Origin of the sequence: Vibrio splendidus (genome assembly GCF_024347615.1) — a bacterium.
In the GTDB taxonomy this organism is placed as follows: domain Bacteria; phylum Pseudomonadota; class Gammaproteobacteria; order Enterobacterales; family Vibrionaceae; genus Vibrio; species Vibrio splendidus.
The window spans coordinates 1,384,116-1,441,786 of record NZ_AP025509.1; the positions used below are offsets into that span (position 1 = coordinate 1,384,116).

Below are 57,671 nucleotides of genomic sequence, written 5' to 3' on the forward strand. Positions count from 1 at the left end.
AAGCAACTTGATGGTGGTTTTACGGCTTACTTTGCTGACCGAGAGTTATCGATTAAAGAGCTTACTGAGCCTAGCTCTAGGAAAGAATACGGAGAAGAGGTTCAGAAAAAGATCGAGGCTATAGAGCTTGCCAATGAGTTAGGGAATGTTAGAGAAGCGGCCCGACAAAGCGGTTGTTCTGTCAAAAGCATTCACAACAACCGTCAATTGCTTGAAGCCCATGGCCCACTTGCTTTGAAACGTCTGTATGGTCAATCACACAACAATAATCGCATCGATGAAAAGACTCGAAATATCGTCATCTCATTAACACTCAAATCGCCTCACCTAACCTCTATTAGGATAAGTGGTGAGATGAGAAAGCGTTTTAACATCTCGATTAGTCACTCAACAGTAAGGAACATCTGGCTTGAAGAAAAGCTGAATACAAGAGAGTTACGGGAGGCACGTGCCGAGGAATCAATTATCGAATAGAAACTAATCTGCAATAGTGGACTACTATGAATAGAGCAGCGACAGAATCCTTCGGTATTTAGACCGTCAACCTCCCTCGGTAATCACATCGACCTAATTAAACTCTGAATTGAAAAATGGCTGATAACAAACCAACAAGACAGCCTGTTTATTTCAAATTTATCAATAATGAGGGCACTTCTTGCGTTGATCCTGTGAACCACTAGAAACTTTGCGTAGTTAAACTTTGTTATAAAAGTGGCTAGGATTCTGTTTTAAGGAAGGAACATGCAAAAAATAATTCTGATCACAGGGGCCACGGATGGCATCGGTTTAGAGACCGCAAAAGCACTGACGCAGCAAGGGCACCATGTTCTGATTCATGGCCGCAACGCAGCTAAGGTCAATAAAGTCGTGACCGCTCTGTCTCGCCTGTCTAAGAATGCAATCATCGAAAGCTACATCGCAGACCTATCGACGCTCTCTGAAGTTGAGGCGCTCGCAACCCAAATAAAAAGCGATCACAAACGACTCGATATACTCATTAACAACGCAGGTGTGTATAAAGTGTCGGACATCACCACTCCAGACAATCTTGATGTGCGTTTTGTCGTAAACACCATTGCGCCGTATCTACTGACAAAAAAGCTGCTTCCTCTTTTTGATGCGACTAGTCGTATCGTCAACCTATCTTCAGCAGCCCAAGCATCCGTAGATTTAGAGGCATTAATTAGCCCCAATGCGGGTGAACTTGATGGTCCGGTTTACGCGCAAAGTAAGCTCGCACTAACGATGTGGTCCATCGAATTAGCCTATACTCTTTTAGACAAAGGCACCGCAATTATCCCTGTAAACCCAGCCTCTTTCCTTGGTAGTAAACTGGTGAAAGATGCTTATGGCGTTGATGGTAACGACCTAGCGATTGGTGCCGATATTCTTTGTCGTGCTGCGCTCAGTGATGAGTTTGCCAACGCTTCTGGTCAATATTTTGATAATGATTCTGGGTTGTTCAAGGACCCGCACGCCGACGCATTAGACAACACTAAGAACCACAAGCTGGTGACCGTGCTTGATCAATTGCTCGAAGAAAAGCTGTGCGTTGCGCACTGAGCATTCATTAGTAAAAAACGACCACTAACACTCCCCACACACAATCCGAGCCGCAGTTCTATCCATACAGACAAAGAACTGCGCGCTCTTTCGATTATTAAAATTTCTTTAATACTGATTCCCCGCTTTGCCCAATTATCACCCAAGATGCAGATTGCTAAACTTGCCCTCATCGAAACAACACAGGCTACGGCCGAGGAGCATTTATGCGTTTTGAAGGTGAAGTTTATCGTCCTTGGATGGAAGCAGAGAGCGTACTCATCCAGACAACATTGGGGTGCAGTAATAACCAATGTACCTTCTGCACGATGTTTGATGATAAGCGTTTCAAAGTAAGAGATATCAAAGACATCTTTGAAGATATTGACGCGGCGAGAAAGATTTACCCGCATGTTGAATCTATCTTTTTGGTCGATGGTAATGTGATGGCGATTAGAACCGAAATGCTGATTTCGATTCTGGATTACATCAAGATCACCTTCCCTGAAATCAAGAATATCTCTTTGTATTCAGGCTTCAACGACTTCCGTCGCAAGAGCTTGTCTGAATTAAAAGAGATTAAGTCGGCAGGTTTAAGCATGGCCTATTCAGGCTTGGAGTCCGGTGACCCAATTGTGCTTGAACGCATTCAAAAGCGCATGACGCGTGAGCATGCAATTGAAAGTATGAACTTAGCCCGTGAAGCAGATATCAAGGTGCTGGCTTCTTTCATCTTTGGCCTTGGCGGCAAAGAGCGTTCTATAGAGCATGCGATTAATACCACCAGCTTGCTGAACATCATGCAGCCGGATGCGATTGCACCAATGGCTTTAGCCGTTCAACCGGGATCGGGGTTGGAAAAAAAAGTAAACCGTGGCGAGTTTGTTTTACCAACGCCATTGCAGATTCTGGAAGAAGAAAAATACTTACTCGAAAACCTAGAAGATTTCGATTGCTACTACTGGGGCGACCACGGCAATAACATCTCACCAATGCGTGGCATGTTGCCTCAGGCTCGCAAGCCGTTTCTTGATAAGATCAATCAAGACATCGCTCACAACCCAATCACTAAGCAAAACGTCATTAAAACCTTCGCTTGGTAATAGCTCGATTTAATTCGTAAACAGTAAACGTAAACAGACCAAACGACAGGCGTTGCAGCTCCAAATTATGGAATAATCAAAGTCCAGCAGCGCCTAACGTATACCTTACTTTTTCAGATTCACAGCCCTACCTAAGCCAAAGCCGCTAACAACAAGTCAGTACTCGCTTCCACGTGAGCTGCAATCTCTTGTTCTGTGGGTGCAGGCATTCCCATCAACACACCCTCTCTGACACTCATCACCATACCAAGCCAAAGCTTAATTTTGGTTTGTGGTTCTTCAATATCGAATCGTTCATTGAAAAACTGAGCAAGCACACGATCGGTATCATCTGGGCCAACGTCCATAAAACGGCTGACCAATTCTGGAGACTTGCTGCCTTCTGCGATCAACAGCTTAAAGGTCGCAATATGCTCGCTCGAAAGGTGAAACAAAACGAAGTCTTTTGCGAAGCCCAATAGCGCTTGTCGAGTATCGGTGTGTTGCAAATGCACCACCAACTTATCGTCTGTCTGGCTACCCATTTGTCTTAACGTCGCTTCAAACAACACATCTTTAGAAGAGAAGTAACGATAAAGCGTTTGCTTCGTCATTTTCGCTTCACTAGCGACTCGGTCCATGCTGGTTTGCACGTAGCCTTCCGCGAGGAATATCTCCTTCGCCGCTTTTAAAATCGCGAGTCGTTTCTTCTCTTTGTTCTGCTCAATCTTGCTCATTACTTCATCCACCCCAAAACAGAGATCATACTTTAAAGTATGATTTGTGTTGACTCAACCAATTTTTAAAATCACACTCACCAGTATGATTTATTGATAGTAGATAATTGGATAGAGAAATGACGACAATGAACCTCCCTAAAACTGAAGCAAGAAACACACGAACCCTCGGCTTTACCCTCGCGATCGCAGGTGCCGTATTAATGAGTATTGATCCGATCTTCATTCGTTATGCCGGTGTCAGCGGATTCGATACTGCCTTTCTGTTCGGCTTATTCAGCGCAATCTCGATGCCGATTTTGCTTAAGTTCAACGACAAACGTGGAATCCGAAAAGCAGTCGTACAGAGCGGTTGGCCATTGTTGGCAGCGGGTATTCTTATGCTCGGCAGTGCCTCAGGCTTGGTGTTCAGCATCAAGATGACCTCGATTGCCAATACCTTTGTGATCCTGAGTGCCGCCCCTGCTGTTGCCGCTATTTTCAGCAGGCTGATCTTGAAAGAAGCCACTAGTCGATCGACTTTGGTTGCCATTGTTGCGGTGATGATTGGTATTACGATTGTCGTTTCAGGTTCGTTTTCTTCAGGGAACTGGATGGGTGATGCTTTAGCGGTATTCGCAGTGATCTGTTTATCTATGATGTTTACCTTGCTGCGTAAATATCAAGACGTCAGCCGATTGGCGAGTGTGGGCCTAGGTGGTTTGTTGCTAGCGGTTGTGATGTTTTTCTTCGCAACGCCATCAAGCTACAGCGTTGAAACGTGGTTAATCATGGGCATGATGGGCTTGTTTACGGCACCTGTTGGCCGAGTGTTATCTATGGTCGCAACGCGCCACATTACCGCGCCAGAAGTATCAATGACTCTGATGTTAGAAACCGTGTTAGCGCCAGTTTGGGGGTTTATCTTCTTCACTGAGATCCCACCAATGACCAGTATTGTCGGCGGTGTGGTGATCTTGATTACGATCTTCATCTACACCTTAGTGACCATGAAAAACGATGACTAATAAATCGATTAATAAAGAGATTAATAAAGAACTAAATAGGAGTTGAAGATGTCTGCAGAACTGCAATTTATTGGCCGAATTGCCACGCCTTATCACTCGGTTTCGGAGTGTCCGAATAACATCCAACCGGACAACGGCCCTCTCTGTGAAATCAAGTTAGATGACGTTTATCAGCAAGGTTTGCTAGGACTAAACCGTGGCGACCACATCTTGATCTTGTATTGGTTAGAAGGCGCAAAACGAGACGAGTTGATACAAAGCTGGGATGAAGAGACGCCGACCAAAGGCACCTTTGCACTGCGTTCACCGCACAGACCAAACCCAATCGGTGCAGCTGTGTTACCGATTGAAAAAATCGAGAATGGCACCGTAACCGTAAGCGGCTTAGATTGCTTAAACAACACACCACTGTTGGACATCAAGCCGGCGATCTATAAAGAGAAGGGATAAGCGAGAAGTTGGCCTTCCTAAACCAAAAGCGAGCTGTGCGTTAGCGAAAGGAAGGCATTACGCATACTTGATGAAAGCTTGGCTTAACTGCTGAAAGAGTGAGTCTACGTTGGGAAGGCTCGTCAAATGTGCGGACAACAGTGTATGAACCTGCGCATCCACCACGGTTGGATTCCCGCAAACTTGATTATAAAAATTCACTGGCGCAACGATGTTCTCTAAGTCGGCATCTAACAAGATACAAGCTTGCGAAAGTACAATTTGGCCGCCCCCTTGTTTAAGCAATACACGTTGCGCAGTACCCACTATTTTTTGTTTATTGATATTGAGGTTGTAGTCACCATCACAATAAGAACCGGGGGTGGCGTGTACATCCGCATCGATGCCCAATTCTTTGAAAAACAGGGTTAATACATTGCACAGATGTCGATACGCTTTTTGGATATTGTAGGCTTCATCGCGAGGCCAATGGTAAATGTGCGATAAGTTAATGATCCCCGGCAATTGAGGAACGGGAGCGCCACCTGTTTTACGCGAGGTAAGTTGCCAGCCTTGTGCCGCAAGTTGCTTTTTAGATTCCACCGTCACTGGCCACTTTTTACCTGCGGGCAAAACGAGTGTTGGCGTTTTTGCTTGCCACAGCATTAAGGCTTGCCCAATCTCACCCGCCTGTATCTGCTGCAATAATTCAGCTTCTTTTTCAAACGCACGATCAACATCAATGTGCGGGTAACGTACGAGTTTATTCGTTAACTTCAATGCACTTTCCTCTACAGATTGTGGTGACCTACCATTTCACTTTCTGAAATGGTTGATGGACGATAGGGCTAGTTATCCCCAAAAACTTCCGTACACATCCGCATTTAGAACCTCAAAAAACGCCTCAAGGCTCTTCACCTCTGCTGTCGGTTCGTAAATGTGCCATTTTAAATCAGATTTCATCCAATAGATTGCCCACTCATTACGTGATTTGTAGTACTTCACTTTGGCTATAGGACTTTCCATTTTTTCACTTGGGTCGTTCCATTTCGGGCGAACTTCGAATATTTCTATTGCTTGCCCATTCACTCGATATCCTAAATCTAACTGGTCCCTAATTTCTACAGGTGGTCGACGAGAGTCCAGATAGATCTCAACTGCTTTTTCATATCGTTTTTGTTCGATTTCAGAGAATGCCATATCAGTTACCTAAGCTATTAATCAACTTCAGTTTACGACGTAAAAGTAGTCGTACGTATAGATTTATTTTGAAATAGTACATAACGACTAACGTACCGATCTCCATACCAAGACCGCGAGTGTAACGCGTCATCTGGATGTTTTTGTTTTAAATATTATTTCGATGAAGCATCAAGCTGTTTAAGAGCCAATCGCCCTAACTTGTTCATTTTTTGCTCTTGCTGTAGGCTTTCAACATGAAATTTGCACCAGTAATAAAGCGTGATACATAAGAGTTGAAATTTTTGTTCGGGTTTGACTTTTTTCCATGGAACACTCTCTACAATCCATGACTGATTTGTCTCTCGAGCAACTTTCATAAACTCTTCCTTCCTCTCTGCTGGAAAAGAATCATAAAAGTTATTCATGTAGCTTGTATCAATCTTGGTATCCAAATTATGAGCAAAATCATTCCTTATTTTACCTAGAACTCCAAGAGGCTTCTTTAGTTCACTAGATAACCCAATAGCGAGTGCTAACTGTACTTTCCCTGAGTAATCTAAACCGATTGGTTTTAAATGTTCAGGATACTCCAGAGCACTAGCTAGATAGTCATTGATCAAGTGTTCTATTTGAATTTGAGTATGGATAACTTTACCCAAATCACTTTCTTGCAAAAGGATCGAGCTCACATTTACTGATTTCATGAATCACCATATTTACGATATTTGAACATCGTGCGAGCACGAATTCTTTCGCTAAACATATCAAAAAGATTGCCTATAACCAACTGAGTAATATAGAAAACTCTAAACTTTAAATGTGAAATTGTTCACACACACATTACCTCCTACGAAAGGCTCGTTATCAATCTGAACTTCCCATTGAGTTATCTATTTATTAACTCTCTAAAAGTGGTTGATCGTTCTATTCATGCCAAACCATAGTTAAAACTCGCCGTTGTTTAAGCCATGTTTCATTCTAGGCAACACAGAGTCTTGATGGCTTCTGTCTGACAAGGTTGTCTGATATGGTGGCGGCAGAACTTCAGCAATTGTTTAGATAGTATTGAATATGAAAACACTAACCATACTTGATGGCGGCATGGGCCGAGAACTCAAAGAAATTGGCGCGCCATTTTCTCAACCGCTTTGGAGTGCTCAAGCGCTGATTGAAGCACCCGATTTTGTCAGCCAAGCGCATAAAAACTTTGTCGATGCAGGTGCTGAAATCCTGATAACAAACAGCTATGCGTGTGTTCCCTTTCACTTGGGTAAAGAGCTATTCGAGCAACGCGGTTTTGAACTAGCCGCACTGTCTGGTGAGCTGGCTAAAGCAGTTGCAGACAATGCTACCCACACAGTGAAAGTGGCGGGCGCGATTCCACCGCCATTTGGCAGCTACCGACCAGACTTGTTTAAGGTAGAAGAAGCCGCGCCAATCATCCAAACGCTTTACGATGCACAAGATCCAAACATCGACCTTTGGATAGCGGAAACGATTTGTAGCCTGCAAGAATTTGAATCCATTCATGCGGTTCTTAAGCAGTCCGATAAGCCGTGTTACTACGCATTCAGTTTGGAAGACACCAAGGGCGATTCTGCCAATATTCGTTCAGGCGAGAGCGTAACAGACGCGATCAAACTTGCCTGCCAATCAAACGCAACAGGCATTATGTTTAACTGCTCAGTGCCTGAAGTGATGGATCAAGCCATTATCGATGCTAAGAAAGTGATCGATGAGCTAGGCCGTGATTTAGAAATTGGTGTCTACGCCAACAATTTTGCGCCTATCAGCAACGAACATGAAGCGAATGATATGTTTCAGGAGATGCGTGAGCTGGATGGTCAAGGTTACTTAACTTACGCTAAACGTTGGCACGCACTGGGCGCGAATATCGTCGGTGGCTGTTGTGGCATCGGGCCAAAACACATTCAAGCTCTAGCCGATTGGAAACACTCAATACAGAGCTAATCCTGAGCTTCAACTAGAATAAAATAAATAGAGAACAGGTTGAGAAATCTGTTCTCTATTTGTATGTGGCGTCTCTGAGTACACTGATACAAAACAACGATTTGGAGCAACTGATGAGCGACACGCAACGCAAAATTAAATGGGGCATCGCAGGTCTAGGCAATATCGCCAATCGATTCGCGACTGCAGTCACAGAGCACTGTTTGCATGGTGAGCTGTATGCCGTTGCCGCAAGAGATCACTCACGCGCAGCCTCATTCGCCAACAAGTTTGGTTGCGACAAGGCTTATGGCTCTTATGAAGAGATGGCGAATGACCCAGCAGTAGAAGCGGTTTACATCGCCACCGTTCACCCATACCATCAGCCACTCGCAGAACTGTTTCTAAAGAACAATAAGCACGTATTGGTGGAGAAGCCGGCTTTCACCAACCTTGGTGACTGGCTTGAGATGAAAGCTCTCGCGAAACAAAATGGCGTGATGCTGTTAGAAGCGATGAAAACCGTGGTGTTTCCCGCGTATCGTGAGCTTCAATCATTTTTGGTCGACAACAACATTCAGATAGATTCAATCGAAGCCAGTTTTGGCAACCATCACGACTATGAGCCCGATTTGTTTATCTTCAATCCGGATTTGTCAGGCGGATCAACGCTCGATGTTGGGGTCTATGGACTTTGGTTCTTTTACGATCTATGCCGAACACTGGGTGTGAACCCTTCAAAACCTCAGGTAAAGATGTCGTGTCTTTATGAGGGGGCAAATGTGGATACCGATGCGTGCTTTACCTTCTCTGGTGATATGAACGGTAAGATATCGGCATCAACAGTGCAAAACCTTCCCCGATCAGCGCACTTGAGTGGGCCTGATACTAAGATCACCATTCATGAAAAATGGTGGAATCCGGCCTTTATTGAGATTGAACATCAAGGGCAGAAGTCGACCATCAACAAACAAGTGACGGGCAATGGGTTCGAATTTGAAATCGACCATTTTTCAGATTTGGTGCTTCAAGGCAAAACTGAATCGAATATCCTAAGCTCAGAGATAACCTCTCGAGTTCTCGACACGATGGAAAAAGCACTGATTGACTCTGGCTATCCACATTTAACTCAACCTCGTCGTTAGGAAAAGCAAATTGGGCAACCTTAAGCGCAAGCTTGAATTGTATGAAAAGATATTTCAGGCTTTTGGGCCTGGAGTATCACATTGTCAGGTCAACCAACTGGCCACCCTGCTGCACGTAAGTGAACGTCATGTTCAGACCTTACTCAAAGCGATGACAGCGCAAGGTTGGATTGAGTGGCAAGCTAGCTCAGGCCGCAGCAAGAAGGCACAACTGACGTGTCTGGTTGAGCCCATTGAGGCGTGTTACCGATACGCACAAACCCAAGCTGACGCAGGCAACATAGAACAGGTGTTTAGCACTTTGAGCTTCAATGGCCGCAATGCTGGCGCTGAGTTGCAAGTCTTTCTAAGCAATACCAATCCGTCGGCGCAGAATATCGCGTACATCCCCTTTCACCGAGAACTCGAAGCGCTTCACCCTCAACGAGTACTTAGACGCACCGAACGCTTCCTAGTGATGCAAGTTTGCCAACGCCTTACCACCGTTCAGCACGGCAAACTCAGCGGCGATTTAGCTTATCATTGGCAGCCTAATCAAGATGCGACACAGTGGCACTTTCAGATTCGTAATGGTGTTCAGTTTCATAACGGAAGAACACTCGAACCTCAAGACATAGCGCGCAACCTTAACTCGCTCTGCCAAAGCAAAATATGGCGTCGCTGTTATCAGCATATTGATGAGGTCTCTATCGCGGCAGGTAATGTGGTTGTCGTGAAACTGAATCAACCTGATTGGCACTTACCACGCCTACTTGCCAGAGCTGAAGCATCCGTATTTGATCCCTCATCACCGACTGATAGGCTGATTGGTTCTGGCGCGTTCTCGTTAGACATCTTCTCAAGCAATATGTTGAGATTGAGCCGCAATAGCGCGTATTCACACAGCACGCCGATTCTTAATCGAGTCGAGTTGTGGGTCTACCCGGAATGGGCACAGAGCAAAGCCTGCGCTCAAAATCAGGTGTGCGTGAAACTGCCCGAGAAAACGATCACTGTGCGTTGCGATAATCATGCTTCCAAACCGGATTTGGGCTCAACCTTCTTTAAGATTCAAAGCCCGATGTTGTCGAAAACCGTTCGTGAATTCACTGTTGAAGACACCTCTGAATGCCAAACCCTTTTCGATCAATTATCAGTATCCGGCGACCACAAAACCAACGTGGAATATGGCCACTACCTAACTACCAAAGACGTCGTGTTGTGTAGCATTATTGATGAGAACGACACCTTCACTTCGTGGTTAAGCTTTTTCACTCGCTTCCCGTTTGAGGATTTAGCTCTACCCTCTGAGATGCCAAAAACAGTAGAACAAGGCTTAGCTTCAATAAGAAACCAGCCCAACGTTGAGTTAGCGATGAATGCACTGTTGGAACTCAAGCATTGGTTGAATGACTCTGGGGTTGTGGTTGAGCTAAAACAAGAGGCATTCAATTTGGAAGTTTCTGAAAAGATACACGGCGCACAAGTAAATGGTTTCGGTTGGTGTGAGCTCGACAAGCTGTGGATTAGCCATTTGTAAGTCTAGCCATGTTCAAAAATAAGTCATTAGGCACAGCGACTTATCTTTAACACTCCCCTGCCAATAGCAAAGAAATGGAGTGCTAATGTACTCTCGAAGTGAAACTCAACAAATATAAGCACAAACTAAATAGACCCAATAAGAAGGTAAACCATGACTCGACACCTAAAAGGCTCATTACTGTTTCTTTGCGCATTCTCTTTTAACAGCATGGCGAGCACCCAATGCGACGCACTAACTGGTTGTGAAAAGAAGTTCTGTGAGATCGAATATCAAATAAAGAAAGCGGAGCAGTACGATAATCAGTACAAAGTGGAGCGATTAACCACGGCGTTAAAAGCCGCGAAAGAGAACTGCACTAATGAAGGCTTGAAGGATGATCTCCGTGAGAAGATTGAATCCAATGAACAAGATTTAGCTGAATACCAAGCTGACCTAGAAGAAGCAAAAAGAGACGATAGAGCGGATAAAATCCGAAAGTATGAGGGTAAGATCGAAAAAGAACTGCGTAAAATCGATAAATTAAAGCAAGAACTGGCTAAGATCCCTTAATCGATAATTGAAACAAAAATGGTCTTACTGCTTAGTAAGACCATTTAGAAAATACCGCTTTATGACGACTTCAGAATCAACCTAGCCAACGCCAGCCGTTATTATCCTACTAGCGCCAATTCAGACTCTTTATAAATCCGGTTAGCCACTTTGTATGCCGCCGGAGACATCAGTGTCTCTTTGCATCTGCGCTTAAACTGCTCGACTTCAATCGTTTGTTCTTCCAGTAAATAGCACAGCTCACTCAAGTAGTTAGCTTCAAACACAGCTTGACCAAGTGGCGTACATTCGTATCGGCTAGACTCTTGGTAGCCAATTGCGGTCAACACTGATTCTGGCAGCTCCCAGAACTTAGCAATGGTGTAAGTCAGGCGAATAGAGTAGCTGTTCATCAGGCGCTTCAATGCTAACGAGTTAGGCGGAACAGAAGGATCAACATGCTTGAAGGCTTCTACCATCATCTGGAAAATGATCATCTTGCCTAAGTTGCGAATCAACCCAACAAAGTATGCCGCCGCTTGATCTTCTTGAGATGAAGAGTCTTTCATCAACTCCTTAGAAAAAGACGCGGTCTGAACACTGTGGTTCCAAATTTTCTCACCGAAGTGACGCCAGTAAATATTGTTGCCCGGCGTGAAGTTCTTCATGTAACTATTCACAACTCCTTCAACAAGCCCTTGAGAACCCATATTTAGGAATGCTGTTTTTAGGTCGGTAACCTGCTTTTCATTGCGTTTGTAAAAGGCGCTATTTGCCAACTTAATCACATCGGCAGCCATACTCGGCTCGCGCTCAATCACTGTTAATAGTGCGTCAACATCAAACTCGTCGCTCTGTAATTCTGCCATTAACGTGGTTACAGAGGCTGGCATCACTGGCAGTTCATTAAGCAAAGCTTTTGGAGAGCGAATCAAACGTTCGATCTGACAAGCAACAAAATCACTAAATGGGTCTGACTCCGTTCGAAGGCGAGACTCTCCAAACAAATAATCAAGGAACTCACCATCGTGAAGGCTAAGCGTATTATCGACGATTAATGATGATGGTTGAGCTGACGAAGGCGGAACAAAGATTGAAGACCGAACAGAATCAGTAGCAACGGTTTGTTGTTGCTCTTTTTGGACAGGCTCTGCAGAGGGTTTGTTTTTTGAATCAACAAAAGGCGAGAATAGTGCCTGCAATACCCTTTTAAACATCAATACGGCTCCTAGATGAATACAACATAGATAGGGATATATAACGGCGGTGATTATCGCACAGTTAATTAATAAACCACACAGTGTTAAATGAATCATTAACTTTTCAACTGTATAAGACCGGTTACTCAACAGCCTGCGAGACTAGGCCTCCTGTATTCACCAGAAACAAAAAAGCGAGCACATGACACTGGCTCGCTCTTACATAAATTAGATGCGTGACACTGTTTAAAGTTAGCTCTGAGCGACTTCCAACACGATCTTACCAACGTGTTTTTTCTTTAGGAACTCACCTTGCGCTTTATGAATATCGGCTAACGGATAAGACTCTGCGACGATGGCGCCAATCTGCTGCTTCTCAATACGGTTGACTAGATTCTGGAATACCTGTGGTTCTAAAACTGTGCAACCAAAAAAGCTGAGATCCTTGAGATACAAAGTGCGAACATCAAGCTCAACCATCGCGCCACCAATTGCGCCAGATACGGCATAACGACCGTGTGGTTTCAGCACTTCAAGGAACTCAGGCCACTTGTCACCTGCCACCAAATCGATAACCACATTGACGCTACTTTCGCCTAACGCTTTAACCAAATCCGCATCACGGGCAATCACTTCATCAGCGCCAAGTTCAAGTAACTGTTGGTTCTTGCTTGGGCTGGTAATCGCAATCACATACGCGCCGCGAGCTTTTGCTAGCTGAACAGCCGCAGAGCCCACACCGCCCGATGCACCAGAGATAAGCACGCGGTCACCCTCAATCACATTCGAGCGAGTCAGCATGTTTTCTGCGGTCGAGTAAGAGCATGGGAAAGACGCCAGCTCAACATCCGACATTGTGCTGTTCACCGCGTAAGCGTGCTTAGCTGCTACTTTGGTGTATTCAGCAAAACCGCCATCGCACTCAGAGCCGAAATACCATGGCTGTGGTAGATCTCGCCCGTACACTTCAGTCAGACAAGGTTCAATCAGAACACGCTCACCAATACGATCAGCAGGGACTTCGTTACCAACGGCTACGATAAAACCGCACACATCAGCACCTTGGATGCGAGGGAATTTCAACGCTTCGCCAGACCAACTGGCATCGTCTGAATCATCACTTTTTGCATACCAACCAATTCGTGTGTTGATGTCGGTGTTGTTCACGCCTGCGGCCATCACCTTGATCAGCACTTCATTAGGTTCAATTTGAGGAACAGCGATATCTTCACGGTAACCCAGCATTTCTGCCCCGCCGTGTCCTAGCATCTCTGCGCCTTTCATTGTTTTTGGCACTTCAAAATTCATACTGTTTCCTTGAGTAATTTTGTCACCATATTCTGTGCCGATGCCACTGCTTCTTCGCCCAATACTGGCCACGCACTTGATACGCCTTCATGAAGTAGAAAGAGCTCTGAAGCGAGGTCTTCTCTTTGGCTTTGCTTAGCCATTAACGCCTGAACTTCTTTCTTATGCTCGATTACGGCTTGGTTAATCAGTTCGTTGTCAGGAAAAGCAGCCAGTGCGTTCATCGATAAACAACCGTGCGGCGCGTACTCTTCCATCCACTGTTGAAGCTTGTTGAAGATATGAGTAATCGCTTGGTAGCCCGAGCGAGGGGAATCTTCCAACAGCAGACTCAAGTAGCGCTGATGACGATGTTCTAACGCCCCAACGATCATCGCTTCTTTTGAAGGGAAGTGTTTATACAAGGTTCTCAGGCTCACGTTGCACGCGGTTTTCAGCTGTGCAACGCTCGGTTCCGCAAAACCTTGCTGGCTAAACGCCACTTCAAGGCTTGCTGCAATCTGTTCTCTCAACATAATGCTCTCTTAATACTGAATACCAATCGTAGTAAGTAACAGTGATAGGTATAACAACAGGTAGAATGGTTGCTCTACCTACAGAGTAGAACGATCACTCTACCCGTGTCAATGAGATCTTTTTGTCGTCCTATAAAACAAAAAATCCCACTTCTATCAAGGAGCAGGATTTTTATGTGTAAGCGTTAGTCGCTAATGTTCGAATGGTTACTTAGTGTAAAAAGCACGCTTGAGTGCGACTTCCAATCCGCGAACTTCAGCTAACCCTTTCAATCGACCAATCGCTGAATAACCTGGATTCGTCGTTTTCTTTAGGTCATCTAACATTTGATGGCCGTGATCCGGACGCATTGGAATTAAGCGATGGTCACCCACTTCTGCACGACGGTGTTCTTCATCCAAGATAGCCATCACAACGTTGTACATGTCCACATCACCATCTAGGTGCGCTGCTTCATGGAATGTCATTGGGTTGCTTTCTTCACGCTTGGTTGAGCGCAGGTGCGTAAAGTAAATTCGGTCACCGTGCTTTTTAATCATATTGACCAGATCATTGTCGCCACGAACACCGTATGAACCCGTACACATCGTCAAGCCATTCATTTTGCTCGGTACATGCTCGGTCAACCAATCAATGTCTTCGATCGTTGAAACGATACGAGGCAAGCCTAGAATGGGACGCGGTGGATCGTCTGGGTGAACCGCCATCTTCAAGCCATTCGCATCACAGATAGGCATCAGCTCAGCGAGGAAGTAAGACATGTGCTCACGTAGCTTATCTTTGTCGATTCCCGCATAACGATCTAGCTGTGCTTGAAACGCTTCTAGTGTGTAACCTTCTTCAGCGCCTGGCAGGCCAGCGATGATGTTATTGGTCAGTTGCTGAATTTGCTCAGGCGTCATGTTGTTGAAGTAATCCAACGCTTGCGCTTGCTCTGATTCTGAATAGTCCGATTCTGCACCTGGGCGCTTCAAGATATGCAGCTCAAATGCCGCAAACGCGATTTGGTCAAAGCGCAGTGCGCGCGAGCCATCAGGCATTTCAAATTCTAAATCGGTACGCGTCCAGTCCAACACGGGCATGAAGTTATAACAAACCGTATCGATGCCACACTCAGCAAGGTTAGACAGAGTTTGCTTATAGTTATCAATCCACAGCTGGTAGTTACCAGTTTGAGTTTTGATCTCTTCGTGCACAGGCACGCTTTCTACTACCGACCACGTTAAACCTTTCTCTTCGATAATGGCTTTACGCTTAAGGATTTCTTCTTTTGTCCAAACTTCACCATTTGGAATATGGTGCAGTGCATTCACAATACCAGTTGCGCCCGCTTGACGAATATCGTCTAGCGAAACTTGATCATTAGGGCCGTACCAACGCCACGTTTGTTCCATGAGACTTACCTTTCTTTAAGACGCACTTAGCCGGCTCGAATTAATCAAGCTAAATGCAATAACGACTTCTTAATGGCAGCAATGACAATTGCTGCCCGAGATACGCCGGTCTACGCCGGTCTAAAGACGATTACCTATCTACAACCTAGTGAATGAATCAACTTTCAAGAGGAGCCTTGTCGCTGAATTCAACGTTAGCTTTCAAAACTAACTTTCTGTGCTAAGCAGCACCACTGGGTTGGAACTAAATAAGTAGCCATCAAAGTTTGGGTCATCAATGTCTGACAGCGCTAACAAACGCTGTTTAACATTCTCAAGGTGTTGCCACATTGCGTTCTTAGCAGCGACAGGATCTTTGCGCTGTAAGGCGGCGAGGATACGAGCGTGATCATCTAACCATTCTTCACGGTAATCTTGACCACTGATGTGAGAGTGGAGTTTATTCCACATTGGACTCTTTTCGCGTCGATCCCAGGATTGTTTCAGCATATCTACCAGAACAGAGTTTTGAGTGGCCTCTGCAATACACATGTGAAATCTTTCATCTCCGCTGCAATCGGTGGTGCCGCTTGCAAGCTCTTCGCGCTCGAGTTCGAGTGCAGAGCGCATCTTAATGATATCGCCCGGAGTGACCTGAGTTGCCGCAAACTCCGCGATATTACTTTCCAGTAATTGGCGGGCCTGCAGCATCTCGAATGGACCAGCATCATCGCTGACCACATTCTCGCGAGAATGAGTTGGAATGTTCAGGACATAAACACCCGACCCTTTTTTCACCTCAACTAAGTTTTCAAGCTCCAGCATGATGATCGCTTCACGCACCACTGTGCGGCTTACATCTAGACGATCAGCAATATCGCGTTCTGGAGGTAATCTATCTCCGACCTTATACAGGCCTTCAATCAGTTCTTTTCTTAGTACTAACCCTATCTCCTGATAAGGTCTTTTCGGCTCGAAAGGCATCATGATGATATTGTCACTTCTTTCCATTGTATTTCTCTCGCCATCATAATGACCAAATATAATTGGTCAACCTCTATATCCTAAAATGCAGTAACACCTTGTTTTTGTATTACTCTTTTTTCTATATTTGCTCGTTATTCAACAGCCTGAATACGGTCAATCAATGCGCTCAATTCTGGGTCCGCTTTATCTAGCGCGTCGTACATAGGTTGAACCGCTAGTGCGAACGCAGCCTTGTCTGGCTCCACAAAAGTAACGCCCATTTTCTCGGCTTTAGCACGCTCTTTTGCTTCCGATTCAGCCCACAATTTTTTCATCAATTCAGATGAATCACTTGCCGCCTTCATTAGCGCATCTTGTTGTTCTGTAGTCAGTTTATCGTATGCTTTGGTTGAGATAACCAACACATCCGGAACCATCGTATGCTCATCTAAGCTGAAGTATTTAGACACTTCACTGTGACGGCTCAAGCTGAAAGAAGGAATGTTATTTTCAGCCGCATCTACGACACCTTGCTGCAGTGCTGTGTACAACTCACCGTAAGCTAGTGGCGTTGGGTTACCGCCTAACGCTTTCACCATCGCAATTGCTGATGGGCTTGGTTGAACACGAACTTTCAAACCTTTCAGATCTTCTGGTGTGTTAATTGGCTTATTGGTATAGAAGCTACGCGCACCAGCGTCGTAATACGTCACACCAATAAAGCCGCTATCACGAGAAGAGTTAAGAATGTCACGGCCCACTTCACCATCAGTCACACTGTAGTAGTGCGCTTGATCGCGGAATAAGTAAGGCATGTTGAATGATGAATAAGCAGGAGAAAAAGCTTCTAGCTCAGCGGCATTACTTTTCACCATATCTAAAGCGCCGTTCTGCATCAGCTCCATAGATTCACGCTGTGTACCCAATTGAGCATCAGGGTAAATACGAATACGCACCTCACCATCAGTCAATTCACGTACTTCTTTCGCCATAAACGTCATCGCTTCATGTACTGCATGGTCACGAGGGTGGTTATGGCTCAGTTTCAATGTTGTCGCTGCATAAGCAGAAGCTGTTGCTCCAAAAGTTAAAGCAGCACCGACAACCGCACTAATCAAAGTTTTACGCGTCATCATCATTCTTATTCTCCGTGGATTGGTTATCCAAAATGTAGGGTGTTTTTTGTTATGGGCTCATATTGGGGCTCAAAAAAGGAACCGTCAAAGCTGAAATTAAAATTGATTGACCAATATCACAATAAAAACCCATAAATTGGTCAACCAAAATCATTTGTGAAGTTGCTCACGCCAACCAAAAAATGAATAGCTTATGATTCAGCCAGATTTTTGAACATACCATCCCTACATAGAAACAATTTCTTACATTGGTAAACCAATTGTTATGAGATACGCAATTTTGTTGAAAGGAAATAAACATGAATAAATTGGTCAGTTATATAAATAGAGGGTTGGCCGCCTTTACAGTGTCTCTATCGTCTTTCTTAGTGCTGTGTGTGATATGGCAGGTTTTATCCCGCTATGTTATTGGCAAACCAAGTACTGTTACCGACGAGCTCGCGCGTTATCTCTTTATGTGGGTAGCCTTAATTGGTGCTGCTTACACTACGGGGCTGAAACGCCACCTTGCCATCGACCTGCTTACGATGAAGCTGACTGGCAAACGCAAATTAATCAACGAAATCGTTATCCAAATAGCCATCGCTTCTTTCTCTTATATCGTTCTGGTGCACGGTGGAAGCCAACTTGCTGCTAAAACGCTTGCGATGGGACAGCTGACTCCCGCTCTAGGTTTAGAAATGGGCTACATCTACTTCTGCTTACCGATTAGTGGCGCTTTGATGATTTTTTACTCCGTCGTATTTACCTACGAACGCGTTAAACAATTAATGTCAGGTGACGATTTGATCACCGACTCACAACTTGATTGATAGAAGGATTTCACAATGGAATGGCAAGTAATACTGACATTATTCGGTAGTTTCGCTGTACTGCTTACAATCGGTGTACCGGTCTCTTTTGCGATTGGTTTATCGTCACTAGCAACCATCTTAATGAGCTTACCGCTTGAGCCTGCAATCGCTGTAGTAGCTCAACGTATGGCCGCAGGCCTTGATAACTTTGCGCTATTGGCAATCCCGTTCTTCATTTTGGCGGGCAACATCATGAACCAAGGCGGCATCGCGCTGCGTTTGATCAACTTCGCGAAAGTGTTGGGTGGTCGTCTACCGGGTTCATTGGCACACGTAAACGTGATGGCAAACATGATGTTTGGTTCTATCTCAGGCTCAGCGGTTGCATCGGCGGCTGCTGTTGGTGGCACCATGTCTCCTCTGCAAAAGAAAGACGGCTACGACGAAAACTTCTCTGCTGCGGTAAACATTACATCGTGTCCTACCGGTCTATTGATTCCGCCAAGTAACACGCTGATCGTTTTCTCGTTGGTTTCTGGTGGTACTTCAATCGCGGCGCTGTTCTTAGCGGGCTATATCCCAGGTCTCATCATGGGGCTAAGTATCATGATTGTGGCGGGTATTATTGCAAAACGTCGTGGTTACCCTGTTGCAGCTCGTCCTTCACTATCAATGGTTTGGGATACTTTCCTAAAAGCAGCGCCTTCTCTGGCACTGATCGGCATCATCATGGGTGGCATCATTGGCGGTATCTTTACTGCAACTGAAGCTTCTGCGATTGCCGTGGTATACACGTTTGTTTTAGCCGTGCTTATCTACCGTGAAGTAAAATGGCGTGATATTCCAAAGATCATCCTTGAGTCTGCAGTAACAACTTCTATCGTTCTATTACTTGTTGGCGCATCCATGGGGATGTCTTGGGCAATGGCGAACGCCGATGTGCCTTACATGATTGCTGATGCATTACTGGCGGTTTCTGATAACCCGCTAATGATCCTACTGATTATCAACGTGATTCTGCTGATTGTGGGTATCTTCATGGATATGACACCAGCGGTACTGATCTTCACACCAATCTTCCTACCAATCGCGCTAGACCTAGGCATCGACCCTGTGCACTTCGGCATCATGATGACCTTCAACCTTGCTATCGGTATCTGTACGCCGCCAGTAGGTAGTGCTCTATTCATCGGTTGTTCGGTTGCCAACATTGCCATCGACAAAGTCATCAAACCTTTGCTGCCATTCTATGCAGCACTGATTGCAGCCCTAATGGCCGTTACTTTTATCCCTGAGCTGAGCTTGTTCCTACCTGAATTGGTACTGGGCTACGGTTCATAATTAGGTCACAGATAGATTCTAAGACTGCTAAACACTCAAACGCTTTATCAAATAATAAAATCCCGCTGGTTCGCTGGCGGGAAAAGGAACTGAATAATGAAGACTGTTGCTAACTCTACGCTGCCAAACACTGTATTACGACCTGACTACGACCGTTCAGCACTCCAAAGCCGTATCGTGCACCTTGGCTTCGGTGCATTTCACCGAGCACACCAAGCGCTGTTCACCAATGAAATGCTCAGCAAAACCAACACTGATTGGGGCATTTGTGAGATAAACCTATTCGGCGGCGAAGACCTAATTGAATCACTTCGCGCGCAAGACCACCTTTACACCGTAGCTGAAAAAGGCGCTGAATCCACAGACGTTAAAGTGATCGGCTCAGTAACCGAATCTCTTCACCCAAGTCTAGATGGCATCGAATCCGTATTAGAAAAAATGGCCGAGCCTCAAGTGGCTATCGTTTCTATGACCATCACAGAGAAAGGCTACTGCGCTGACCCAGCGACAGGTAAACTCGACAAAAATAACCCATTAGTCATCGCTGACCTAGCTAACCCAAGCGAACCTAAATCAGCATTAGGTTACATTGTCCAAGCCCTCAAAATTCGACGTGAACGTGGCTTAACACCATTCACGGTCATGTCTTGCGATAACGTGCAAGAGAACGGTCATGTAGCAAAAGCAGCGATCATTGAGTTCGTTCAACTGCTCGACCCAGAATTACGTGATTGGATTGAAACCAATGTCACCTTCCCATGCACCATGGTTGACCGCATCGTACCCGCAGCAACCGAAGAGACACTGACAGAAATTGCAGAACTGCTTGGTTGTGAAGACCCATGTGGTATCGCCTGTGAACCCTTCCGCCAATGGGTGATTGAAGATAACTTTGTGGCAGGCCGTCCAGACTGGAATGTCGCTGGCGCAGAGTTCGTCGAAGATGTGGTGCCTTACGAAGAGATGAAACTGCGCATGCTCAATGGCAGTCACTCTTTCCTTGCTTACCTTGGATACCTTGGTGGTTACGACCATATTTCCGACACCATGACAGATGCAGGCTACCGTAAAGCCGCTTTTGACATGATGATGAAATCACAGGCACCTTCGTTAACCATGCCTGAAGGGACAGATTTGGAAGGTTACGCAACCTTGCTTATCAACCGCTTCACGAACCCAAGTTTGAAACATAAGACGTGGCAGATTGCGATGGATGGCAGCCAAAAGATCCCTCAGCGTATGGGTGGCAGCTTACGATTCCATTTAGAGCAAGGCTCAGACTTCTCATGGCTTGCAACGGCCATCGCTGGCTGGATGCGTTATGTATCTGGCGTTGATGAGCAAGGTAATGAGATCGATGTTCGCGATCCAATGGCAGACACACTTCGTCAAATCTGCGACCAGCATGGACTCAATGTTTCTGTGGTTCCTGCATTGCTTGCTGTTGAAGCGATTTTCCCTGCTGAGCTAGGCCAAAACCCACAAGTCATCGATGCAGTAAGTTCAGCATACCAATCACTCATTGAACACGGTGCCGTTGCTACCGTGGCTGCGTTATAAGGAGTACAAGCAATGAAAAATTTCTTATGCGAAGACTTTTTACTGTCGAATGAGACTGCACGTCGTTTGTACCATGAACACGCAAGCCACCAGCCGATTTATGACTATCACTGCCATCTAAACCCGGCAGAAGTGGCTCAAGATCGTCAGTTCGAAAACATGTCTAAGATTTGGCTTGAGGGTGACCACTACAAATGGCGAGGCATGCGTTCAGCAGGGATTGATGAGCGTCTGATTACTGGAGGCGCAAGCGATTATGATAAGTTCATGGCATGGGCTAGAACCGTCCCTCAAACCTTGGGCAACCCACTTTACCACTGGACTCATTTAGAACTACGCCGCCCATTTGGTATTACTGGCACTCTCTTTGGTCCAGAAACCGCAGACCAAATTTGGCACGAAGGCAACGAGCTATTAGCGACACCGGAATTTAGTGCTCGCGGCATCATGCAGCAAATGAATGTTGTTATGGCCGGCACGACGGATGACCCTATTGATTCTCTTGAACACCATAAAGCGATCGCTGAAGACAACACATTCGATGTGAAGGTTCTACCAAGCTGGCGCCCAGATAAAGCGTTCAAAATTGAACTTGATAGCTTTGCTGATTACCTACAAAAATTAGGCATGGTTGCTGACGTTGAAATCACTCGCTTCCATCACCTATTGACTGCTTTAGACAGCCGCCTAGCGCATTTCAACGACCATGGTTGCCGTGCAGCAGACCACGGTATTGAGGTAGTTCGCTACGCACCTATTCCATCTGAATCGGATTTGGATGCCCTGTTAGCTCGACGCCTCAATGGCGAAACACTCACCGATCTAGAATGTGCGCAGTTTTCAACAGCGGTTCAGGTGTGGTTAGGCAAGCGCTACGCCGCAATGGGTTGGGTAATGCAGCTTCACATTGGTGCTCAGCGCAATAACAACACGCGCATGTTCCAACTGTTAGGCGCAGATGCAGGGTTTGATTCGATCAGCGATAAGACGTTTGCCTTCGAATTGGCTCACCTGTTAGACGAGATGGATCAAAGCAACGAACTGCCTCGCACCATTCTTTACTGCTTAAACCCTCGCGATAACGAGATGATGGCAACCATGATTGGCAACTTCCAAGGTGGCGGCATCGCGGGCAAAGTTCAGTTTGGTTCTGGTTGGTGGTTCAACGATCAGAAAGACGGCATGCAACGCCAAATGGAGCAGCTATCTCAGCTTGGTCTGCTTAGCCAGTTTGTCGGCATGCTGACTGACTCCCGCAGCTTCTTGTCGTACACACGCCACGAATACTTCCGCCGAATTCTGTGTGACATGCTTGGTCGTTGGGCTGAAAACGGCGAGGTGCCAAACGACATGTCACGGCTTGGCCCTATGGTCGAAGACATCTGCTTTGGAAACGCAAAACGCTACTTCGAAGAGAGGGCGTAACCCATGAAACATATCGCCATTATTGGTGAGTGCATGATCGAGCTTAACGGCAAACCGTTCGGCTCAATGCATCAAACGTTTGGCGGAGACACACTCAATGCTGCGGTCTATCTAAGCCGCGGCTGCGAGGCCAACCTCAATCAAGATGACATCAAAGTGTCCTACGTCACGGCTTTGGGCGCAGACCCGATTAGCAAGGGAATGTTAGAACGCTGGCAACAAGAAGGGATATCGACTGACCTTGTTCTACAAGACAGCCAACGTACTCCAGGCCTATACCTGATTCAGCTTGATGACGCAGGTGAACGTACCTTTCTGTATTGGAGAAATCAATCGGCTGCACGCTACCTACTGCAGCACCCTGATTTCAATCAGATAAAGCAGGCACTGCGCAATGTCGATATGGTCTTTCTCAGCGGTATCACATTAGCGATTCTGCCTGAGCAAGATCGTATCGAGCTATTGAACATCTTGGTTGAGTTGAAGACACAAGGCGTTGAGATCGCCTTCGACAGTAACTTCCGCCCTGCGCTTTGGCCACAGGACGAAAACCAAACCGTTAAGAACAGCTACCAAGCCATGTATACGCTGACAGATTTAGCTTTAGTCACGTTCGATGATGAACAGTTGATTTGGGGAGATACTTCACCAGAACAAACCATCGAACGTCTAACTTCACTAGGTGTTAAGCAATGCGTCGTCAAACTGGGTGCAGATGGCTGTCTCATTCAAGATGCCACAATTCAAAGTGACATAAATCTAAATTCTGGTACCGCTTCGGCTCCACGGGCGGTGCCGACCCTACCTGTTGAACATGTCGTTGATACGACCTCGGCAGGAGACTCATTCAATGGCGGGTTTTTATCTGCTTACCTTGCGGGCGAAGACTTAACAAAGTCATGCCAGCGCGGCAATACCATGGCAGGCGTCGTTATCCAACATCGTGGTGCCATTATTGCAAAAGAACTAACTCAAGCGGCCATCACAGCCATTTAAGGAATACCAATGTCTAACATCAAACAACAACTGAAAACACTGAAAGTTATCCCTGTGATCGCTATCGACAACGCTGAAGACATCATCCCTCTGGGTAAAGTGTTAGCTGAAAATGGTTTACCTGCAGCAGAAATCACGTTCCGTTCTGAGGCTGCCGTCGAAGCTATTCGTCTACTTCGTGAATCACAACCAGATATGTTGATCGGCGCTGGCACTGTGCTCAATCGTGAGCAAGCTATCGCGGCTAAAGAAGCGGGCGCAACGTTTGTGGTCTCTCCTGGCTTTAACCCAAACACGGTAAGAGCCTGCCAAGAGATTGGTATTGATATCATTCCTGGGGTCAACAACCCGAGTACAGTAGAAGCCGCTCTAGAAATGGGCTTAACCACATTGAAGTTCTTCCCAGCTGAGGCATCAGGTGGCATCAACATGGTTAAGTCACTTCTTGCGCCTTACACGGATATTGAGATCATGCCGACAGGTGGCATTAACCCAAACAATATTAAAGACTACCTAGCGATACCTCGAGTACTCGCATGTGGTGGTACTTGGATGGTGGATAAGAAGCTGATTGAAGAAGGCAATTGGGAAGAACTGGCTCATTTAACTCGTGAAGCTGTTAAGTTAGTCAATTAAACCTAATGCAATAGCACCTTTAGCGTTATATCTAGCCCTCCTTTTGGAGGGTTATTTTATGGTTGAGCATTATTCCCTCAAAGTTAATATTTATTCGTGCTCGATAGCATCTAAAAATATAGGCTAAATATGGAAAACTGGATAACACAAGGTGTTGGCGGCCTGGCTTTTTGTATCGGTGTAATGGCCTTTTGGCAAAAAGATGATATGCGTTTTCGCTACCAGATGATGATCTTTTGTTTTGTCATGAGTATCCATTTCATATTCATGGGTGCCATAGTGGCGGCTATAGGCGTAATTATTAATGCTATTCGCAGCTATGTATCGATAAAAACTCAATCGCGCAAAGTGATGTGGTTCTTTATTGGCTTGATGTGGTGTATGACTTTACCCAACATGAATCATTTCTTTGAATTTATTACGGTTGTTGGTTCATCCGTTGCGACATGGGCACTCTTTTCAAGACAAGGCATCGCATTGAGGTCATTGATCTTATTCAATTCCTTCTGTTGGGCTAGCCATAACATTTGGATTGGTTCGATTGGCGGCTCCTTTGTCGAAATCACCTTTATTGCCACCAACATGGTCACTATCTATCGTTTACATCAGCGCAGATTGTTAATGGTAAAATAGGTAATATTCTCTGAAACAATACCTACGATTTAAGCCTAGAGCTAATTTATTCATCGTATTTTGAAGAACACAAGTAATGAACATTTTGAAAATAAAACAAAGGCCAACGTTCACACGTTGGCCTTTGTTTTATCTGCTATTTGTCGGAATCAGGAGTTAATCAATACCAAAGAATCCAAAATCCCTTTGCCGCTGTGGATTCCGCCTTCATTTTCGCTAGCGGGTTTACTGCGAATCAAATAACCCGCGTAGCCGTCTAGCTCTGTTACTGGTTCACCTTTGAAGTAAGCGGTGAATAAACCCACTTCGCTGACTAAGTCTGTCACGAGCGTTTGTTGGGTATCACGCACTGCAATGGTCGGCACGTCACGTTCATGTGGATACAAGCGCTGCATCAATGCCCACGCGTCGTACTCTTCTGGTTTAAGCTGGCTCAGTTGTTCGCTGATGTCATCACCAAAAACACAATGACCACCGCCCTCGCCTTGGTTTTTTAACACCCACTCTTGCTTATCAGCTTGGATGTTAAACCATTCAATCGATTCACTGGTGATAGGCTTCATATCAGCCAGAACACTCTTGACCAGTTCGGCTTCTTCTAACGTTAAACCCCAACGTGCGTATTCAGATGCTGGCATCATGGTCAGCAGCATTTGCATGGTTTTACTGGTCGCTAATTGCTGGCTGATGGTCGCGTTCATTGCGACATGGTGTTGTTCCATAAACAAGCGAGTCTGACTTAGCGTGTGGCAACACACCGATTCATTTAACTCTGGAGCCCAGTAATCTGAATACTGATAGCCGGCTCTTAGGTACACCACATCGACAGCGCCGACATCTTTCAGTAACAAGCGTTGATTATCACCTGATGAAAGCTGACAGCTCAATTGTTCAAAGGTACGACGAACCGTACGTACACCCTGCTTTTGCAGTTCAATTTCGAGTAGGTGTTGATCGTAAACATTGTCTTCATTCTTTTGCACTACCATCAAGAATGTTGGCTTATCTGAATCATTAAAGTCAGCTCGCACTTTTCTTGCTGAAGTCGCAATACCATAAGCCAGTTGCTTTAAGCCTTGGTTTTCAGCAGGTGTCGCAGATTTATCTTCAAGCCAGCTCTGGTAAGTATCAGGCCATTGATTTTGCATGTAATCATGGAACTCTGTCGCTTTTTGCCCAAACGGAGCCATACCTGCAGCAATGCCATTAAACTCGATCACTTTCGCGCCATGTTGGCGATCATCCATGAAATCAGTGCGCATTAATAGCAATGGTTGACGAGCTGGCTTAAAACACTCTTCAGTATTGCCATGTGCTTGTTGATGTAACTCCATCAAGCGGCCAAAAAACGGATCAGCTTTGGCCATATCACTCAGTGATGACTGCAAGAAATCATGATCTTCGGAAACATTACTGATTAACTTGGTGATCAGCGGCGTTACCTTCAACAAGTGTTCATACACCTCGCGCTCCATAGTCATAGGTGCAATGCTGAACGGGCAATGTCTCGCGGTATTATCTGACTGGCGAAACGCAACACCGTGCATGATCGCCCACTCACACGCGTCTTTAATAATTTGTTGCGGAATCAATGACGTGAGCATTGGATTCATTTTGGTCTCTCACTATTAACTGGGATTAAGCGCTCTACTAAGACGATGCCCATTCTAAAAAGACGAAAAACCTTTCACTTCTTTGAATACTTCAGTCAATGACTCACATCTGAGTGTCTTGGGTCTTATTGACGATCAAATCACGCAACCATTTGTGGCTCGGTTCTGAATCAAAGTATTTATGCCACAATAGGAACAAACCTCCTGGTACCAAATCGACCGGAACAGGCTTCATCACCAACTCTCCGCTATCAATGTAATCGCGTACCGAGTTGTATGGATAACACATTAATAAGTCGCTCTGCTTGCACAGCTTGATGGCACTGGTGATATCTGAAACGTTAGCCGCCTTGTTGATCTCCAATTGCTTAGAATTGAGCACTTCCATCAATAGCCAGTCACCCGCACCACCTGTCACCAACTGTATATGTCGATATTTCAAAAAGGTGTCGAGATTCCACTCCTCTTGCAAAGCAGGATGGTCATTACGCATCAAACACACCGAGTAATCCAAGCACAGCTCGACGTAGTCAAGTGCATCAGGAATACACTGCACGTGGGTAGAAGCGCGCTCATCTAGCTCAAAAATACCGATACCAAAATCCACTTCACGCTTTAATAATCGCTTGAAGCTGTCGCTGCTCCACGTTGAACTGTTAACGGTAATGTGAGGCGCATCCGCGAGCGCAGTCGGCATAAAGTGCGGATAAATCGCCGTGTAGGCGGTTTCGACAAGGTCTATAGTGAAGGTACGCTCACTGTCTTTAGGGTCGAAAACTTCGGCAACGGTCAGCTTTTCGATTTGCAGTAGGATTTGATGGATCTTAGGCGCTAACGCGAGTGCTTTGGGTGTGGGGAATAGCCCTTTGGATTCTCGCTCAAATAGCGGGTCATCAAACAAAGCTCTCAGCTTAGTGAGCTGTTTACTTACCGCAGACTGGCTCAAAAAGAGTCGCTCTGCTGTTTTACTCACACTTCGTTCTTCAATAAGAACGTGTAGGCAAAGCAGCAAATTCATGTCGCATTTAAGTAAGCTTTTAACATCTACCATGATATTCCCTAAATTCAGGTTAATGATGATTAATTGTCACTTTAAATCATATCATGGTCTTGGTAAATTTAGCGCATGTGAGTTAACACGCTCAAATAATAATAGAATTAAGGAATACTCATGGATTTTCTAGCACTACCAAAGATTGATTTACACTGCCACCTAGACGGAAGTGTTCGCCCAGATACGATTATTGACCTAGCAAAACAGTACAATATCGAACTACCTGAAGATCGCGACGCGGTTGTTCAATCTCTAACGGTGCCAGAAGATTGTAAAAACCTAGATGAGTATCTGGCTTGTTTCAGCCTGCCACTACAAGTAATGCAGACTGAAGAAGCGATTGAGCGTATCTCTTTCGAGCTTTACGAAGACGCTGCACTAGAAAACGTTAAGTACCTAGAAGTTCGTTTCGCACCAATCCTGCACGTAAACAAGGGCTTGTCTCTTGATACGATCATTGCAAGTGCAGTAAAAGGCATGAAGCGTGCAGAAGAGAAATACGACATAAAGGGCAACTACATTATGTCTGTACTTCGTATGTTCCCGAAAGATTCGATCAAAGACGTGATCGACGCAGGCCAACCTTACCTAGGTAAAGGCGTGGTTGCGTTTGATATCGCTGGCGGTGAAAAGCCGGGCTTCTGCGCTGAATTCCCTGAGTACACACAATACGCACTTGAAAAAGGCTACCGCATTACAGTTCATGCTGGTGAACAATGGCACGGTCAAAACGTTTACGATGCAGTAACACTGCTTGACGCTGAGCGTATCGGCCACGGTGTTCACATCCAAGGTAACGAAGACGCGTACAACATCGTTAAAGAGAAGCAGGTTGCGCTTGAGACTTGCCCAACAAGTAACGTGCAAACTAAGTGTATTCACAAATTCAGCGACCACCCAATTGCTGAATTCAAGAAAGACGGCATCGTTGTTACTATCAACACAGACAACCGTACTGTGTCGAACACAACCATGACTAACGAAGTGAAGCGTGTGTGTGAAACGTTCGGTCTAACACAAGAAGACTACGCAGAGATCTACAAATACTCTGTGGGGAGCGCTTTTGCTTCAGACGAAGTGAAACAACACCTAATGGGTTTCGTTGAGCAAATCTAATTTGGCAAAGCGCGCCTTTTGCTGAAATAACAGGGCTCACTTAGCATTAGTGCTTAAAGCACAAAACAGGAAGAGAAAGGCTGAGGCTTTTCTCTTTTTTTATGTTCAATTATCCGTATTCTAGTACCCATGTTGACTAGTGAGGTGCAAGCGATGAAAACGAAAACAGAACTCGAGAAAATGCTGTCCGGCGAGATTTTTGATGGCGCAGACCATGAGATAGACCACATGCGCACTCACGCCAGCAAGGCGCTATCAGACTTGAATCAATGTTCAGACGATACTCAGCTACCAAGTCTTCAGGCTAATCTGTTTGGTAAAGTAGGAAGCAGCGTTGTCCGTCCCCCTTTTCATTGTGAGTTTGGCAAAACCATAGAGATTGGCGACGACACCTTCATTAATATGAACGCAGTAATGCTAGATGGTGCAAACATCAAGATCGGTAACAATGTTTTAATTGGACCAAGTGCCCAATTCTATACGCCATCACACTCCCTTGATTATCGTAGCCGCCGTAAATGGGAAACCTTCTGTTTACCAATAACAATCGAAGATGATGTGTGGGTTGGCGGTAACTCGGTCATCAACCAAGGCGTAACGATTGGCGCTCGCTCTGTTATCGCAGCAAACTCAGTGGTTAACAGTGATGTACCACCAGACTGCTTATACGGTGGCACGCCAGCCAAGTTAATTCGGCATTTGAATACTGAGCAACAAAGCAACTAGTTCAGAAGCAATCTAAGAAAGGCCATGTTTATCACTCAACATGGCCTTTCTTCCATTGATAAGGTGTAATCCCATTTACTCGCTTAAACGCTCTTATAAATTGTGAGGCATCTGCGTATCCCAAGTGAAGTGCAATATCTGAGATCGAATAATCTTGCTCAGTCATAACGCGCTTGGCGAATTCAAAAGACAGAGCCTCTTTGATGGTTCGAAAAGTCGTCCCCTCTTCACTAAGCGCCCTTTGGATTGTGCGCTTACCAATTCGGTTTATCTGACCAAACATCACCAAATCTACGTCTACTCGACCGATATAAGGAAGCAATGCTTGTGTCACCTTGTAGGTAGAAGTAGTAGCCGTTGATACCGCTTTGATTGAGCAATCTCGATCAATGGGGCTATACGAAATGCACGTCTCAGTTTGGCCTAAATACTGTGGCGTTTCCGTTTGTATTCTTAACTCACTTAACGCATTCGCCGACACTGAAACTAAGTCGTAGCGAATTGGCTTATCAATATCAATCTGCTGAGATTTAAAATAAGCGTGGCTATAAACGATCAAAAACAGCTCGGCTTCAATACCATTGAGCGAGCTATTAGATACTAGAAATGAAAGCTTTAATGACTGTGAAGACGATTCGACTGACCATTGTTCAAACGGAAAAAGAGACAGAAAATCTTGAGCTGAAAGGTGGGGAAAATCGAGTTCGAGAGCAGCTCGTTGAGCACTGCCTAATAACGCAGAAACAAACACCTCAGATGGTAATGCCTTCCTCAAACCCTGTAAGAACTGAGTAAACACATTAAACGAGACATATTGAGCAACTGAAGTATCCATTGAGAATGGCATGCTCACTTGAACTGCGAGCGCTTCTATCGCGGCATGATATGGAACTAATGACTGATCTTCTCGCACGCACTGCTGAAAATGACTCACAACACTCTTCGCAATCAATGGTAATTCAAGCATCAGTTCACAATTCCTTTGTCTTGTTCAAAACAGGTCAAATCCACAATTCAACTCAATATCAGCATCAATTTTTTCATCAATACCAGTCTAAGTTCAGTGGCACAAAATGCACATTTTACTTTTCTAGCTTAGCTACTATTACCTCAAGTTAACAAGAGGCGCTTTAAGTTTTTAGCATTAAGGCGAAATCACAATTCAGGACGTAACGCTTTGATTACAAAGTATGACAGGGTTATCAATTTAAATAACTCGACGATACCGTCAGGGTCTACTATTAAATCTAGGCATAAATATAAATGGACTTAAGCCAGTAATTGAGAGGTTTTCATGTTTAAAAAGATAACGTTAGTAGCAGCAAGCATTGCAATGAGTGTTGGTGTTGCACAGGCAAGTGTTGAGAGTAAGACCTGGCCTGCATCAGACAAGGCTAAAACATTTGTCCAAGACACCATTGTCATTGGTATGCTCGCGAGCCCTTACGGTGCAGGTTGGCAGGACGAGCAACAACTGTTGGATTACTTCCAAGATGCTCGTGATGCAGGTATTACAGGGCATGAATACACCATTACCGCTGCTGACCACAACTTTGATGACTTCTTGTTTCACCATCATAAACACCGCTCTGCGATGGCAAAACAACCTGATAATTTCATCATCGCGCATTCCAATAATGACATTGAGAAAGCGCACACCGAAGGCAAAACTGCCGTGCTTTGGAACAGTCAAACTGCCACTATCTTGGAAGAAGATGTGACAAAAATGGCGATTCTAAAAGACATGGGCTTAAAAAGCATGATCTTGGCGTATAACGACATTTTCAGAACAGGTTCAGGGCAATTAGCAGCATTTAACGGTAGAGATATAGGCTTAACACCTTGGGGAGAATCTGTTATTGATTCGATGGTCGAGTATCAGGTCATTCTCGATCTCAGCCACACAGGCTCAAAAACAGCAAATGACGCGATGGAGTACATGGAAGAGAAGTATCCTGGAACCCCATTTGTTTACACTCACTCAGTGCCTGCAGGGCTTTATAAGAGTGAGCCAAATGCAACACCACAAGGTTGCTACCGTGCTATTCCTGACGATGAAGCGATACGCGCGGCTAAATCAGGCGGCTACGTTGCCCCAACCTTCACTGAATGGATGATGGATGGCGTTTGGCCTGAAGATATATCTCCTGTTCAAGCTGCTGATATGATCGATTACTACGTGAAATTGATAGGCGTTGACCACGTAGGTATCGCAACTGATGATATGTTCTCTACCGCAATGGTTGTGGATTTCGCAACCAAAAACGCGAAAATGTACGACGATGGCGGCTACATGATTGAGGCGTTCAACAAAGGCGCTACCGGTAATGGTGAACTGTCGAAGATCCTAGCAGCGATTACTGATGAACTGTGGAAACGCGGTTACAGCAACGATGATCTTGCTAAGATCTACGGCGGCAACAAGATGCGAGTGTACGCTCAAGTATCTGAAGGTGCTGACCCAGACGAGTTCCAAAAAGAGTATACAAAGCGTCTAAAAGTGCTCACCAAATTAAGAAATGAAAACTTAGCTATGTAGCTCGCTACTAACAAAGTTCAAACACTCGAAGCACGTCCTATTGGGCGTGCTTTTTTATTATCTGCTTGCAGGTGACCTCGCCTTCTCGCTTATCTAGTCAAGAAAGAGAATGAAGTCACACCCCCAGAAGTAACCCTCGAATTCGCCCTCCAAAACACCCTATTTCCCATCATCTAATTGGCCTTCTATGTTAGAATTATCGACTAGTTCGGAATGCGCTGAGTATCTGATTTAGTTAACTATAATTTAATCACCATGAGTGCTTTTTTAAGTTTTTAGAATGAAAAAATATGAATTAGTTGTTCAAGATATTGTAAGCAAAATTTGCCAAAACAGTATCAGCCATAAGCTTCCTGCAGAACGAGAACTGTCTGAAATATATGGATTATCTCGTTTCACGATTCGTAAAGCACTAGCCAAGCTAGAGGCTATTGGCATGGTGAAATCTAAGGTGGGTTCTGGTTACTTCGTCAACACTTCTCTCATTGGCACACCACTGGTGTACAACTCCATCACTGAAAACAGTTTTGAAGAGATCTCTTATAAAAAGCTCCAGCTAAATAAAGCGCTACCCGATAACCACGAACAGCAGATTTTTTCTTTAGACGACAATGACTACATTTGGAAAATTAGACGTCTTCGATTGATTAACAACAAAGTAGTTCAGATTGAAGAAGCCAAGATCCCTGTCAGCGTCTTCCCAGAGATGAATGCCGAGATCATTGAAAGCTCAATCCAGAAACATGCGCTAGCGAAAGGCCTCCAGATCGATAGCTACTTAACGACGTATCAAGCGATCAATGTTTCTAAAGAAGATGCGGAGTTGCTCGGCTGCAAAAAAAATGCGGCGGCGATGAATATCACCAACCGAGGTTTCTTAGCATCGGGTGAACTGTTCATCGTCAGCGACATCATCGACATCAACTACCAATGCACCTACCACACGCCTTTTAACAGTGAGAGCATGAGCTTCCGAGATAAGAAGTAATAACTTATTTAGGTGCCCACCATTCTAGTTAATTTAAATAACTAACCCAGTTAAGTATTTACAATCAAAAACCTATAAGTTAATAACTGTACTCAAATATTTATTAGTTATAATCTTGCTAACTAAAAATAACTTATAGACCTTTGATAAATTTAATTGAGTAATTAATACTAGTCAAAAAAATGGCCGCTATCTGCGGCCATTTTAATTAACTCGATGAGTTATGGAGTGTGAATCGCGCCATCAGGAAGGCGACTTTGAGTCCACTCGTGGGGGCGATACATAACAGGGAACTCGGCTGCAACCTCTCGGTCGATTTCAACACCAATACCTGCGATTTCTGACGCGTATAAGTAGCCATTAATTGGCTCTGCAGCATTCGGGAATACCTTGTGTGTGTTCTCGTTGTATTCGACATGCTCTTGAATGGCGGCATTGTGTAAATGCACATTCAAATGCGTGTTTACCGCTGCACCAATTGGCGTCATATCTGGCGGGCAATGCCATGCAATACGAACACCGAAGTTCTGGCATAAGTGGCCTAGTTTCAGAGCTGGGGTAATACCACCAATCTGTGAAACATGACAACGAATGAAATCAATGCGGCGGTTAGCAATCAGTGATTTCCACTCTTCAGGGTTATTAAATAACTCCCCTAAACCTAATGAAACTGAGCTTTGGCTACGAATATTATCCAACCATTCCGTTTGATTTGGCGGCAGAATATCTTCAATGAAGTAAGGCTTATATTGCTCGACTTCTTTGGCAAATTGTATCGCTTGATTCGGGAATAGGCGCTCATGAACATCATGAAGAATATGGAATTGGTTACCATATTTCTCTCTCAACGACTTAAACATCGTTAGAGTATTGTCCATGTACTGATCTTGGTCGTAGTACGAACCTTCAGTCGGGTTTTGAGTGGTATGCAAATCGGTTGGAACACCGCCATAGAAACCAAGCTGACAACGAATGTGCTTGTAGCCTTTGTCTAGGAAAGACTCCACCAGCTCATAAATACCTTCCATCGTGTCGCTAGTCGCGTGTGTGTATACAGGAATAGCATCACGAGACTTACCACCAAATAACTGGTGTAACGGCATGCCCGCCAATTTAGCTTTGATATCCCACAGTGCCATATCAACACCGGAAATTGCATTATTGATAACAGGGCCATTTCGCCAATAAGCGTTGACCATCATCATTTGCCATAAGTCTTCAATATTATTGGCGTTTTTACCAATAAGAATAGGTTTTAAATATTCATCGACCATTGTTTTTACAGCAAGCGGTCTTTGTTGGAATGTCGCACAACCAAACCCAGTCACGCCTTCATTCGTTTCAACTACCACGGTAATGAGATTGTGTCTGTCTGGCTTAGTAATAATACAATGGATATCAGATATAATAGTTTCTTTCACAATTAAATAACCTAAACTTAAGTCAACTCCTATTATCTAACCGCTTTAAAAACCACATTTCAAGCGCTAATTTTTCGTAAAAATAATTGGTACGTTAAGAGTATTTTTTTGATAAACAAAACATACCAATTGGCTAAAAACGGTGGAAAAATAATTTTTCGGATTTTAAGTGTGATTGAGATCTCTTTTTACTGCGTTGGATTTAAATTGATTGTCGTTATGATTGCTCGAGTTAAATATATTCCAATAACAGGTGTAGTATGCAAATGGTAGAAAAGAGTGATGCCGTTATTAATAACTCGAAGTCATCATCGAAAAATAAAAATTTCAAAGAAAATATACAGTTATTAATCACTGCACTTGGTGGTGAAGACAATATCGTGAGTATCACGCACTGTATGACAAGGCTGAGATTCAAATTAGCCGACGAATCGCTGGTAAACGAAGAAGCGATCAAGCAGATCGCAGATGTGAAAGGTGTGGTACTTCAACAAGGTCAAACTCAAGTCATCATCGGTGTTGAAGTAGAGAATTGGTTTAACGCGCTATCAAACACTCAACAAGCTGACGCTAACCCTGCTGATGAACTAGAGAAAGGTAAACTGTTCCAAGGCGTGATGCGCATTGTCGCGGGTATCTTCGGCCCAGTAGTTCCAGCGATTGCCGGCGCTGGTATGTTGATGGGCCTGTTGTCTGGTCTTATTGCAACCAATGTTATCTCTGAAACTTCAGACACGGTTTACTTCTTCCGTTCAATTTCTGTCGCTGTGTTCTTCTTCTTGCCTATGCTAGTTTCTTTCTCTGCCGCTAAGGTATTCAAAGTAAACGAGTACATCGCACTTGCTGTCTCCTCTGCAATGCTAGCACCCAAGCTAGTGGATAAAGCGGTGATGCTAAAAGATGCTGGCGCGGCTCCTGAGCTGACGGTGCTAGGCGTGGTTCCTATTGAACTGCTTAATTACGGCGGCGCGATTGTCCCTGCTATTTTGGCGATTTGGTTGTTGTCTAAAGTCACGCCGATGGTTGACCGACTGGTACCCTCTTCAGCGAAACCAGTATTTACGCCACTGCTTGCGTTTACTGTGACTTCTACCATCACGCTATCATTTGTTGGCCCTGCTGGTATCTGGCTAAGTAATGGTGCAGGTTGGGTAATGAGTTCACTACTGGAAATCTCTCCCACGTTAACGGGCTTTGTGTTTGGTCTAACTCGCCCGATTACCATCGTATTTGGTATCCACCACAGCATGACGCCAATCAGCCTGAACAACTTTGCACTGTATGGTAAGGATTTACTTATGCCGATCATGTGCTTAGGTAACATGGCAATTGCTGGTGCGACAATGGCAATCTGGCACAAGCAACGCAAGACAGTTTCTAAAGAGCAATCTTCAATTACGATGGGCTCAAGTGTTACGGCTATCTTAGGCATCACGGAGCCAGCTCTATTTGGTGTCCTCACGAAATACACCAAAGCGATGATGACCGCGAGTTTGGCGGCAGGTGTGTTCGGTGCTATCTCTGTCACGATAGATACTCACTTAACCAGCTACATTCTTTCTTCTGTATTCAGCTTGCCAGCTTACCTTGCAGGCGGTACGCAAAACTTCATTCAGGCACTAATGGGTGTGGTGGGTGTGTTCGCACTGTCTTATGTTCTAACGCTATTGTTCGTAAAACTAGACAACAAGTAACACTTCCTCCCAACCTATTGGGAACAGAATCAACGTGGCTACCTTCCTTGTAGCCACGTTCCATCATTTATACCTAGCAATACCAATCTTTCTGTAAGGGCACACTATGAGCCACATTGCGATTATCGGCGAGTGTATGATTGAACTGAACGGCGCTCCATTCGGCACCATGCAACAAACCTATGGTGGAGATACGCTCAACGCCGCTGTTTATTTGAACCGAGGTACCACAAGCTATTCCTGTTCGACAGGTGCACCTATGATTCGTACCAGTTATGTCACGGCTCTAGGCTCAGACGCTATCAGCCAAGAGATGCTTAACCGATGGCAAGATGAAGGGCTATCAACCGAGTTCGTGCTTATTGATGAACAGCGTTCACCCGGGCTCTATCTCATTCAACTCGACGATGTTGGTGAGCGCACCTTCCTATACTGGCGTAACGATTCGGCGGCTCGCTACATGGTACAGCACCCCGATTTCGTTAAGATAGCCAACCAACTTCGTGATGTTGATATGGTGTTTCTGAGTGGTATTTCCCTCGCGATACTGCCACACAGCGATCAGCTAAAGTTGCTCACTATCATCGAAGGCCTGCGTGAACGTGGCGTTACCATCGCCTTTGATAGTAACTATCGACCAAAGTTGTGGAGCTCAGAGGCCGCAACTAAAGAATGCTATCTATTGGGCTATAAAACGACCGATATAGCCCTAGTCACGTTCGATGATGAACAACTGTTGTGGAGCGATCAAACGCCACAAGACACCATAAAAAGGCTGCATGCACTCGGTGTCAAAACCGTTATTGTCAAGCTGGGTGCTGAAGGCTGCTTGATCAGCGATAACCCCGCAAATGAGCCAGTAAAAATCACAACGATACCTGTCGAGACTGTGGTTGATAGCACCTCAGCTGGCGACTCTTTTAACGGCGGTTTCTTATCTTGCTATCTCGCTGGAGGTTCTATTGAAGAAGCCTGCCACCAAGGTAATGCATTAGCCAGATTGGTGATTCAACATCATGGCTCAATCATCCCAAAATCCATCACCGACACTCTTTCAAACTGATATTAAGAAGTACACATGTCTACAATTAACGAACAGCTAAAAGCACTTAAAGTTATCCCTGTTATCGCCATTGATAACGCAGAGGATATTATCCCTCTAGGCAAAGTATTGGCTGAGAATGGGCTTCCCGCGGCTGAGATTACCTTCCGTTCAGACGCCGCTGTTGAAGCTATCCGACTGCTTCGCCAAGCACAGCCTGACATGCTGATCGGCGCGGGCACCATCTTGAACCGTGAGCAAGCACTTGCAGCAAAAGAAGCGGGCGCAACGTTTGTGGTATCACCGGGGTTCAATCCAAACACAGTTAAAGCATGCCAAGAGATCGGTATCGATATCATTCCGGGTGTGAACAATCCAAGCACCGTTGAAGCGGCATTAGAGATGGGCTTAACAACCTTGAAGTTCTTCCCAGCAGAAGCTTCCGGCGGTATCAGTATGGTGAAATCGTTAGTCGGACCTTATGGCGACATTAGACTCATGCCTACCGGCGGTATCACGCCATCAAACATCGATAGCTACTTAGCCGTGCCTCAAGTATTAGCCTGCGGTGGTACGTGGATGGTGGACAAAAAGCTGGTTGAAAACGGAGAGTGGAATGAGATTGCCCGCCTAACGCGAGAGATTGTTGAGCAAGTAAATCATTAAGCAGATCAGTCGCTAGCCCAAAGCGTTAGCGGGATTTGAGAATACAACGCATACAAAAAGAGCGAGAAGCTTGCCTCTCGCTCTTTTTTCATCTATCTATTGTGACAATTGTTGCTCTACAAGCGTGTTCCAGAACCCAACGCCATGTTCCAGAATATTGTCGTTGAAATCGTAGTGTGGGTTATGAAGCGCAGTGCCTCCACATTCACCAACACCATTCCCAACTAGCACATAGCACCCTTTCACTTCACGTAACATGAACGAGAAATCCTCACTGATAGTGAAGCGTTCACAAGCTCCATTCACATTCTCTTCACCAACAACCGCTTGTGCTGCTTTGATTGCGTGAGCAGTCTCTTCCGGCGTGTTGATTGTTGATAGAAAGCTATTGTTAAAATGATATTGATAATCAACGCCTGCTGACATGCACTGACCCGCAACGACACGCTCGATCGCTTTCTCAATCTTGTGTAACGCTTGATCCGTGAAGCTACGAGTGTCACCTGAAATGGTCACTTGCGAAGGAATCACGTTAACGGTGCCATTGGTAACAAAGTTAGTCACTGAGATAACCGCCGTCTCATCAATTGCACTCAAATTACGTGAAACAATGGTTTGTAAGGCGGTCACAACCTGAGCTCCAACTACAATCGGGTCAGTTCCCATGTGTGGCATAGCGGCATGACCACCCGTCGCCTTGATAATAATTTCAAAGCTACTTTCACTCGCCATTAATGAATTGGGGCGAGTCACAAACTTACCTTCAGGAATACCCGGAAGGTTATGCATTGCGTAAATCGCATCCATATTCCAACGAGTAAACAGGCCGTCTTCGATCATCGCTTTGGCGCCTGTACCACGCTCTTCATCGGGTTGGAAAATGAAGTAAACGGTGCCATCAAATTGCTTGCTGTTTGCTAGCTCTTGCGCGGCACCCAACAACATAGCTGTATGCCCGTCATGACCACAAGCATGCATCGCGCCATCATGTTTAGAAACATGACAAAACGTATTCTCTTCATGAATACGCAGGGCATCCATGTCAGCACGCAACCCAATCGAGCGATCGCTTGTACCATTTTTTAAAATTCCCAGAACACCGGTTCCACCAATACCACGGTGAACTTCAATGCCGAACTCTTCGAGTTTATTCGCAACAAATTCAGAGGTTTTGAACTCTTCAGTACCAAATTCAGGGTACTGATGTAGATGGCGACGCCATTCTGTGACAGTGGCAGTGTTAGTCATGGAAACTCCAATAAATAAAATACTTAAAATTAATTTGTTGATACTGTTTTGGATGTCATTTCGCGAGATTTGTTGGAGGTTGCAAATAGCATCATAGCAACGATGATTAAGCCAACCGCCATCGCCCTCAAGGGGGTGATAGGCTCTCCGAACACCAAAACAGCAATGAAAAATGCTGACATAGGGATGAGGTTTAAAGCCATGCTGCTGCCTTCAACTCCCACACGTTCTATGCCATAGATATACGCGATATAGCCCAGACCTGATACAAAACCTCCTAACACCATAATGCATAGAAGTGACCAAGAAGGGCGCATCACCAGTAGCAGGCTAGGTACATCTATACCTGACACCAATAAATAAATGAAAAAACCAACAGCTGCGAAACCAAACTGATAATGCATGGTGCGAGTTGCACCGTATTTCTCTGCCAGATGAGCCCGTAAGTGGGTGACAGATGCAAAGCTCAACACACTCAATAAGCAAATCAGATGGCCAATGTTCACACCGCTATCTTCCGAAGTAAACGGCGGAGCAAGAACCAATATGCTCACTCCAATCAAAGCAATCCCACTTGAGGCAATTTGCATACGCGTAAAGCGTGCACCATAGAAAACTTGCCCAATAGCCAAGATTGCAATCGGTACAAGACCTTGAATGACTCCGTTTTCCGATAGCGAAATATAATCGAGTGATAGAAATGACAAGAAGCTAAATAAACCTTGGCCTACTACACCACACACTAATAACTTAAATAAATCGCTTCGATTAGCCCAACTGAACGACAGTTTCGGTTTAGTTTGAGTATTGGTTTGACGTATTGCTCCAAAAATCAGGACTAAAGATAAAACCGAGAATGCCATCATGTAGCGCAGCCACACTAACAATTGCGCATCAATGGTTTGCAGTGGCAAGGTAGCTAAAGCAGCCTCAGAGCCCCATAGCAAACCAACGCTAATTGCTGCAATCCAACCTTTAGTCACTGATTTCATCACTTAGCTCGCTTCTGGCGTTGCTTTCTTATCGCAAGCTAAGTTTTCTGCTGTCTGTTCTTCTTGCTTCGTTTCAAACTTAGTGAACACGTAAAGTGCTACGACAATCAATGAAACGACAATGGTTTTCCCCATGGCCATCTGCTCACCAAGTGTCACAACTGCCACTAAGTAGCCAACCAAAGGCATTAGGTTTAATGCCATCGTTGCCTTTTCTACACCGATACGCTTGAAAGAATACAATTGAATCAAGTAGCTACCACCAGAAATGCCTGTACCTAAGAAAATAAGCAGTGCAATCAACAGCGGGCTAGAGAAAATAATGTAAATCTGAGACAAGTCCAAGCCCATGGTCAACACAACGATAATGCCCATCACAGCAACCGAAATGTATTGGTACAGCATGGAAACCACTGAGCCGTATTTGTCCGCTAAGCTAGCACGTAAATGTGCCGTCCACGCTAAAGCCAGCATCGAGCATGTCACGTAAACATAACCCAGCAGCGGAGTACCGCCTTCAATGGTGTTTGTTGGCCCGACACTCATTGCGTAAATACAAACTGCAGATGCGATGAAAGCGCCCCACTGAATCTTGTTCATACGGAAGTTCATAAACATCATACCGAAGAAGACTGTCGCGAACGGCTGCATACCTTGGATAACACCGTTTTCAGTCGCACCAATATGAGAAAGAGAAAGGAAATTAAAAAGTGAGAAAACCCCTTGTCCCACGATGCCACAAAGCGCAATACGTCCAATATCTTTGGTATCGATCTTTAATGAAGACCCTAAGTCTGCACTTAAGTTTTTGCTACGTGATGTAAAAAAGAAAATGATTGATAGGCCAATTACCGCGGTAACGTAGCGGGAAAATACCAATGTCATCGGATCAACAGCCATAGAAAGCGGCTTAGAGACCACCCCTGTTACGCCCCAGATACAGGCAACGGCAATGGCGGCAGTCCATCCTAAAAATGTGTCTCTGTTTGTTGTGTTCATCTTTCTATCTTCCATAATTTTTCGATAATGGCGGTGCGGCACACCGCCTTATTACTTGTAATTTGTATCGTGGTTGACGGTTAGTTAGCGTTTGTCGCCGTTTTCATCTGAGGCGCTTTTTTCTTCGCCTTACCAAACTTCATGAACAGCATCATTGAGCCAATAACGACCGCAATCGCTAATAGTCGCATTGGCGTTACCGCTTCACCGAGGGCAAATACAGCCAGTACGAAAGAAGACAGAGGCATCAAGTTAAGTGCCATACCCGTTCCGTCTACGCCGACTCGTTCCATTGCATAGATGTAGATTAGGTAGCTGATACCTGAAATACCCACACCCAGAATTGCAATACAAGCCATACGAAGTGGAGAACTGAAAATACCGAGTGCTGAAGAGAAGTCCGCCCCCACAACGAGTAGATAAAGACCAAAACCGATTGCCGCAAAAATGAACTGGTGGTACATCGTCGCCACTGAGCCATATTTCTCAGCAAGTTTCGCACGAGCGTAAGCCATCGTAGAGAAACTCGCCGCGCTACCAAGACAGATCAAGTGACCAATGTTGAAACCACTGCCTTCAACAGATGGATCCATTACCAAGATAGCGACACCAGCGAACGCACCAACCGCCGCCAAAATTTGCATTGGAGTAAAACGTTCACCATGACGAAGGAAACCAACACACAAGATAATGATTGGAATAAGCCCTTGGATTACGCCGTTTTCTGAAGCAGTGATGTAGTCAAGAGACAGGAACGATAAAAAACTGAAAGCGCCTTGACCAATAATGCCGCAACATGCTGCCCAGAAAATGTCGTGTCGATTTGCCCAATTAAGCTTAAAGTCGACTTTTTTCTGTGGTTTACCCATCGCATTGCTGACTTGGATAATCACAAATAAGGTAATGAAGGCTACGGTATAGCGAACCCATACCAAGACCTGTGCATCCATTACTTCTAGAATTGGTGTTCCAACGATCCATGGAATACCCCATAGCAGGCCAATGAAAATGGCCGCGATCCAACCTTTTACTGTATTACTCATCTTTAAATTCCTTTCATTGGTTGCTATTGATTTAGCAATTGTCCGTAACCTGGACACTGAGCTGTCTTGCCGACTAGGTGCATGCAATGCCAGAACATCGCAGAGTTGCTGCACACGACAGGGATACCAAATCGATCTTCAATCTCTTGAATGTGGTCAAGAACACGAAGGTTGGTGCAAGACATAAATACAACATCGGCACTAGAATCAGGCAGCATTTCGCTTAATGCTTCCATCATTGATTCCTTTGAAACCGTGGTAATGTCAGTGTCTTTCTCAATACCAAGTGAACCTAAAACAGGAACTTCAAAGCCAGCGGCAGTCAGTTGTTGATAAAGAGGGAAATTCACTTCTGTTGGATAAGGGGAAAACACGGCAACTTTCTTTGCACCCAAGTGCTTAAATGCAGCTTGAGCAGCTGTCCATGGATTCGTTGCGGGAATATCACCGCGATTTTGTGTAAGAAGGTTTGCTACTTTTTCTTCACCAATAATGATAGAAGCTGAAGTGCAACCAAACGCCATAACATCCATCGGTAAGCCAGTCGCAATCAAATCTGATGCTTCACTGATTCCAACCGCAATTTGGTCGAGCGCTTCTGGTGTCATCTCGCTGCTGTAATAAACGCGGGAGCTAAACACACCCGCTTGTGTACCCAGTAACTTTGCCCAGTCCATCTCTAAAGAGTGGTCAGTACTTAGTTGTACTAAACCGATATGAACTCGACCAATTCTTGGGGCCTGAACGTGCTGTAATGGGATTTCAAATTGACGAAACTGTTCTATTGTTTGCATGAGAAACTCGTATTTTTATAATTTTTATGTGCTGACTCTGGAGTCCAGAGCCAGCTTTTGTAGGGTGTTAAATTTGTAAGGTGTTAAGTTTTGAGCTAAATAATGATCAGTTCTGGCTCTGCGCGTTTGCTTAACCATTCAGCGCCGTCTTCAGTAATCACGATATTCTCTTCGTGAACCATTGACTTACCCGGTGCGTAAACCATGCCCGGTTCTAATGTCATCACCATACCCGGCTTAAGTACTGTGTTGTCGGTAGCCGTGTTAGACGGGCGCTCTGTCAGCTCCATACCTAAACCATGACCAAGACGACCAACGTCGTTGCCCAATGCACCATTGGCTTCTAATACTCCCCACATCGCGTTGTAGATGTCAGTCGTGGTTGCGCCCGGTTTCGCAGCCTCAAAGCCTTTCGTGGTCGCTTCGTAAGTAGCGCGGTATGCCGCTTTGGTTTGCTCACTTGCATGACCAAATGCCCAGTTACGGTCGAAATCAGAGAAATAACCATCGCGTACAGCACCCGTATCGATGATCAACACATCTCCCGGTTCAATGATGCGATCGGTAGGACCCATGATGATGCTGTCATAACCATCTGGCCCTGAGCCTGCGATGATGTAAGGGCATTCGTCCGCACCTTCTAACAACATATCGATACGGAACTGTTTACAGATTTCACGCTCGGTCATGCCGGCTTTTGCGTATTGAGGGATCTTGCTAAACCCAACATTGGTAATGCGGCAGATTTCACGTGTTTTCTCGATTTCAGCTTGTGACTTGATCTGACGAAGTTCATGCATTGCTAAAGACACATCAACAAAGTCTTTCTTAACCATGGTGGTTAATTTCAAGTAATTGTTCACAGGCATACGTAGGTGAGATTCAATGCCCAGCGTTGCGCCTACTCGGCCATGACGACAAGGCAGAGAGTTCAATGCGCTAGCTACTAAACTAATGCCATCATCTTCAGGACGAGGAGAAGGCCAAGTAATAATGTTATCGACCCATGTTCCCGCCATACCACTTGCTCCTATTTCAGGAACAATCGCAATCGGCTTTCCTTCTGCAGGAACGATGACAAACCATGGACGAGTTGGGCTGTGCCAAAACTGAGTGTGGAAGCCAGTGAAGTAGCGAACGTTGGGTTCGGTTGTGAAAATCATCGCATCCAGATTCATCTCATACATGACTTTTTGAGCGCGTGATGTTCTGTGTTCAAACTCAGCTTGTTCAAAGCCGCGGTTTAGGTAGTTAGTCATTGGAACCTCTAATTATTGTATTTAGGTAGGCACTTCTGCTGCTCTTCACAACCAGTAACCAACCCTATAGTTCAATTTTGTTTACGTTACGGTGAGCATCTTACTGACATTTAAGTTAAATAATGTGACCAAGATCTTAGGGTTAACTATAGTGACCAGAAAGCATCTAAAACTGGAAATGTTGTTGATTACGATCAATTTTAGGTACTTATTTGTAACTTTAGGCTTGTGTAGGAAGCGGATATATAGTCTTATAGTTACATAAAGTTAATTGGCAACTTGAAATACATCGAGTAACCAAAGATAATGAAAGGCAATTAAAGTTAACAACAGTGGTCTAAAATGAACGCATCAGCATATAAATCGTTTAACGTAGAATTCACCGACAATGACAGAGAGCATCTCGCACTGAACTTTCGCTTAGCCGAAACCATTGCCGACTTTATTGGTCCGCACTGTGAGGTTGTGATTCATTCATTCGAGAGCTTTGAAAAGTCGGTAGTGAAGATAGTGAACGGACACCACACGGGTCGAGAAGTAGGGTCACCTATCACCGATCTGGGGCTGAAGATGCTGAGTGTGTTTGAGAGCACTGGTGAGGTCACGCCAAAGAGTTACTTCACCACCAGCAAAGATGGATCGTTACTTAAGTCTACGACCTGTGTACTAGCTGGAGAAAGTGGCAAACCAATTGGGCTGTTCTGTATCAATATGAACTTGTCTCACCCGTTTCCTGAGATCATAAAAACTTTAATGCCAGACATGGCTCATGCCCCTGTGGGTGTGCATGAGAACTTTGGAGCTTCAACAACAGAAGTGATTGAGCAAGCGCTTGAGCACGCTATTTTTGAAGTCGACAACGATGAGTCAGTCAACTTAAAAGGTCGAAACAAAGCCATTACCAAGCAGTTGCTTGAGAACGGTATTTTCGAATTAAAAGAGGCGACAGCATTCGTATCTGAGCGTCTTGGTATTACTCGCCACGCTATTTACAAATACATCCGCGAGTTTAGAGCATAGAAATCATATAAAGAGAAACGAAATGAAAACAAAAATCCATACAGATCTAGCACCAGCAGCAATCGGCCCTTACTCTCAAGGTATGGCATTCAAAGACCTAATCTTCACTTCAGGTCAATTACCGCTTGATGCAAAAACAATGGCATTTGTTGAAGGTGGCATCAAAGAGCAAGCTCGTATGTCACTAGAAAATCTAAAAGCAGTTTTGGAACAAAGTGGTGGCTCACTGGATACCGTTATTAAAACCACATGTTTCCTATCTGATATGGAAAACTTCGTTGCATTTAACGAGGTGTACACGGAAGTATTTGGTACAGAGAACGCGCCAGCACGCTCTTGTGTTGAAGCCGCTCGTTTGCCAAAAGACGCACTAGTCGAAGTTGAAGCGATCGCTTACATCAAGTAATCACGTATTGCTTTTAGTGACTGCGTATAGCAAAAAATAACTATGTAATGTTATTAACGACAAAGTAAGGTCATTGAACATCGCTTGATGGCCTTTAATTCCTCTGCCTGTATCTAAGTGTGCCCTATGTTAAAACTATCAAAAAATTCATTCTACACTGGACAAGTTTGCGAGCTATTCACTGCATCTCAAGCGCAACAAGCGCGTGAGTTTCACCGTCAGATCGAAGGTTACCAACCAACGCCACTTGTCTCTCTTCCTAATCTTGCTAATCACCTTGGTGTTAAAGCGATCCTAGTAAAAGACGAATCAAAACGCTTCGGTTTGAATGCGTTCAAGGTACTCGGCGGTTCTTACGCTCTGGGTCGCCAATTGGCAAAACACCTTGGCATTGATATTTCTGAGATCAACCTTAAAACCGTTGCTTCAAAACTGGATAAGCCACTTGTATTTACGACAGCAACAGCGGGTAACCATGGCACTGGTGTCGCGTGGGCGGCTCGTGAAATGGGCCAAAAAGCTGTGGTTTATATGCCAAAAGGCTCGTCTCAAGCCAGTGTTAACCGCATTCAAGGTTTAGGTGCAGAGTGTATCGTGACGGAAGTTAACTACGACGACACGGTACGCATGGCGAACCAAACCGCTCAAGACAACGGTTGGATGCTAGTTCAAGACACAGCATGGGATGGCTATGAAGAGATCCCAACATGGATCTCTCAAGGTTACATGACCATGGCAGACGAAGCCGTCGAGCAAGTTCAAGAGCAAGAATTTAGCGCTCCAACTCACGTATTCTTACAAGCTGGCGTAGGTGCAATGGCAGGCGGCATATTAGGCTACCTTGCAGACAAGCTAGGCGCAGATACATTTGAAACCATCATTGCAGAGCCAGCAGCCGCAGATTGTATTTTCCGCTCAGGCGAGAAAGGCGAAATGGTCAACGTAACTGGTGAGTTGAACTCAATAATGGCGGGCCTTGCGTGTGGTGAACCAAACCCAGTGACATGGCCAGTATTGCGTGATTGCAGTAACTACTTTATCTCGGTTGATGACAGTATTTCAGCAAACGGGATGCGTGTTCTAGGTAACCCACTACAAGGTGACAGCCAAATCATCAGCGGTGAGTCAGGTGCGATTACACTAGGTCTTCTTTACCAACTTTGCCGAGAGGGCGCAGACCAAGCAACGCGTGACACTCTAGGCTTAAATGAAGACGCAACCATCATGCTCTTCAGCACGGAAGGCGACACCAACCAAACACGTTACCGCGACATCGTTTGGAATGGATTGCACCACTCTAGCTAATTGCTGACGGTAATAAACTCCACAACACTAACGACAAAGCCACAGCGAACGCTGTGGCTTTTCTTTTGCCAGTTGTTCTTTAATCGCTCTCTCAAAGCACCATTTTTCTAACTCGCACCTTGATTGAGTAACCAATAGCTCACCGGGTTATCCGGACACTGATATGGCCCACACTCCACAAACGTAGCAATAGCATTCAATGCCACCACCGCGATTGCCAGTAGACACACAATCCGCCCGAAATTGCCCATCTTGTAAGGTTCATGAGATTCGGTCTTATTGGTCAGCATCAAAATAACCGACACAGCAAGAATCGTCGCCACAAACAGTACAAATGCCCATGTGTAATAGTGCATTCCCAAAATAGGACTGCCGTAGCCCGGTGTTCCGGGAATTACGTGCAAAGAGACTTGTCTTAGCGATGTGGCCACACCATACAAAGCACCAATCAGAATGACACCATAGTGACGAGATTGAGGCCCATAAACCACATTCAGCATGAAGCCAAACGCCACCATCACAAAACCAATGCGCTGCAACAAACACAAAGGACAAGGAAGTTCATTTAACACGAACTGCAGAACAAAGCCGATCAATAAAACGGCTGTCATGCCTAGCAGGCCAAGCGTATTCAAGAGAGTTAACTGATTTCGATTCATGCTAGCTCCTTACAATAAGATCGAGAGTGGATCAGTCGCATGATGATTGAACCAATACAAACCAAGGATCACTGAGCTAGCGAAAAAGCCATACGCAGCGGTCTTTGTACCAAAAAAAGCACATATCATCGCTACAAGTAATAACAAAAACAGTAAAGACATCATAAGGGGCATCCCCTCCTTATTTATCGAGTTCAGTCATATTGAACATCATAAAACACCCGCACCTACTTCCTTAGTCATTCACCTTAGGTGAACCAATGGATTACGGATTTAAAATCATCAACTTAATAGTTGTTAGTAACCTCCAAACTGTCAAGTTAGAAGCTATATGCTGATATCTATTCGAGCTAACCTCCCGATGTACACCGAACCCCAATACCGTGCTTTGCTACACTGACATAGCGTGAGATGCTTAATTTGGCTGATATTAAATCGCTCCCATTGTGACTAGGAAGCTTGATGAAAAAACACCGTACTCGACAACTCTTGGCCCTTCCCTTCACATGCCTTGTGTCTTCAAACACCAGCTTGGCAAGCTATACCATTGTGCTACCAAGCCAACATGAGAATGGGTTCAATTTACATGGCTCCCCCTTATCAGCCAGAGAGGTGATCGATTGGGAGGTCAACAATAGTGACTTAGTGTTTGGGGCTTACGCCGATAAAAATGATAACGAAAGCGTCAGCGCGATTGGTTATATGTACAACCAAAAATTGGATCTGAATTCAGGAGAATTAGAAAACGAAATTAGAAATGCCGCAGAGCGAAATGGCATTGATTACGAAGATTTTTTCCTACATTTTTCAGAAGACACGATTCTGGCAGAGCCTGATACGAGTCACGGTGCCAATACCACTTTAAATCGCAAACCTATGATTATCGGCTATACCGCTGATGAAAAGCACGCGGGCTTTTCTCTTTATCAACCACCACCTTGGGATGCTGATGTGTTTGAATATTTCGACAAAGGTGGCGCTCTCTACGTTTATCACTCTGAGAAATTCAATCACTTAGCATTTGAATTTTCACACTTTGCACAGGGCGGAGAGTTTCAGATTGAGTATCCATCATCGATGAATATTGAGGGCAAAGTCACGGCATGGTCTAACGTCGTTATAACGGAAGATAACACAAGCAACATGACCCGAAACCAAGCCGTAAACTGGCGAGTCCCATCTAACTGGGTAAGAGCAAATACTCATGATGGAAGTGGCCAGAGTTATGGTGGGGGTCAGTATTTTGGTTCTACGTTTATTCGAGATGGCGGGCGTTTATACATTGTTAGAGTACGCTGGCAAGGGAGCCAAAATGATATCCGCCCTCGCTTAAATCAAGTTCAATTGAAGGACTATTTCCCGAGAATCGTACTCAAAGATCTGCAGACTTCAAAGACAGATTCACAACCACCAAACGAAACCAAGTATTGGCGCAAGATCCGTGGTTTTGACCAATCAGCCGATCTCGACCAAGACAACTATTTATCACCTGTTGAATATAAAAATAGGAACAACAAATTGGCTACTGCTCGATTTCGTTGGGAGTCTCGCGTCATTCCTTTCGGCCGAATGTGGAACCAAAACTCATCATGGTCATTGACCAACCTTGCTAACCCAGATCTACTGATGTTGATGCGAAACTACTATTCCAAACATTGGGGGCAACAAGGGCTCAATGGCGCCTACAACGACGATACCAATAAGCTTTTAGGCGGCAACCAATTTGAGGTTTATTCAGGAGGAACCATTCAAGAGCTTGGTCTTGTCGTAGGGTCTAATGAAGCGGATAAGCAATACAAAACGCAATTCGCAGCCTTTCTCAAACGGTTATCAGCTAACGACGACACTCTTTCAATTGGCCTTAATATTGGAACGGCCAACCTTTATGGCCGAAACGGGCAATCACACTTAATTGACTCAGGAAACCTGTACTTTAGGGAGCACTACTTATTCCCCTCTACAGGCTTTAGTGGTTATGCCGGATTGTCTAAGTTTTGGGATAGCTCAGCGTTAGCTAACACTGATTCAAACGTTATATTCCAAGCCACTACTCGCTATGGGCGCGTTCAATACCTAGGTAACAGCCAAGATAACTGGCAACAAGATCAGTATTCAACCCTCGCTATTTATTACCTCAGTTACCAGCCACAGCATAGTTATTTTAACCAGTGGAATAACAGTTATGTGTATGGCAGCGGCAATACTTCCGAAGAGAATTTTTGGAAGAGTGGTGTGCCGAAAAACATAGCTTACCGACCGACACAACTGCTCAAGGTCGACCTAGGCTTTCCAGCCAACCGGATTCCGAATGCATTAGAGCCCATTCCGTTGATGCTTTCGACCACACACTCAACACCCAGTGACTACACCATTGTCGGCGATTCAACCAAGCATCAAGTTGTGCATGCTGATCTGCCAAACGGTAAGGTTCAGCTGTTACCAACCTATACCTATTTTCTTTATCGTTCGGAAACAAACATCGTAGAAGGCGGCTCAGAAGAGATGGTGCTCGCAAGAGAGTTTGAGCAAGGTCGCGTACTTTATCGAACCGATTTCTATGGTAAAAATCGTGACTTCTATTCGGCACCGAAACTCAGTATTCCATTAAACAAGCCAATGAGGCCCGTCGATGTGAATGGCAATATTGGCGACTATGTAAATGAAGTTAAGCTTGGGGGGTATCAAGGGCTATTTCTGTTTTATTAACCCCTAGTTAAGTGTTCAATGTATTAGCCATCTTTACGCAACGCAATAAACACTTACCACTTTTCCTTTAAGTTCTCGGTGACCGTTAGCGGCCTTTTACCATCACACGCGCCTTTCTCAAGGTCGTAGACGGGACTGGCTCCATGACTACTCCACCGGTGATCTTCCCTCGCTATTTTTCGATATTGCGTCGGCGTGACGCCAATGTACGTTTGGAAGGTTTCATAGAATCGGCTACTCGAATTGAAGCCCACCGTGAGTGAGATATCGAGAATGGTTCTGTCAGTATCACTCAGTAAAGCGCGAGCATGATTGATGCGCATCGCAGTAATGTACTGCTTGATGGTCATCTGCATCGTTCGTTGAAATACGTTCATTGCATAGTTGGCATGTAATCCAATATGTTCTGCGATATCTTTCACGGTTAATGGCTGGTTGTGATGCGTGGCGATGTATTCCAACATTTGGCTTACATAGAATTGAGAGTGTTTCGACACCCCTTTTGAGGTCGATTTGTCCTGTCGATTTACGAGCAGTTGTTGCCAACCATCAAGGCAGATTCGCTTAAGCATCAAGCCAATTTCATCGATGGCCAACTGCTGGCGACTTTCTGACGAATGCTTGATCTCTTCTACCCATCGGGCAATTTCAAATTCACTCACTAACGAACAAGAATTCGATTGCAACACACTGCCGTGAGTTATCTGATTGACTAAATCTCTACTGAGAGTCCACGACATAAAATGATGAATCGGTATGTTGATGATCCCCATATTATGGCTTTGGCCGGGATTGGTGAGTCGATGAGGTACCGATGCCCAAAACAAGCCAATCGATCCGCTCTTAACCACGATTGGGCTGCCGTTAATGATGTATTCCACATCGTCCCCAAAAGGAATATTCACCTCAATTTGACCATGCCAATGATAGCCGGGCATGGAGTGAGGAGCTCTAAGTTCGATATCGATTTGCTCATAGGAAGAATAAAGAGAAAGCGGGCTTACCGACACGGTCTCGGATGAGTACTTATCTAAAGTGATAATTCTCAGCGTATCAGGGGTTGATTGCGGCATATCTCGTTCCTTAGGAAATCGTATAAATGACTTTTAGCAGTTCCTCGATAATAAAACTCTGAAGGCGATCATAGTGCCGAAATACCCCATTTCATAAGATCAATACAATGTGATTAGAGTCAGTCTCTTAAGTGCAAAACTCGCTTCATTGCACAGCCCCTCTCCTCAAAAGCCAGCAAGTTATCCCATTTCCTAAGATTTCCATTCAATGATTTTAAAATATTAGAAAACGGGAGAGCTATTTGATTATCTGAGACGAATCGACGTGGGTTCTAGGTGTAATTTGTCTGTATCAACAAAGAACTCAGAGAGATAAAGGATTCCACTATGCAAAACCCTAAAATCACATTCATCGGTGCAGGATCAACCATTTTTGTTAAGAACATTCTTGGTGACGTTTTCCATCGTTCTGCACTACAAAACGCTCATGTCGCCCTGATGGATATTGATGAGACCCGATTAGAAGAGTCACACCTAGTCGTCAGTAAACTCATGGAATCATCTGGTGCTACTGGCTCTATTTCGTGTCACTTAAATCAAAAAGAGGCACTACAAGATGCAGACTTCGTTGTCATCGCTTTTCAAATCGGCGGTTATGAACCTTGTACGGTCACTGATTTCGAGGTGTGTAAACGCCATGGCCTGGAACAAACCATCGCAGACACACTCGGCCCAGGCGGTATTATGCGTTCGTTACGCACAGTCCCTCACCTTTGGAGCGTGTGTGAAGATATGACCGAGGTTTGTCCGAACGCCACTATGCTCAACTACGTCAACCCTATGGCGATGAACACGTGGGCGATGTACGAGAAATACCCACACATCAAACAAGTCGGTTTATGCCACTCAGTACAAGGCACAGCAGAAGAATTAGCGCGTGACTTGGACTTAGATTATTCAGACCTTCGCTATACGTGCGCTGGCATCAACCACATGGCTTACTACCTCACTCTTGAAAAGAAAACAGCAAGTGGTGAGTACATCGATATTTATCCGGATCTACTTGAAGCCTTTGAGAGTGGTCAAGCGTCTAAACCGGGTATTTATCACAATGGTCGCTGCACAAATTTGGTTCGCTACGAGATGTTCAAAAAATTGGGCTACTTTGTGACTGAGTCTTCTGAACATTTTTCGGAATACACCCCCTACTTTATCAAGCCGAATCGCCCAGATTTAATTGAACGTTATAAAGTGCCACTTGATGAGTACCCGAAGCGCTGTGTCGAGCAAATTGCCGATTGGAAACGCGACCTTCAAGAATTTAAAACAGCTGACAAAATTACCGTTGATGAGTCTCATGAATACGCCAGCACCATCATGAATTCTATCTGGACAGGTACTCCGAGCGTCATTTACGGCAATGTGAAAAATGAAGCCTTGATCGACAACTTACCGCAAGGCTGCTGTGTTGAGGTCGCTTGTTTAGTTGATGCGAATGGTGTGCAACCGATCAAAGCTGGTCGCCTACCTAACCACTTGGCCGCATTAATGCAGACCAACATCAATGTTCAAACTCTATTAACGGAAGCCATCCTCACTGAAAACCGCGACCGTATTTATCATGCTGCAATGCTGGACCCACATACAGCCGCTGTACTTGGAATAGAAGAGATATACGCGCTGGTTGACGACTTGATTGAGGCTCATGAGGGTTGGTTACCAGAGTGGGTTAACAAGTAATTTCATACTAATAAAAAAATACAATAACGTGAATATTAGCGCCTTCTCACAGAGGAGGCGTAAGGAGTGGTAATGAGTATCTCTATGAATACCAAGCTAAGTTATGGCTTTGGGGCGTTTGGTAAAGACTTCGCAATCACCATCGTCTATATGTACCTAATGTTTTACTACACGGATGTAGTCGGTATTTCTGCCGCTACCGTCGGCACCATCTTCCTCGTCGCCCGTATTTGGGACGCGGTCAACGACCCAATTATGGGCTGGTTGGTCAACAATACGCGCACCCGTTGGGGCAAATTCAAACCTTGGATTTTAATTGGCACGCTCGCCAACTCTATCGTTCTACTCATGGTGTTTAGTGCACACTACATCGAAGGTCCTTGGCTCATCGCCTACGCCGCTGTCACTTATATTTTGTGGGGCATGACTTATACACTAATGGATATTCCTTTTTGGTCGTTAGTCCCAACACTCACCTTAGATAAACGCGAACGCGAAGAGTTAGTCCCATATCCTCGCTTCTTTGCGAGCCTCGCGTGGATAGTAACCGCTGCCATTGCAATGCCTTTCGTCAACTATGTAGGTGGTGACGACAAGGGGTTTGGGTTTCAAATATTTACGCTACTGTTGATTGCCTGTTTCTTAGTCTCTACGTTTATCACACTGCGTAATGTCAAAGAACGCTATTCAACCGCAAACCTGGACGCCACACAGCCTGAAGAAAAAGTATCACTGAAAAAGCTACTGTCACTTATCTACAAAAACGATCAATTGACCAGCGTTCTATGCATGGCACTGTCTTACAACTTAGCGACCAACATCATCACAGCCTTCGCGGTTTACTACTTCACCTATGTTGTAGGTAACGAAGAGTTGTTCCCTTACTACATGGCTTATGCAGGCATCGCAAACCTCATCACACTGGTGCTGTTTCCTAAACTCGCAAAAATGTTCTCACGCCGCACCCTATGGGCTTGTGCTTCCACTTTCCCTATTTTAGGTAGTGCTGTTCTGATCTATGTTGGCATGTACGACAAACAAAGCATTCTGTTGATTTCAACGGCGGGTGTGTTCCTACAAATCGGTACTGCCCTGTTCTGGGTACTCAACGTGATCATGGTTGCCGACACGGTCGATTACGGTGAGTTTAAACTAGGTGCTCGTTGTGAAAGTATCGCTTACTCGGTGCAAACTTTGGTCGTAAAAGCAGGCTCTGCATTTGCCGCTTTCTTCATCGGCATCTCGCTCACTGCCGTCGACTATGTGCCTAACGTAGTGCAAAGCCCTGAAACCGTATTTGGCATGCAATGCATCATGGTCGGCCTACCTGCTTTCTTCTTTGCCATTGCGTTAATCATCTACTTCCGCTTCTACAAGCTGAACGGTGCTTATCACCAAAAAATTCAAGATCACCTCACTGAAAAGTATGACCACATCACCAACGATGGCTCAAATACAGGAGAAGCTTCGAAGCCAACCAAACCAGTACAAGCAATTTAGACCCAAGTAATAAGTCAAAGAAACTGGGAACAGAAAACTAAAATCAAAACAATCAGCACATCATCGATGCAAAAAATCCCGGAAACTAAAAAGCCTAGCGAGTAATCGCTAGGCTTTCGTACATTAAAACAATAAGTGAGATAAGGGGAAAGATTGCCAATCATCAGTTCAAATCAGGTGAACTGCACCAGTATTTACAACTTCTCTATTTTAGCGGGTCATTGTCCGGTAGTGCCTTATGAAGCCAGAGTGCTAAACGCTTTTTGATATTTGCGCCATCAAGCTTATCGTCAGGTAACGGTGTGATCTGATTAACTTCAACAAGGAACAAGTACACCGCTTTAACCTTTATCGGTTGGGATGAATGTGGCAAATCAAAACCTTGTAGTTTTGCCATCTTAAAACCGACTTCAACTGCTTTTTTTACCAGCTTATCTTCATTAATGATCTTCGCGGTTTTCGACATATCATCTCCATCATCTTTATCGAGTGAATACTGAGTATATCAAACCGAAAAACTCACAAGATTACTTCGGTCTCAATTTGAGGCGTCGCTTTGATAAATAACATAAAACGAATAACAGGCTCTAGAATGACTCTAATTCGATTGATAGTTACGACACCAACACCTATAAGCAAACGGTCTCTTAATAAAACACTCAGTAAATGAGATCTTAAGTCAAAAAACAAAAAATCTAATCATATTTGACTTAGCATTCCAAAGAATACGGAATACTATGATTATCATTTAGATAAGAATCACTGCTTAAAACAACAATAAACCCATGTTATTTAACCAGTTTTATACTAAGACGACTTTGATCAAATTTACAGTCATCAATAGTGATATAGTTATTTACAAAACACTCACTAAGCAAATAGAATAAAACCACTAATTTTGTACTGGTGTTAAAAATGCGTTACCTTTGGGCTTCATTCTGTCATAAAAATCCTATTCCGGGTCGAATCGTACATATCCTTGTTATGTTGATAGCGCTAGCTTCTATTACCATTCCATTGATATCAAAAGACGCCACAACGATCTTAGCTTCACTGTGTGTTGCCCTAGTCTGTTTCGTCGTTTTTGTCTTCTTTGCGCTCGCCGACAAAATGCGCTCAGGCATGCATTAATCAGCCAATCAGTTCTCTACCACCAAGCATTCTCTTTTTAAAAATTCATTATAAAATGCTGGTTACCAGATACGGAAAAGCCCAAAGTTATTAGCTTTGGGCTTTTGATACCAGTAATCATTAACTCAACAACGCACTTAATATAAGTGTGCAAATTCTTCGATTCGACTCTTACCGCGCAATAATAAAAAATTCAAAAAGCGGGATGTTGAGGTAGTGATTATTTTGTCTTCTTCCACACCGTGCTTTTCAAGTAATGCTTTTACAAGACCCAGAAGAGCAATCTCTTCACAGAAATGCGCATCAGAACCTGTAGAAAAGTAAACGCCAACTCGCTTGCCGATCTCGACAATTTTTGAGCATCGCACATCGCTTCCTTTTCGGCTCTTGCCTGTCAATGACGTATTGTTCACTTCAATCGCAACATTGTGCTCCTTTGCACACAACAGAACCGCTTCCATATCGAACTTGTAGTTTGGGTTCCCTAAGTGCCCTAGCACATCGACTTTGCCACTCCTAATGACGTTGATTAACGCCTGTGTATGCTCTTGTTCCGTCGATGGCTTGAAAACTGGCTCATGCAAGCTCGCAATCACCCAGTCTAAGTGTTGGTAAGAAGACGGAGGAAGATCCAACTCCCCAGCAGTGTTCAGTGTGTTGGCTTCCACACCACGCAAGATACCTACATCGTGCAGAAAGCGGGGCAAAATCCTTTGGTTATTGAAAAACCAGTAGTGGGGGGCTCCCGGCATTTCAGGAGCATGATCCGTTGTACAAAGGAGTTTTAGCCCCTTATTTTTCGATGCCAGTGCATTTTCGATAATGGTGCTATAGGCATGGCCACTTGCCAATGTATGAGTATGGCTGTCGACAACAATCTCCATTATGACCTCCTAAATTGTTTAATTGATTTGAAACGAACCGTCTTGATTCATGAAGAGTGTTAGGTCAGCAGGGATAGAATGGTCTAACACTTTATCGACGTTCTTTGAGTCTGAATTTTTATAGAACTCGACCGCCTCTTCTAATGAGCTACCTCCTCGCACTTTGCGGTTTACTAAGCGCTCTTCGAGGAACTTAGCGTCAGTGTCTATGAAGATGGTGAAATCAGCCAACTCATGTAATCCATTCCAAACAGGCTCATTCAGTAACAACCAGTTGCCTTCAATCACGACAATGTTCTTGTCTACCGAGATTGCGTCATCCACAGGATCATGAAGATTTCTATCGTAGTACGGCCACGTAGGATTTTTTACTTTCAGCTGTTTCAACTTATCGATCAACGAGGTTAAATTGAACGTTTCGTGAGAGCCTTTAATGGTACGGAGTTTAATTTTCTCTTTATCACGAACGATGTAGTTTGAGTCCAATATCTCATTGGGGTAATGAAAACCGTCAAATGGCAATACCTGAAGTGGCTCAACGTTGGTCTGTAGATGGGACAAATGCTCCCAAAACGCGGCTAACGTCGATTTACCACTGCCAGGAGGGGCACACAAAAAGATTATCGTACGTTCTTTTTTCTGCTCAAAAAGTCGCGTAAATTTTTCAACCAGTGGTTTATGAATCTGTTCAATATCTTTATCAGGGAATGTCGCTTCGGTTTCAAAGCCACTCACATTTAAGGAAACTTTCATGTTCAACCTTATCCTAATATCTCTTTCTCAATACTTCCCAACAAGTTCTCGCAACAGAGTTTCAGCACTGTTTTAATCAGCGACTCGTAACGTGTTTGAGTGAATGAATCGAATGACGAGAATTTTAATTGGTTAATTGAATCTAAGTAGAAGCTATCTTTGCCTTTCGAGAGGTTTGATTGATTACTGATGAAGTCGTAAACCATGTCATCGCCAAATGTCAGTACTTGCGATTGCTTACTAGTGTATTCATACATTTGGTCGAATAAGCCAATATCTGCGTAGGTTTCCAAAGAGATCTTACCCATCGCAAACATCAATTTAGAGGCGACGTCGGTTGTCACAAGAGGCCC

57 protein-coding genes (2 of these 57 cut by a window edge) are annotated in these 57,671 nt (G+C 44.7%); 30 read left to right on the forward strand and 27 right to left on the reverse strand.

All coding sequences use genetic code 11. The features are described 5' to 3' along the window. The 3 genes from OCU90_RS23305 to OCU90_RS23315 all read left to right on the forward strand — a co-directional run. Window positions 1-474 carry the final stretch of an ISNCY family transposase gene (locus tag OCU90_RS23305; RefSeq protein WP_081090036.1) on the forward strand. 1,044 nt of this gene lie to the left of the window's left edge, so the window shows 474 of its 1,518 coding nt (coding positions 1,045-1,518); the start codon falls outside the window, past its left edge; its stop codon occupies window positions 472-474. Window positions 475-741: 267 nt separating this feature from the next. Beyond that, window positions 742-1,563 carry an SDR family NAD(P)-dependent oxidoreductase gene (locus OCU90_RS23310; RefSeq protein WP_061020921.1) on the forward strand — a complete coding sequence of 274 codons (822 nt, stop codon included), beginning with the start codon at window positions 742-744 and terminating at the stop codon, window positions 1,561-1,563. 206 nt (window positions 1,564-1,769) lie between these two features. After that, the gene (locus OCU90_RS23315) at window positions 1,770-2,645 is read left to right on the forward strand and encodes a radical SAM protein (protein ID WP_061020923.1); all 876 of its coding nucleotides are present in this window, start codon (window positions 1,770-1,772) and stop codon (window positions 2,643-2,645) included. 131 nt (window positions 2,646-2,776) lie between these two features. On the opposite strand, the gene OCU90_RS23320 is transcribed toward OCU90_RS23315, so the two are convergent. Further along, window positions 2,777-3,361 carry a TetR/AcrR family transcriptional regulator gene (locus tag OCU90_RS23320; RefSeq protein WP_059017722.1) on the reverse strand — a complete coding sequence of 195 codons (585 nt, stop codon included), beginning with the start codon at window positions 3,359-3,361 and terminating at the stop codon, window positions 2,777-2,779. Window positions 3,362-3,480: 119 nt separating this feature from the next. Here OCU90_RS23320 and OCU90_RS23325 point away from each other — a divergent pair, with 119 nt between their 5' ends. Both OCU90_RS23325 and OCU90_RS23330 read left to right on the forward strand, forming a co-directional pair. Beyond that, window positions 3,481-4,368: a DMT family transporter gene (locus OCU90_RS23325; RefSeq protein ID WP_061020925.1), complete on the forward strand. Its 888-nt coding sequence runs from the start codon at window positions 3,481-3,483 to the stop codon at window positions 4,366-4,368. Between the two features lie 48 nt (window positions 4,369-4,416). Next, window positions 4,417-4,818: an SAM-dependent methyltransferase gene (locus OCU90_RS23330; RefSeq protein WP_061020927.1), complete on the forward strand. Its 402-nt coding sequence runs from the start codon at window positions 4,417-4,419 to the stop codon at window positions 4,816-4,818. A gap of 57 nt (window positions 4,819-4,875) precedes the next feature. Here the strand turns inward: OCU90_RS23330 and OCU90_RS23335 are convergent, their stop codons facing one another. The 3 genes from OCU90_RS23335 to OCU90_RS23345 all read right to left on the reverse strand — a co-directional run bounded on the left by OCU90_RS23335 (window position 4,876) and on the right by OCU90_RS23345 (window position 6,683). Then, on the reverse strand, window positions 4,876-5,577 hold the full coding sequence (locus OCU90_RS23335) for a lipoate--protein ligase family protein (protein ID WP_061020929.1): 702 nt from the start codon (window positions 5,575-5,577) through the stop codon (window positions 4,876-4,878). A 72-nt stretch (window positions 5,578-5,649) separates the two neighbouring features. Beyond that, complete coding sequence (locus OCU90_RS23340) at window positions 5,650-5,997, reverse strand: DUF3024 domain-containing protein (protein ID WP_061020931.1); 348 nt, start codon at window positions 5,995-5,997, stop codon at window positions 5,650-5,652. A 155-nt stretch (window positions 5,998-6,152) separates the two neighbouring features. Next, window positions 6,153-6,683: a hypothetical protein gene (locus OCU90_RS23345; RefSeq protein ID WP_061020933.1), complete on the reverse strand. Its 531-nt coding sequence runs from the start codon at window positions 6,681-6,683 to the stop codon at window positions 6,153-6,155. Window positions 6,684-7,050: 367 nt separating this feature from the next. On the opposite strand from OCU90_RS23345, the gene OCU90_RS23350 reads away from it, so the two are divergent. The 4 genes from OCU90_RS23350 (at window position 7,051) to OCU90_RS23365 (ending at window position 11,145) form a co-directional block, all read left to right on the forward strand. Then, window positions 7,051-7,950 (forward strand): homocysteine S-methyltransferase family protein, encoded by a 900-nt coding sequence (locus tag OCU90_RS23350; RefSeq protein WP_061020935.1) that lies wholly within the window; start codon window positions 7,051-7,053, stop codon window positions 7,948-7,950. Window positions 7,951-8,063: 113 nt separating this feature from the next. Then, a complete protein-coding gene (locus OCU90_RS23355; protein ID WP_061020938.1) occupies window positions 8,064-9,074 on the forward strand; it encodes a Gfo/Idh/MocA family protein in 1,011 nt (336 codons plus the stop codon). 10 nt (window positions 9,075-9,084) lie between these two features. Next, window positions 9,085-10,593: an SgrR family transcriptional regulator gene (locus tag OCU90_RS23360; protein ID WP_061020940.1), complete on the forward strand. Its 1,509-nt coding sequence runs from the start codon at window positions 9,085-9,087 to the stop codon at window positions 10,591-10,593. A 153-nt stretch (window positions 10,594-10,746) separates the two neighbouring features. Beyond that, entirely contained in the window at window positions 10,747-11,145 is a 399-nt protein-coding gene (locus OCU90_RS23365; protein WP_017093318.1) for a DUF1090 domain-containing protein, read from the forward strand. A 101-nt stretch (window positions 11,146-11,246) separates the two neighbouring features. On the opposite strand, the gene OCU90_RS23370 is transcribed toward OCU90_RS23365, so the two are convergent. The 6 genes from OCU90_RS23370 to OCU90_RS23395 form a co-directional block, all read right to left on the reverse strand. Continuing rightward, complete coding sequence (locus OCU90_RS23370) at window positions 11,247-12,341, reverse strand: HDOD domain-containing protein (protein ID WP_004732348.1); 1,095 nt, start codon at window positions 12,339-12,341, stop codon at window positions 11,247-11,249. 234 nt (window positions 12,342-12,575) lie between these two features. Then, window positions 12,576-13,631 (reverse strand): alcohol dehydrogenase family protein, encoded by a 1,056-nt coding sequence (locus OCU90_RS23375; protein ID WP_061020942.1) that lies wholly within the window; start codon window positions 13,629-13,631, stop codon window positions 12,576-12,578. Then, window positions 13,628-14,146 carry a TetR/AcrR family transcriptional regulator gene (locus OCU90_RS23380; protein ID WP_061020944.1) on the reverse strand — a complete coding sequence of 173 codons (519 nt, stop codon included), beginning with the start codon at window positions 14,144-14,146 and terminating at the stop codon, window positions 13,628-13,630. Before OCU90_RS23380 ends, OCU90_RS23375 begins: the two co-directional genes overlap by 4 nt. 207 nt (window positions 14,147-14,353) lie before the next feature. After that, window positions 14,354-15,541 (reverse strand): mannonate dehydratase, encoded by a 1,188-nt coding sequence (uxuA, locus tag OCU90_RS23385; RefSeq protein ID WP_061020946.1) that lies wholly within the window; start codon window positions 15,539-15,541, stop codon window positions 14,354-14,356. Between the two features lie 207 nt (window positions 15,542-15,748). Next, window positions 15,749-16,531 carry an FCD domain-containing protein gene (locus OCU90_RS23390; RefSeq protein ID WP_061020948.1) on the reverse strand — a complete coding sequence of 261 codons (783 nt, stop codon included), beginning with the start codon at window positions 16,529-16,531 and terminating at the stop codon, window positions 15,749-15,751. Window positions 16,532-16,638: 107 nt separating this feature from the next. Beyond that, a complete protein-coding gene (locus tag OCU90_RS23395) occupies window positions 16,639-17,622 on the reverse strand; it encodes a TRAP transporter substrate-binding protein (RefSeq protein ID WP_054542902.1) in 984 nt (327 codons plus the stop codon). A 299-nt stretch (window positions 17,623-17,921) separates the two neighbouring features. Between OCU90_RS23395 and OCU90_RS23400 the strand changes: the two genes are divergently transcribed. From OCU90_RS23400 to OCU90_RS23430, 7 genes are all read left to right on the forward strand, one after another. Next, on the forward strand, window positions 17,922-18,434 hold the full coding sequence (locus OCU90_RS23400; RefSeq protein WP_048609952.1) for a TRAP transporter small permease: 513 nt from the start codon (window positions 17,922-17,924) through the stop codon (window positions 18,432-18,434). Between the two features lie 15 nt (window positions 18,435-18,449). Continuing rightward, window positions 18,450-19,757, forward strand: coding sequence for a TRAP transporter large permease (locus OCU90_RS23405; RefSeq protein WP_054542885.1), 1,308 nt, complete (start codon window positions 18,450-18,452; stop codon window positions 19,755-19,757). A 96-nt stretch (window positions 19,758-19,853) separates the two neighbouring features. Continuing rightward, entirely contained in the window at window positions 19,854-21,317 is a 1,464-nt protein-coding gene (locus OCU90_RS23410) for a fructuronate reductase (RefSeq protein ID WP_061020951.1), read from the forward strand. Between the two features lie 12 nt (window positions 21,318-21,329). Continuing rightward, complete coding sequence (gene uxaC, locus OCU90_RS23415; protein ID WP_061020953.1) at window positions 21,330-22,742, forward strand: glucuronate isomerase; 1,413 nt, start codon at window positions 21,330-21,332, stop codon at window positions 22,740-22,742. A 3-nt stretch (window positions 22,743-22,745) separates the two neighbouring features. Next, window positions 22,746-23,738: a sugar kinase gene (locus OCU90_RS23420; RefSeq protein WP_061020954.1), complete on the forward strand. Its 993-nt coding sequence runs from the start codon at window positions 22,746-22,748 to the stop codon at window positions 23,736-23,738. A gap of 9 nt (window positions 23,739-23,747) precedes the next feature. Then, a complete protein-coding gene (locus OCU90_RS23425; RefSeq protein ID WP_017068137.1) occupies window positions 23,748-24,374 on the forward strand; it encodes a bifunctional 4-hydroxy-2-oxoglutarate aldolase/2-dehydro-3-deoxy-phosphogluconate aldolase in 627 nt (208 codons plus the stop codon). Between the two features lie 129 nt (window positions 24,375-24,503). Then, window positions 24,504-25,007 carry a YgjV family protein gene (locus OCU90_RS23430; RefSeq protein ID WP_061020956.1) on the forward strand — a complete coding sequence of 168 codons (504 nt, stop codon included), beginning with the start codon at window positions 24,504-24,506 and terminating at the stop codon, window positions 25,005-25,007. A gap of 149 nt (window positions 25,008-25,156) precedes the next feature. On the opposite strand, the gene OCU90_RS23435 is transcribed toward OCU90_RS23430, so the two are convergent. Together OCU90_RS23435 and OCU90_RS23440 are read right to left on the reverse strand one after the other, a co-directional pair. Further along, window positions 25,157-26,611 carry a glutathione synthase gene (locus tag OCU90_RS23435; protein ID WP_099426116.1) on the reverse strand — a complete coding sequence of 485 codons (1,455 nt, stop codon included), beginning with the start codon at window positions 26,609-26,611 and terminating at the stop codon, window positions 25,157-25,159. 112 nt (window positions 26,612-26,723) lie between these two features. Continuing rightward, the gene (locus OCU90_RS23440) at window positions 26,724-27,671 is read right to left on the reverse strand and encodes a LysR substrate-binding domain-containing protein (protein ID WP_061020961.1); all 948 of its coding nucleotides are present in this window, start codon (window positions 27,669-27,671) and stop codon (window positions 26,724-26,726) included. Window positions 27,672-27,791: 120 nt separating this feature from the next. Between OCU90_RS23440 and add the strand changes: the two genes are divergently transcribed. Both add and OCU90_RS23450 read left to right on the forward strand, forming a co-directional pair. After that, window positions 27,792-28,790 carry an adenosine deaminase gene (gene add, locus OCU90_RS23445; RefSeq protein WP_061020962.1) on the forward strand — a complete coding sequence of 333 codons (999 nt, stop codon included), beginning with the start codon at window positions 27,792-27,794 and terminating at the stop codon, window positions 28,788-28,790. Between the two features lie 153 nt (window positions 28,791-28,943). Beyond that, window positions 28,944-29,516, forward strand: coding sequence for a sugar O-acetyltransferase (locus OCU90_RS23450; RefSeq protein WP_061020964.1), 573 nt, complete (start codon window positions 28,944-28,946; stop codon window positions 29,514-29,516). 31 nt (window positions 29,517-29,547) lie between these two features. On the opposite strand, the gene OCU90_RS23455 is transcribed toward OCU90_RS23450, so the two are convergent. After that, window positions 29,548-30,483 carry a helix-turn-helix domain-containing protein gene (locus OCU90_RS23455; protein ID WP_061020966.1) on the reverse strand — a complete coding sequence of 312 codons (936 nt, stop codon included), beginning with the start codon at window positions 30,481-30,483 and terminating at the stop codon, window positions 29,548-29,550. A gap of 327 nt (window positions 30,484-30,810) precedes the next feature. On the opposite strand from OCU90_RS23455, the gene OCU90_RS23460 reads away from it, so the two are divergent. Next, window positions 30,811-32,055: a membrane dipeptidase gene (locus OCU90_RS23460; RefSeq protein WP_061020969.1), complete on the forward strand. Its 1,245-nt coding sequence runs from the start codon at window positions 30,811-30,813 to the stop codon at window positions 32,053-32,055. A 280-nt stretch (window positions 32,056-32,335) separates the two neighbouring features. Further along, entirely contained in the window at window positions 32,336-33,043 is a 708-nt protein-coding gene (locus OCU90_RS23465; protein WP_017078485.1) for a GntR family transcriptional regulator, read from the forward strand. A gap of 221 nt (window positions 33,044-33,264) precedes the next feature. On the opposite strand, the gene OCU90_RS23470 is transcribed toward OCU90_RS23465, so the two are convergent. Beyond that, on the reverse strand, window positions 33,265-34,464 hold the full coding sequence (locus OCU90_RS23470; RefSeq protein WP_004732372.1) for an enolase C-terminal domain-like protein: 1,200 nt from the start codon (window positions 34,462-34,464) through the stop codon (window positions 33,265-33,267). 260 nt (window positions 34,465-34,724) lie between these two features. On the opposite strand from OCU90_RS23470, the gene OCU90_RS23475 reads away from it, so the two are divergent. The 3 genes from OCU90_RS23475 (at window position 34,725) to OCU90_RS23485 (ending at window position 37,866) form a co-directional block, all read left to right on the forward strand. After that, the gene (locus OCU90_RS23475; RefSeq protein WP_061020971.1) at window positions 34,725-36,158 is read left to right on the forward strand and encodes a PTS transporter subunit EIIC; all 1,434 of its coding nucleotides are present in this window, start codon (window positions 34,725-34,727) and stop codon (window positions 36,156-36,158) included. Between the two features lie 106 nt (window positions 36,159-36,264). Beyond that, window positions 36,265-37,221 carry a sugar kinase gene (locus OCU90_RS23480; RefSeq protein ID WP_061020973.1) on the forward strand — a complete coding sequence of 319 codons (957 nt, stop codon included), beginning with the start codon at window positions 36,265-36,267 and terminating at the stop codon, window positions 37,219-37,221. A 15-nt stretch (window positions 37,222-37,236) separates the two neighbouring features. After that, window positions 37,237-37,866 (forward strand): bifunctional 4-hydroxy-2-oxoglutarate aldolase/2-dehydro-3-deoxy-phosphogluconate aldolase, encoded by a 630-nt coding sequence (locus OCU90_RS23485; protein WP_061020975.1) that lies wholly within the window; start codon window positions 37,237-37,239, stop codon window positions 37,864-37,866. A 96-nt stretch (window positions 37,867-37,962) separates the two neighbouring features. Here the strand turns inward: OCU90_RS23485 and OCU90_RS23490 are convergent, their stop codons facing one another. The 6 genes from OCU90_RS23490 to OCU90_RS23515 all read right to left on the reverse strand — a co-directional run bounded on the left by OCU90_RS23490 (window position 37,963) and on the right by OCU90_RS23515 (window position 44,201). Beyond that, window positions 37,963-39,114: a M20 aminoacylase family protein gene (locus OCU90_RS23490; RefSeq protein ID WP_061020976.1), complete on the reverse strand. Its 1,152-nt coding sequence runs from the start codon at window positions 39,112-39,114 to the stop codon at window positions 37,963-37,965. Between the two features lie 29 nt (window positions 39,115-39,143). Next, the gene (locus OCU90_RS23495) at window positions 39,144-40,106 is read right to left on the reverse strand and encodes a DMT family transporter (protein WP_061020978.1); all 963 of its coding nucleotides are present in this window, start codon (window positions 40,104-40,106) and stop codon (window positions 39,144-39,146) included. Between the two features lie 3 nt (window positions 40,107-40,109). Next, on the reverse strand, window positions 40,110-41,105 hold the full coding sequence (locus tag OCU90_RS23500) for a DMT family transporter (protein ID WP_061020980.1): 996 nt from the start codon (window positions 41,103-41,105) through the stop codon (window positions 40,110-40,112). An 80-nt stretch (window positions 41,106-41,185) separates the two neighbouring features. Then, window positions 41,186-42,148, reverse strand: a complete 963-nt coding sequence (locus tag OCU90_RS23505; protein WP_017082837.1) for a DMT family transporter — start codon at window positions 42,146-42,148, stop codon at window positions 41,186-41,188. A 23-nt stretch (window positions 42,149-42,171) separates the two neighbouring features. Next, on the reverse strand, window positions 42,172-42,942 hold the full coding sequence (locus OCU90_RS23510; protein ID WP_017082838.1) for a maleate cis-trans isomerase family protein: 771 nt from the start codon (window positions 42,940-42,942) through the stop codon (window positions 42,172-42,174). A gap of 95 nt (window positions 42,943-43,037) precedes the next feature. Continuing rightward, complete coding sequence (locus OCU90_RS23515; RefSeq protein ID WP_061020982.1) at window positions 43,038-44,201, reverse strand: M24 family metallopeptidase; 1,164 nt, start codon at window positions 44,199-44,201, stop codon at window positions 43,038-43,040. Window positions 44,202-44,543: 342 nt separating this feature from the next. On the opposite strand from OCU90_RS23515, the gene OCU90_RS23520 reads away from it, so the two are divergent. The 3 genes from OCU90_RS23520 (at window position 44,544) to dpaL (ending at window position 46,932) form a co-directional block, all read left to right on the forward strand. Continuing rightward, entirely contained in the window at window positions 44,544-45,221 is a 678-nt protein-coding gene (locus tag OCU90_RS23520; RefSeq protein ID WP_061020985.1) for a helix-turn-helix transcriptional regulator, read from the forward strand. Between the two features lie 22 nt (window positions 45,222-45,243). Further along, on the forward strand, window positions 45,244-45,627 hold the full coding sequence (locus tag OCU90_RS23525; protein ID WP_004732389.1) for a RidA family protein: 384 nt from the start codon (window positions 45,244-45,246) through the stop codon (window positions 45,625-45,627). A 126-nt stretch (window positions 45,628-45,753) separates the two neighbouring features. Next, on the forward strand, window positions 45,754-46,932 hold the full coding sequence (gene dpaL / locus OCU90_RS23530) for a diaminopropionate ammonia-lyase (protein WP_004732392.1): 1,179 nt from the start codon (window positions 45,754-45,756) through the stop codon (window positions 46,930-46,932). A gap of 107 nt (window positions 46,933-47,039) precedes the next feature. Here the strand turns inward: dpaL and OCU90_RS23535 are convergent, their stop codons facing one another. Continuing rightward, window positions 47,040-47,591 (reverse strand): disulfide bond formation protein B, encoded by a 552-nt coding sequence (locus OCU90_RS23535; protein ID WP_004732394.1) that lies wholly within the window; start codon window positions 47,589-47,591, stop codon window positions 47,040-47,042. Between the two features lie 9 nt (window positions 47,592-47,600). Then, window positions 47,601-47,756 carry a DUF5993 family protein gene (locus OCU90_RS23540; protein WP_004732395.1) on the reverse strand — a complete coding sequence of 52 codons (156 nt, stop codon included), beginning with the start codon at window positions 47,754-47,756 and terminating at the stop codon, window positions 47,601-47,603. Between the two features lie 297 nt (window positions 47,757-48,053). Between OCU90_RS23540 and OCU90_RS23545 the strand changes: the two genes are divergently transcribed. Beyond that, window positions 48,054-50,297, forward strand: a complete 2,244-nt coding sequence (locus OCU90_RS23545) for a hypothetical protein (protein WP_061020987.1) — start codon at window positions 48,054-48,056, stop codon at window positions 50,295-50,297. Window positions 50,298-50,350: 53 nt separating this feature from the next. Here the strand turns inward: OCU90_RS23545 and melR are convergent, their stop codons facing one another. Further along, entirely contained in the window at window positions 50,351-51,370 is a 1,020-nt protein-coding gene (melR, locus tag OCU90_RS23550) for a transcriptional regulator MelR (RefSeq protein ID WP_061020989.1), read from the reverse strand. A gap of 327 nt (window positions 51,371-51,697) precedes the next feature. Between melR and melA the strand changes: the two genes are divergently transcribed. Further along, window positions 51,698-53,050, forward strand: a complete 1,353-nt coding sequence (melA, locus tag OCU90_RS23555; protein WP_061020991.1) for an alpha-glucosidase/alpha-galactosidase — start codon at window positions 51,698-51,700, stop codon at window positions 53,048-53,050. A gap of 72 nt (window positions 53,051-53,122) precedes the next feature. Beyond that, window positions 53,123-54,550: a melibiose:sodium transporter MelB gene (melB, locus tag OCU90_RS23560; RefSeq protein WP_061020993.1), complete on the forward strand. Its 1,428-nt coding sequence runs from the start codon at window positions 53,123-53,125 to the stop codon at window positions 54,548-54,550. 205 nt (window positions 54,551-54,755) lie between these two features. Here melB and OCU90_RS23565 read toward each other — a convergent pair whose 3' ends face one another. Further along, entirely contained in the window at window positions 54,756-55,016 is a 261-nt protein-coding gene (locus OCU90_RS23565) for a DUF5062 family protein (RefSeq protein WP_017084902.1), read from the reverse strand. A 449-nt stretch (window positions 55,017-55,465) separates the two neighbouring features. Here OCU90_RS23565 and OCU90_RS23570 point away from each other — a divergent pair, with 449 nt between their 5' ends. Further along, on the forward strand, window positions 55,466-55,681 hold the full coding sequence (locus tag OCU90_RS23570; RefSeq protein WP_081089937.1) for a hypothetical protein: 216 nt from the start codon (window positions 55,466-55,468) through the stop codon (window positions 55,679-55,681). Between the two features lie 137 nt (window positions 55,682-55,818). On the opposite strand, the gene OCU90_RS23575 is transcribed toward OCU90_RS23570, so the two are convergent. The 3 genes in view from OCU90_RS23575 to OCU90_RS23585 are tightly spaced (at most 18 nt apart) and all read right to left on the reverse strand, a layout consistent with a single transcriptional unit that may run on beyond the window. Beyond that, the gene (locus OCU90_RS23575) at window positions 55,819-56,565 is read right to left on the reverse strand and encodes a phosphatase (RefSeq protein WP_061020995.1); all 747 of its coding nucleotides are present in this window, start codon (window positions 56,563-56,565) and stop codon (window positions 55,819-55,821) included. Between the two features lie 18 nt (window positions 56,566-56,583). Beyond that, a complete protein-coding gene (locus tag OCU90_RS23580; protein WP_061020997.1) occupies window positions 56,584-57,318 on the reverse strand; it encodes a nucleoside/nucleotide kinase family protein in 735 nt (244 codons plus the stop codon). 8 nt (window positions 57,319-57,326) lie between these two features. Continuing rightward, on the reverse strand, window positions 57,327-57,671 hold the 3' portion of the coding sequence (locus OCU90_RS23585) for an MltR family transcriptional regulator (RefSeq protein ID WP_162267336.1). It continues 174 nt past the right edge of the window; 345 of the gene's 519 nt are visible here — the last part of the coding sequence; its start codon lies off the right edge, out of view; its stop codon occupies window positions 57,327-57,329.

Coding starts and splice junctions, on each gene's coding strand:
- OCU90_RS23405 (WP_054542885.1), top strand. CDS start 18,450: ATGGAATGGCAAGTAATACTGACATTATTCGGTAGTTTCGCTGTACTG.
- melR (WP_061020989.1), bottom strand. CDS start 51,370: ATGCCGCAATCAACCCCTGATACGCTGAGAATTATCACTTTAGATAAG.
- OCU90_RS23485 (WP_061020975.1), top strand. CDS start 37,237: ATGTCTACAATTAACGAACAGCTAAAAGCACTTAAAGTTATCCCTGTT.
- OCU90_RS23410 (WP_061020951.1), top strand. CDS start 19,854: ATGAAGACTGTTGCTAACTCTACGCTGCCAAACACTGTATTACGACCT.
- OCU90_RS23475 (WP_061020971.1), top strand. CDS start 34,725: ATGCAAATGGTAGAAAAGAGTGATGCCGTTATTAATAACTCGAAGTCA.
- OCU90_RS23520 (WP_061020985.1), top strand. CDS start 44,544: ATGAACGCATCAGCATATAAATCGTTTAACGTAGAATTCACCGACAAT.
- OCU90_RS23490 (WP_061020976.1), bottom strand. CDS start 39,114: ATGACTAACACTGCCACTGTCACAGAATGGCGTCGCCATCTACATCAG.
- OCU90_RS23420 (WP_061020954.1), top strand. CDS start 22,746: ATGAAACATATCGCCATTATTGGTGAGTGCATGATCGAGCTTAACGGC.
- OCU90_RS23390 (WP_061020948.1), bottom strand. CDS start 16,531: ATGGAAAGAAGTGACAATATCATCATGATGCCTTTCGAGCCGAAAAGA.
- dpaL (WP_004732392.1), top strand. CDS start 45,754: ATGTTAAAACTATCAAAAAATTCATTCTACACTGGACAAGTTTGCGAG.
- OCU90_RS23545 (WP_061020987.1), top strand. CDS start 48,054: ATGAAAAAACACCGTACTCGACAACTCTTGGCCCTTCCCTTCACATGC.
- OCU90_RS23320 (WP_059017722.1), bottom strand. CDS start 3,361: ATGAGCAAGATTGAGCAGAACAAAGAGAAGAAACGACTCGCGATTTTA.
- OCU90_RS23535 (WP_004732394.1), bottom strand. CDS start 47,591: ATGAATCGAAATCAGTTAACTCTCTTGAATACGCTTGGCCTGCTAGGC.
- OCU90_RS23375 (WP_061020942.1), bottom strand. CDS start 13,631: ATGAATTTTGAAGTGCCAAAAACAATGAAAGGCGCAGAGATGCTAGGA.
- OCU90_RS23345 (WP_061020933.1), bottom strand. CDS start 6,683: ATGAAATCAGTAAATGTGAGCTCGATCCTTTTGCAAGAAAGTGATTTG.
- OCU90_RS23395 (WP_054542902.1), bottom strand. CDS start 17,622: ATGATGACGCGTAAAACTTTGATTAGTGCGGTTGTCGGTGCTGCTTTA.
- OCU90_RS23540 (WP_004732395.1), bottom strand. CDS start 47,756: ATGATGTCTTTACTGTTTTTGTTATTACTTGTAGCGATGATATGTGCT.
- uxaC (WP_061020953.1), top strand. CDS start 21,330: ATGAAAAATTTCTTATGCGAAGACTTTTTACTGTCGAATGAGACTGCA.
- uxuA (WP_061020946.1), bottom strand. CDS start 15,541: ATGGAACAAACGTGGCGTTGGTACGGCCCTAATGATCAAGTTTCGCTA.
- OCU90_RS23510 (WP_017082838.1), bottom strand. CDS start 42,942: ATGCAAACAATAGAACAGTTTCGTCAATTTGAAATCCCATTACAGCAC.
- OCU90_RS23315 (WP_061020923.1), top strand. CDS start 1,770: ATGCGTTTTGAAGGTGAAGTTTATCGTCCTTGGATGGAAGCAGAGAGC.
- OCU90_RS23500 (WP_061020980.1), bottom strand. CDS start 41,105: ATGAACACAACAAACAGAGACACATTTTTAGGATGGACTGCCGCCATT.
- OCU90_RS23565 (WP_017084902.1), bottom strand. CDS start 55,016: ATGTCGAAAACCGCGAAGATCATTAATGAAGATAAGCTGGTAAAAAAA.
- OCU90_RS23480 (WP_061020973.1), top strand. CDS start 36,265: ATGAGCCACATTGCGATTATCGGCGAGTGTATGATTGAACTGAACGGC.
- OCU90_RS23355 (WP_061020938.1), top strand. CDS start 8,064: ATGAGCGACACGCAACGCAAAATTAAATGGGGCATCGCAGGTCTAGGC.
- OCU90_RS23455 (WP_061020966.1), bottom strand. CDS start 30,483: ATGCTTGAATTACCATTGATTGCGAAGAGTGTTGTGAGTCATTTTCAG.
- OCU90_RS23465 (WP_017078485.1), top strand. CDS start 32,336: ATGAAAAAATATGAATTAGTTGTTCAAGATATTGTAAGCAAAATTTGC.
- OCU90_RS23340 (WP_061020931.1), bottom strand. CDS start 5,997: ATGGCATTCTCTGAAATCGAACAAAAACGATATGAAAAAGCAGTTGAG.
- OCU90_RS23365 (WP_017093318.1), top strand. CDS start 10,747: ATGACTCGACACCTAAAAGGCTCATTACTGTTTCTTTGCGCATTCTCT.
- OCU90_RS23570 (WP_081089937.1), top strand. CDS start 55,466: ATGCGTTACCTTTGGGCTTCATTCTGTCATAAAAATCCTATTCCGGGT.
- OCU90_RS23350 (WP_061020935.1), top strand. CDS start 7,051: ATGAAAACACTAACCATACTTGATGGCGGCATGGGCCGAGAACTCAAA.
- OCU90_RS23435 (WP_099426116.1), bottom strand. CDS start 26,611: ATGCTCACGTCATTGATTCCGCAACAAATTATTAAAGACGCGTGTGAG.
- OCU90_RS23460 (WP_061020969.1), top strand. CDS start 30,811: ATGTTTAAAAAGATAACGTTAGTAGCAGCAAGCATTGCAATGAGTGTT.
- OCU90_RS23425 (WP_017068137.1), top strand. CDS start 23,748: ATGTCTAACATCAAACAACAACTGAAAACACTGAAAGTTATCCCTGTG.
- OCU90_RS23310 (WP_061020921.1), top strand. CDS start 742: ATGCAAAAAATAATTCTGATCACAGGGGCCACGGATGGCATCGGTTTA.
- OCU90_RS23380 (WP_061020944.1), bottom strand. CDS start 14,146: ATGTTGAGAGAACAGATTGCAGCAAGCCTTGAAGTGGCGTTTAGCCAG.
- melA (WP_061020991.1), top strand. CDS start 51,698: ATGCAAAACCCTAAAATCACATTCATCGGTGCAGGATCAACCATTTTT.
- melB (WP_061020993.1), top strand. CDS start 53,123: ATGAGTATCTCTATGAATACCAAGCTAAGTTATGGCTTTGGGGCGTTT.
- OCU90_RS23580 (WP_061020997.1), bottom strand. CDS start 57,318: ATGAAAGTTTCCTTAAATGTGAGTGGCTTTGAAACCGAAGCGACATTC.
- OCU90_RS23325 (WP_061020925.1), top strand. CDS start 3,481: ATGACGACAATGAACCTCCCTAAAACTGAAGCAAGAAACACACGAACC.
- OCU90_RS23330 (WP_061020927.1), top strand. CDS start 4,417: ATGTCTGCAGAACTGCAATTTATTGGCCGAATTGCCACGCCTTATCAC.
- OCU90_RS23440 (WP_061020961.1), bottom strand. CDS start 27,671: ATGGTAGATGTTAAAAGCTTACTTAAATGCGACATGAATTTGCTGCTT.
- OCU90_RS23495 (WP_061020978.1), bottom strand. CDS start 40,106: ATGAAATCAGTGACTAAAGGTTGGATTGCAGCAATTAGCGTTGGTTTG.
- OCU90_RS23575 (WP_061020995.1), bottom strand. CDS start 56,565: ATGGAGATTGTTGTCGACAGCCATACTCATACATTGGCAAGTGGCCAT.
- add (WP_061020962.1), top strand. CDS start 27,792: ATGGATTTTCTAGCACTACCAAAGATTGATTTACACTGCCACCTAGAC.
- OCU90_RS23370 (WP_004732348.1), bottom strand. CDS start 12,341: ATGTTTAAAAGGGTATTGCAGGCACTATTCTCGCCTTTTGTTGATTCA.
- OCU90_RS23400 (WP_048609952.1), top strand. CDS start 17,922: ATGAATAAATTGGTCAGTTATATAAATAGAGGGTTGGCCGCCTTTACA.
- OCU90_RS23525 (WP_004732389.1), top strand. CDS start 45,244: ATGAAAACAAAAATCCATACAGATCTAGCACCAGCAGCAATCGGCCCT.
- OCU90_RS23430 (WP_061020956.1), top strand. CDS start 24,504: ATGGAAAACTGGATAACACAAGGTGTTGGCGGCCTGGCTTTTTGTATC.
- OCU90_RS23505 (WP_017082837.1), bottom strand. CDS start 42,148: ATGAGTAATACAGTAAAAGGTTGGATCGCGGCCATTTTCATTGGCCTG.
- OCU90_RS23450 (WP_061020964.1), top strand. CDS start 28,944: ATGAAAACGAAAACAGAACTCGAGAAAATGCTGTCCGGCGAGATTTTT.
- OCU90_RS23515 (WP_061020982.1), bottom strand. CDS start 44,201: ATGACTAACTACCTAAACCGCGGCTTTGAACAAGCTGAGTTTGAACAC.